Annotated in this window: 52 protein-coding genes (2 of these 52 cut by a window edge); 26 read left to right on the top strand and 26 right to left on the bottom strand. The window is 68.5% G+C overall.

The window, feature by feature from the left end:
- The 6 genes from flaF to F1193_RS04600 all read right to left on the bottom strand — a co-directional run.
- Positions 1-381, bottom strand: the 5' portion of a protein-coding gene (gene flaF / locus F1193_RS04620) for a flagellar biosynthesis regulator FlaF (protein ID WP_150096496.1). The gene continues 21 nt to the left of window position 1, outside the view; 381 of the gene's 402 nt are visible here — the first part of the coding sequence; the start codon lies at positions 379-381; its stop codon lies beyond the left edge, outside the window.
- 44 nt (positions 382-425) lie between these two features.
- The gene (locus tag F1193_RS04615) at positions 426-1,277 is read right to left on the bottom strand and encodes a flagellin N-terminal helical domain-containing protein (RefSeq protein WP_150096495.1); all 852 of its coding nucleotides are present in this window, start codon (positions 1,275-1,277) and stop codon (positions 426-428) included.
- A gap of 229 nt (positions 1,278-1,506) precedes the next feature.
- Entirely contained in the window at positions 1,507-1,920 is a 414-nt protein-coding gene (locus F1193_RS17040; protein ID WP_170263360.1) for a hypothetical protein, read from the bottom strand.
- A gap of 335 nt (positions 1,921-2,255) precedes the next feature.
- Positions 2,256-2,675 carry a hypothetical protein gene (locus tag F1193_RS04610; RefSeq protein ID WP_150096494.1) on the bottom strand — a complete coding sequence of 140 codons (420 nt, stop codon included), beginning with the start codon at positions 2,673-2,675 and terminating at the stop codon, positions 2,256-2,258.
- Positions 2,675-2,989: a rod-binding protein gene (locus F1193_RS04605; RefSeq protein WP_150096493.1), complete on the bottom strand. Its 315-nt coding sequence runs from the start codon at positions 2,987-2,989 to the stop codon at positions 2,675-2,677. Before F1193_RS04605 ends, F1193_RS04610 begins: the two co-directional genes overlap by 1 nt.
- Positions 2,989-4,056 carry a flagellar basal body P-ring protein FlgI gene (locus F1193_RS04600; protein ID WP_246164124.1) on the bottom strand — a complete coding sequence of 356 codons (1,068 nt, stop codon included), beginning with the start codon at positions 4,054-4,056 and terminating at the stop codon, positions 2,989-2,991. The genes F1193_RS04605 and F1193_RS04600 overlap by 1 nt, the downstream gene beginning before the upstream one ends.
- A 300-nt stretch (positions 4,057-4,356) precedes the next feature.
- Here F1193_RS04600 and F1193_RS04595 point away from each other — a divergent pair, with 300 nt between their 5' ends.
- Complete coding sequence (locus F1193_RS04595; protein ID WP_150096491.1) at positions 4,357-4,779, top strand: flagellar assembly protein FliX; 423 nt, start codon at positions 4,357-4,359, stop codon at positions 4,777-4,779.
- 220 nt (positions 4,780-4,999) lie between these two features.
- A complete protein-coding gene (dksA, locus tag F1193_RS04590) occupies positions 5,000-5,365 on the top strand; it encodes an RNA polymerase-binding protein DksA (protein ID WP_244600176.1) in 366 nt (121 codons plus the stop codon).
- Positions 5,366-5,617: 252 nt separating this feature from the next.
- Here dksA and F1193_RS04585 read toward each other — a convergent pair whose 3' ends face one another.
- On the bottom strand, positions 5,618-6,511 hold the full coding sequence (locus tag F1193_RS04585) for a LysR family transcriptional regulator (RefSeq protein ID WP_150096490.1): 894 nt from the start codon (positions 6,509-6,511) through the stop codon (positions 5,618-5,620).
- Positions 6,512-6,709: 198 nt separating this feature from the next.
- On the opposite strand from F1193_RS04585, the gene F1193_RS04580 reads away from it, so the two are divergent.
- Together F1193_RS04580 and F1193_RS04575 are read left to right on the top strand one after the other, a co-directional pair.
- Positions 6,710-7,705 (top strand): aldo/keto reductase, encoded by a 996-nt coding sequence (locus F1193_RS04580; RefSeq protein ID WP_150096489.1) that lies wholly within the window; start codon positions 6,710-6,712, stop codon positions 7,703-7,705.
- A 188-nt stretch (positions 7,706-7,893) separates the two neighbouring features.
- Positions 7,894-8,961, top strand: coding sequence for an NAD(P)-dependent alcohol dehydrogenase (locus F1193_RS04575; RefSeq protein WP_150096488.1), 1,068 nt, complete (start codon positions 7,894-7,896; stop codon positions 8,959-8,961).
- A gap of 193 nt (positions 8,962-9,154) precedes the next feature.
- Here F1193_RS04575 and flgH read toward each other — a convergent pair whose 3' ends face one another.
- Genes flgH through flgF form a run of 4 tightly spaced genes read right to left on the bottom strand, consistent with a single transcriptional unit; the run spans position 9,155 to position 12,647 of the window.
- The gene (gene flgH, locus F1193_RS04570) at positions 9,155-9,907 is read right to left on the bottom strand and encodes a flagellar basal body L-ring protein FlgH (RefSeq protein ID WP_150096522.1); all 753 of its coding nucleotides are present in this window, start codon (positions 9,905-9,907) and stop codon (positions 9,155-9,157) included.
- 41 nt (positions 9,908-9,948) lie between these two features.
- Positions 9,949-11,052 carry a flagellar basal body P-ring formation chaperone FlgA gene (gene flgA / locus F1193_RS04565; RefSeq protein WP_150096487.1) on the bottom strand — a complete coding sequence of 368 codons (1,104 nt, stop codon included), beginning with the start codon at positions 11,050-11,052 and terminating at the stop codon, positions 9,949-9,951.
- Between the two features lie 18 nt (positions 11,053-11,070).
- Entirely contained in the window at positions 11,071-11,859 is a 789-nt protein-coding gene (gene flgG / locus F1193_RS04560) for a flagellar basal-body rod protein FlgG (protein WP_150096486.1), read from the bottom strand.
- 32 nt (positions 11,860-11,891) lie between these two features.
- Entirely contained in the window at positions 11,892-12,647 is a 756-nt protein-coding gene (gene flgF / locus F1193_RS04555) for a flagellar basal-body rod protein FlgF (protein ID WP_150096485.1), read from the bottom strand.
- Positions 12,648-12,961: 314 nt separating this feature from the next.
- Here flgF and F1193_RS04550 point away from each other — a divergent pair, with 314 nt between their 5' ends.
- From F1193_RS04550 to F1193_RS17035, 5 genes are all read left to right on the top strand, one after another.
- Positions 12,962-13,465 carry a flagellar basal body-associated FliL family protein gene (locus F1193_RS04550; protein WP_150096484.1) on the top strand — a complete coding sequence of 168 codons (504 nt, stop codon included), beginning with the start codon at positions 12,962-12,964 and terminating at the stop codon, positions 13,463-13,465.
- Positions 13,466-13,477: 12 nt separating this feature from the next.
- A complete protein-coding gene (gene fliM / locus F1193_RS04545) occupies positions 13,478-14,704 on the top strand; it encodes a flagellar motor switch protein FliM (protein WP_150096483.1) in 1,227 nt (408 codons plus the stop codon).
- Positions 14,701-15,321 carry a DUF6468 domain-containing protein gene (locus F1193_RS04540; RefSeq protein ID WP_170263358.1) on the top strand — a complete coding sequence of 207 codons (621 nt, stop codon included), beginning with the start codon at positions 14,701-14,703 and terminating at the stop codon, positions 15,319-15,321. Before fliM ends, F1193_RS04540 begins: the two co-directional genes overlap by 4 nt.
- 139 nt (positions 15,322-15,460) lie before the next feature.
- The gene (locus tag F1193_RS04535; protein ID WP_150096482.1) at positions 15,461-16,189 is read left to right on the top strand and encodes a MotE family protein; all 729 of its coding nucleotides are present in this window, start codon (positions 15,461-15,463) and stop codon (positions 16,187-16,189) included.
- 53 nt (positions 16,190-16,242) lie between these two features.
- Positions 16,243-20,001, top strand: coding sequence for a hypothetical protein (locus F1193_RS17035; protein ID WP_170263356.1), 3,759 nt, complete (start codon positions 16,243-16,245; stop codon positions 19,999-20,001).
- A 168-nt stretch (positions 20,002-20,169) separates the two neighbouring features.
- Here the strand turns inward: F1193_RS17035 and fliP are convergent, their stop codons facing one another.
- Entirely contained in the window at positions 20,170-20,901 is a 732-nt protein-coding gene (gene fliP, locus F1193_RS04525) for a flagellar type III secretion system pore protein FliP (RefSeq protein WP_150096480.1), read from the bottom strand.
- Positions 20,898-22,103, bottom strand: coding sequence for a flagellar biosynthetic protein FliO (locus F1193_RS04520; RefSeq protein ID WP_150096479.1), 1,206 nt, complete (start codon positions 22,101-22,103; stop codon positions 20,898-20,900). The genes fliP and F1193_RS04520 overlap by 4 nt, the downstream gene beginning before the upstream one ends.
- A gap of 256 nt (positions 22,104-22,359) precedes the next feature.
- Between F1193_RS04520 and flgB the strand changes: the two genes are divergently transcribed.
- The 10 genes from flgB to alaS all read left to right on the top strand — a co-directional run bounded on the left by flgB (position 22,360) and on the right by alaS (position 34,470).
- The gene (gene flgB / locus F1193_RS04515) at positions 22,360-22,773 is read left to right on the top strand and encodes a flagellar basal body rod protein FlgB (protein WP_150096478.1); all 414 of its coding nucleotides are present in this window, start codon (positions 22,360-22,362) and stop codon (positions 22,771-22,773) included.
- A gap of 12 nt (positions 22,774-22,785) precedes the next feature.
- The gene (gene flgC, locus F1193_RS04510) at positions 22,786-23,196 is read left to right on the top strand and encodes a flagellar basal body rod protein FlgC (protein WP_150096477.1); all 411 of its coding nucleotides are present in this window, start codon (positions 22,786-22,788) and stop codon (positions 23,194-23,196) included.
- Positions 23,197-23,260: 64 nt separating this feature from the next.
- Positions 23,261-23,596: a flagellar hook-basal body complex protein FliE gene (gene fliE, locus F1193_RS04505; RefSeq protein ID WP_150096476.1), complete on the top strand. Its 336-nt coding sequence runs from the start codon at positions 23,261-23,263 to the stop codon at positions 23,594-23,596.
- A gap of 234 nt (positions 23,597-23,830) precedes the next feature.
- Positions 23,831-24,097 (top strand): flagellar biosynthesis protein FliQ, encoded by a 267-nt coding sequence (fliQ, locus tag F1193_RS04500; RefSeq protein ID WP_150096475.1) that lies wholly within the window; start codon positions 23,831-23,833, stop codon positions 24,095-24,097.
- A gap of 40 nt (positions 24,098-24,137) precedes the next feature.
- On the top strand, positions 24,138-24,905 hold the full coding sequence (gene fliR / locus F1193_RS04495) for a flagellar biosynthetic protein FliR (protein WP_150096474.1): 768 nt from the start codon (positions 24,138-24,140) through the stop codon (positions 24,903-24,905).
- Between the two features lie 12 nt (positions 24,906-24,917).
- Positions 24,918-25,991 (top strand): flagellar biosynthesis protein FlhB, encoded by a 1,074-nt coding sequence (flhB, locus tag F1193_RS04490; protein ID WP_150096473.1) that lies wholly within the window; start codon positions 24,918-24,920, stop codon positions 25,989-25,991.
- Positions 25,992-26,312: 321 nt separating this feature from the next.
- A complete protein-coding gene (gene cckA, locus F1193_RS04485; protein WP_150096521.1) occupies positions 26,313-28,808 on the top strand; it encodes a cell cycle histidine kinase CckA in 2,496 nt (831 codons plus the stop codon).
- 230 nt (positions 28,809-29,038) lie between these two features.
- Positions 29,039-29,482, top strand: a complete 444-nt coding sequence (locus tag F1193_RS04480) for a cache domain-containing protein (RefSeq protein WP_150096472.1) — start codon at positions 29,039-29,041, stop codon at positions 29,480-29,482.
- Between the two features lie 855 nt (positions 29,483-30,337).
- A complete protein-coding gene (gene recA / locus F1193_RS04475) occupies positions 30,338-31,384 on the top strand; it encodes a recombinase RecA (RefSeq protein ID WP_150096520.1) in 1,047 nt (348 codons plus the stop codon).
- A gap of 437 nt (positions 31,385-31,821) precedes the next feature.
- Complete coding sequence (alaS, locus tag F1193_RS04470; protein WP_150096471.1) at positions 31,822-34,470, top strand: alanine--tRNA ligase; 2,649 nt, start codon at positions 31,822-31,824, stop codon at positions 34,468-34,470.
- 21 nt (positions 34,471-34,491) lie between these two features.
- On the opposite strand, the gene F1193_RS04465 is transcribed toward alaS, so the two are convergent.
- Entirely contained in the window at positions 34,492-36,267 is a 1,776-nt protein-coding gene (locus tag F1193_RS04465; protein WP_150096519.1) for a cation:proton antiporter domain-containing protein, read from the bottom strand.
- A gap of 486 nt (positions 36,268-36,753) precedes the next feature.
- Positions 36,754-37,968, bottom strand: a complete 1,215-nt coding sequence (locus F1193_RS04455; protein ID WP_150096469.1) for an NADP-dependent isocitrate dehydrogenase — start codon at positions 37,966-37,968, stop codon at positions 36,754-36,756.
- Between the two features lie 170 nt (positions 37,969-38,138).
- On the opposite strand from F1193_RS04455, the gene F1193_RS04450 reads away from it, so the two are divergent.
- Both F1193_RS04450 and F1193_RS04445 read left to right on the top strand, forming a co-directional pair.
- The gene (locus F1193_RS04450; protein ID WP_150096468.1) at positions 38,139-38,567 is read left to right on the top strand and encodes a rhodanese-like domain-containing protein; all 429 of its coding nucleotides are present in this window, start codon (positions 38,139-38,141) and stop codon (positions 38,565-38,567) included.
- Between the two features lie 40 nt (positions 38,568-38,607).
- Positions 38,608-39,819 (top strand): TrmJ/YjtD family RNA methyltransferase, encoded by a 1,212-nt coding sequence (locus F1193_RS04445; RefSeq protein WP_150096467.1) that lies wholly within the window; start codon positions 38,608-38,610, stop codon positions 39,817-39,819.
- Between the two features lie 56 nt (positions 39,820-39,875).
- On the opposite strand, the gene F1193_RS04440 is transcribed toward F1193_RS04445, so the two are convergent.
- On the bottom strand, positions 39,876-40,709 hold the full coding sequence (locus F1193_RS04440) for an FkbM family methyltransferase (RefSeq protein ID WP_170263354.1): 834 nt from the start codon (positions 40,707-40,709) through the stop codon (positions 39,876-39,878).
- 252 nt (positions 40,710-40,961) lie between these two features.
- On the opposite strand from F1193_RS04440, the gene murI reads away from it, so the two are divergent.
- Both murI and rpsD read left to right on the top strand, forming a co-directional pair.
- Positions 40,962-41,858, top strand: coding sequence for a glutamate racemase (gene murI / locus F1193_RS04435; protein ID WP_150096465.1), 897 nt, complete (start codon positions 40,962-40,964; stop codon positions 41,856-41,858).
- A 183-nt stretch (positions 41,859-42,041) separates the two neighbouring features.
- The gene (gene rpsD, locus F1193_RS04430; protein WP_150096464.1) at positions 42,042-42,659 is read left to right on the top strand and encodes a 30S ribosomal protein S4; all 618 of its coding nucleotides are present in this window, start codon (positions 42,042-42,044) and stop codon (positions 42,657-42,659) included.
- Positions 42,660-43,033: 374 nt separating this feature from the next.
- Here rpsD and grxD read toward each other — a convergent pair whose 3' ends face one another.
- The 7 genes from grxD to purC form a co-directional block, all read right to left on the bottom strand.
- Positions 43,034-43,366 (bottom strand): Grx4 family monothiol glutaredoxin, encoded by a 333-nt coding sequence (grxD, locus tag F1193_RS04425; protein WP_150096463.1) that lies wholly within the window; start codon positions 43,364-43,366, stop codon positions 43,034-43,036.
- A gap of 112 nt (positions 43,367-43,478) precedes the next feature.
- Positions 43,479-43,727, bottom strand: coding sequence for a BolA family protein (locus tag F1193_RS04420; protein ID WP_150096462.1), 249 nt, complete (start codon positions 43,725-43,727; stop codon positions 43,479-43,481).
- Between the two features lie 110 nt (positions 43,728-43,837).
- On the bottom strand, positions 43,838-46,060 hold the full coding sequence (gene purL, locus F1193_RS04415; RefSeq protein ID WP_150096461.1) for a phosphoribosylformylglycinamidine synthase subunit PurL: 2,223 nt from the start codon (positions 46,058-46,060) through the stop codon (positions 43,838-43,840).
- A gap of 102 nt (positions 46,061-46,162) precedes the next feature.
- Positions 46,163-46,756 (bottom strand): Uma2 family endonuclease, encoded by a 594-nt coding sequence (locus F1193_RS04410; protein ID WP_150096460.1) that lies wholly within the window; start codon positions 46,754-46,756, stop codon positions 46,163-46,165.
- Positions 46,757-46,828: 72 nt separating this feature from the next.
- Positions 46,829-47,530: a phosphoribosylformylglycinamidine synthase subunit PurQ gene (gene purQ, locus F1193_RS04405; RefSeq protein WP_150096459.1), complete on the bottom strand. Its 702-nt coding sequence runs from the start codon at positions 47,528-47,530 to the stop codon at positions 46,829-46,831.
- Between the two features lie 84 nt (positions 47,531-47,614).
- Complete coding sequence (purS, locus tag F1193_RS04400) at positions 47,615-47,857, bottom strand: phosphoribosylformylglycinamidine synthase subunit PurS (RefSeq protein WP_150096458.1); 243 nt, start codon at positions 47,855-47,857, stop codon at positions 47,615-47,617.
- A gap of 111 nt (positions 47,858-47,968) precedes the next feature.
- The gene (gene purC, locus F1193_RS04395; protein WP_126397435.1) at positions 47,969-48,766 is read right to left on the bottom strand and encodes a phosphoribosylaminoimidazolesuccinocarboxamide synthase; all 798 of its coding nucleotides are present in this window, start codon (positions 48,764-48,766) and stop codon (positions 47,969-47,971) included.
- A gap of 408 nt (positions 48,767-49,174) precedes the next feature.
- Here purC and F1193_RS04390 point away from each other — a divergent pair, with 408 nt between their 5' ends.
- Entirely contained in the window at positions 49,175-49,498 is a 324-nt protein-coding gene (locus F1193_RS04390) for a DUF1476 domain-containing protein (RefSeq protein ID WP_150096457.1), read from the top strand.
- Positions 49,499-49,686: 188 nt separating this feature from the next.
- Here F1193_RS04390 and purB read toward each other — a convergent pair whose 3' ends face one another.
- A complete protein-coding gene (purB, locus tag F1193_RS04385) occupies positions 49,687-50,994 on the bottom strand; it encodes an adenylosuccinate lyase (protein ID WP_150096456.1) in 1,308 nt (435 codons plus the stop codon).
- A 329-nt stretch (positions 50,995-51,323) separates the two neighbouring features.
- Between purB and F1193_RS04380 the strand changes: the two genes are divergently transcribed.
- A complete protein-coding gene (locus F1193_RS04380; protein WP_150096455.1) occupies positions 51,324-51,923 on the top strand; it encodes an HdeD family acid-resistance protein in 600 nt (199 codons plus the stop codon).
- 177 nt (positions 51,924-52,100) lie between these two features.
- On the opposite strand, the gene F1193_RS04375 is transcribed toward F1193_RS04380, so the two are convergent.
- The gene (locus tag F1193_RS04375) at positions 52,101-54,710 is read right to left on the bottom strand and encodes a sensor domain-containing phosphodiesterase (RefSeq protein WP_150096454.1); all 2,610 of its coding nucleotides are present in this window, start codon (positions 54,708-54,710) and stop codon (positions 52,101-52,103) included.
- Positions 54,711-54,945: 235 nt separating this feature from the next.
- Between F1193_RS04375 and F1193_RS04370 the strand changes: the two genes are divergently transcribed.
- Entirely contained in the window at positions 54,946-55,671 is a 726-nt protein-coding gene (locus F1193_RS04370; RefSeq protein WP_150096453.1) for a DUF2259 domain-containing protein, read from the top strand.
- Between the two features lie 13 nt (positions 55,672-55,684).
- On the opposite strand, the gene F1193_RS04365 is transcribed toward F1193_RS04370, so the two are convergent.
- On the bottom strand, positions 55,685-56,372 hold the 3' portion of the coding sequence (locus tag F1193_RS04365) for a 5-oxoprolinase subunit C family protein (protein ID WP_150096452.1). Its footprint extends 335 nt past the window's final position; 688 of the gene's 1,023 nt are visible here — the last part of the coding sequence; its start codon lies beyond the right edge, outside the window; its stop codon occupies positions 55,685-55,687.

Genomic DNA, 56,372 nt, shown 5'->3' with positions numbered 1-56,372 from the left:
GATAGCACGCGCCGGTGCGGCCAGACCGGCCGCGATCTGGCGGTTGATGTTGATCAGCGAGCGCAGCGCCTCGCGCCGCGGCGACGCCTGGATCGCCAGCGTGTGCGACAGCACGAACAGGCCGATATTGGCGATGTTCTGGCGGATGGCGGCCGGCAGAGGATGATCCGGCCGCGCCGCCGAGGAGACGAACACCGTCCAGAGCTTGCGGTTGAAGCGCAACGCCGCCTCCAGCTCGCGGCCGTCGCGCATGCGTTCGTCCCAATGATCGTGGAGCGCCTGCAGACGCGATGCCGCCCGCAGCAGCAGGGCGGCCTCCAGTTCGCGCGGCGAGCCGGTCTTGCGGGCGACGGTTCCGTAGGCCTGCGCTGCCGACTGCATCGAACCAGACTCCGCACACTGAGCGCCGCGCGCTTGAAGCGGTCTCAGCCGAACAGCCGCAGCACCGCCTGATCGGCCTGGGCGGCGAGCGAGGCGGTGGTGGCGGACAATTGCTGGCGGACCTGCAGCGCGAGAAGATTGGCACCCTCCTCGCCGGGCGCGCTGAGCCCGAGGCTCTCCGCGTTGGTCTGCAGGATGTCGATCATCGAGCGGGTGAAGCTGCTGCGGTCCTGCACCGAGGCGAGGCTTGAAGCGACGCTCGAGGACAGCGCGCCCAACGCGTCGAGGCTCGATGTCAGCGCCGCCACCTGGTCGCCGACCATGTCGTCCGAGGCGAGGCCGGCCGTATCGAGCGCGGCGATGGCGTCGGTCAATGTGCCGAGCGTGGCCGTGCGGCCGTCGGCGTCGCGCAGCCGGATCTCGATCGAGGGCTTGCCCGAGGCGCTGACCGCGAGCTTCAGCTCGTCGCCCTGCAGCAGGTTGACGCCGTTGACCGCGGCGCCGTCGATGAGCGCGCCGAGCGTGTCGCGCAGCGCGTTGAACCGATCTGCGAGGCCAGTGCGCGCTTCGTCGGTCGTGGCGTCTGCCGCGCCGTCGAGCAGGAGCGTGCGCATCGTCTCGACGGTGGCGCTGATCGCGGCAAGGCCGCTGCCCGCGGCCTCCAGCGTCTCAAGGCCGGCCGCCATCGAGTCCAGCAGGGCGTTGAGGTCGTTCGCCCGGGTCTGAAGCCCGCCGGCGCTGACGAGATCGGTGGGATCGGCGGCGGCCGGCGTGGCCGCGCTGCTCTCGGCACGGCGCTCGCGCGCCGCGGCTGCCGGCTGGGCCGACGATTGCGACGATGGCAGGCTCTGGGGCGGGCTCTGGCGGATGCCGACGGCCACGATGAGGTCGGCCATGTCTCGATCCTCGACGACACCAATTTCGACGACAGTCTTGATTCTCGATGACGGTCCTGTTTCTCGACGAACGTCTTGGCGTCCGCCGTCACGGCACCCGCCGCGACAGTGATCGATTAACCCTAATCGTTGGTTAAGGCGGACGGCGCGCCAAAGGCGGCACGCATGGCGGCGGCACGCATGGCGGCGGCAAGGATGGCGGCGGCGAGGATGGCGGGGGAGGGGGCGGTCAGGCGGCGAGGTTGGAGCGCGCGGCCACGGCGCTGAGCGCTTCGCCCGATGCGATCGCCCGGGTGTAGGCGCGCAGACGCAGCAGCGCCTGGTCGGGCACCTGTTCGACCACCTTGCGGGTCCGCACGTCGATCATGCGGAAGACGACCTCGCACGACTGCGCGTCGAGCAGAACTCGGCCGTCGAGATAGTCGAAGGCGTTGGCGTACAGGGTGGCCATCTCGGCCTCGGTGCCCTGCCGCGACGGGCTGCCGGGCTGAGCCTGGGTATTGGTGCTGGGGGCTGCGGCGGTGACCGTCTGCGACGGTGCAAGCTCGGTCGGCGCGGCTTTCGGTACCGGCAGGGCGTCGTCTCGCCCGACCCCGATCTGGGTCGGGGACGAAGTCGGCTTGATCGTCAGGCCCGTGTCCATCCTGGCCTCCCGTGCCGGACGGGACGGCTGGTCCGCCCCGGGTTCCGGTGGAACCCTTCGAAGGCTCCCCGAATCACGGTGGCATGGAGGCGTTAAGCTGACGTTAGGAAGTCTGGTTAATGCCGGCTTGGGGTGATTCGGAACGGGCCGTGCGGCCGGGGACTTGCGGGATCCCGCCGCTGTCGCCCGCCGCCCCACACGCCGACGTGGCCGGTGCCTTGGCATGCGCCGGCGTGACGCGCGAGTCAGGCGCGTCATGCAGCGGGGTCGCGCCGCAGGTGCCCGCGAGGTGCCGCCCAGCGAGCGGGCTCCGGCCTGAAGGACCGGATTTCGTCTCAGCGGCCGGCCTGCGCGCGGGCGTAGGCCGCGCCATCCGCGGTGCCGGCGTGGGCCGCTCCGCCATGGGCCGCTCCGCCCTTTCGCGGCGCCAGCACCGCCAGATTGACCTGGAGCGCGGCGCGGAACTGCGCGTAGCCCTCGCGGAACTCCGCCACCAGCTCGGGGATGGCCTGTCCGATATAGGGGGCGTTGGCCTTCAGGCATTCGATGTCGCGGATGTAGCGGCGCGCAAGCATCACCTTGCCGGCCTCGATGTCGTCGAGGTGGGTGTGCTCGCCGACGCGCAGCACCTCGGTCTCCGTCTCGACCAGTTCCAGCAGCTTGTCCATGGTGTCGGCGAGACGCAGCACAAGGTCGCGTGCGGTCTCCGGGGTTTCGATGGCGACCGGGGGGATCGCCTCGGCGGGGTGGGTCATCACCGTTTCTCCTGCAGTGCGAGAATGTCGCTGTAGATCTGGTTGGCGAGGCCGATGCCGCCGGCGGCGGCGATCGATTTGGACCATTCCTCGACCATCATGCCGCGCCAGGTTTCGACGCCGCTGCCGCCGCCGAACGGTCCTTCGTTGCCGAGGCCCTCGAACATCGGTTCGAACATGGAGTTGAGGAACACCGCCTCGAAGTCCTGGGCCGCGGCCCAGATCTTCGGGTCCTTGCCGGCCGGCGCGGTGGTGACGGCGTTCGTCGCCATGCCGCCGCGCGAGATGAGCGCCGTGGAGGAAATGGACGCCATCACATCACCTCGATTTCAGCCTGGATTGCGCCGGATGCCTTGATCGCCTGCAGGATGGAGATCATGTCGCGCGGACCGATGCCGAGCGCGTTGAGCCCGTCGACAAGCTGCTGCAGCGACACGCCGGATTCGACGACCGCCAGCTTGTGGCCGTCCTCCTCCACGTCGATCTGGGTGCGCGGCGCCACCACGGTGCGGCCGTTGGAGAAGGCCTGGGGCTGGCTTACCTGCGGCCCTTCGGTGACGGTGACCGTGAGGTTGCCCTGGGCGACGGCGACGGTGGACACCCGGACGTCACGGCCCATCACGATGATGCCGGACTGCTCGTCGATCACCACGCGCGCGGTCTGGTCCGGCTCGACGCGAAGCTGCTCGACCTCGGTGAGCAGGCGCACGATGTTGCCCTGGAAGTTCTTGGGCACGGTGACGTTGACGGTCCCCCGGTCGAGCGGCTCGGCGGTGGGGCCGCCGACGAAGTCATTGATCGCCGCGGCGATGCGCCGGGCGGTGGTGAGGTCGGGGTTGCGCAGCGCCAGCCGCAGGCTGTTCATGCGCGGCAGCACGAATTCGATCTCGCGCTCGATGATGGCGCCATTGGCGATGCGGCCGACGGTGGGCACGCCGCGGGTGATCTTGGCCGCCTGACCTTCGGCCTCGAAGCCGGCGATGGCGACGGTGCCCTGCGCCACCGCATAGACATTGCCATCGGCGCCGAGCAGCGGCGTGACCAGCAGCGTGCCGCCTTTCAGGCTCTTGGAATCGCCGAGCGCGGACACCACGATGTCGATGCGGGTGCCCTGGGTGCCGAAGGGCGGCAGCTTGGCCGTCACCATCACCGCCGCCACATTGCCGGTGCGCATGGTGACGCCGCGGGTGTTGACGCCCAGGCGTTCCAGCATCGCCTGCAGCGACTGCCGGGTGAAGGGCGAGTTGTTGAGGGTGTCGCCGGTGCCGTTGAGGCCGACGACGAGGCCGTAGCCGATGAGCTGGTTCTCGCGCACGCCCTCGATGTCGACCAGATCCTTGATGCGCGACTGGGCGAGCGCGGGACCGGCGACGAGCGCCATCAGCCCGATGACGGCGAGGCGGCTCCCAAGCCGGGCAAGAAAGGACAGCATCAGGCACTCCCCACGACGCGAACAGAGACGCGAACGGACCCTCCCATGCGAGAGCCGTGCCAAGCCAAAAAAGGCCGATGATTGCTGGATCCGTGGGCAAAGGCGGGCGGTGCCGGGCGGCCGCAGCCAGGACATTTTTGCCCAGCCCGGCAAATCCTGCCCATCCGTTCACGAAGTGTTAATTATGGAAGTCCAGTGTTTCCAACGGGTCTGTTTCCAGCTCATCCGCAAGGCGGGTGGAGGAGCGGCATGCTGATCGTGGGACCGGGCAAGGCAGGCAATGTGACGGCGACCGGCCGCATGCGGCGGGCGCATGGCTCCGGCTCGGCCTTCAGCCTGGACGGTTCCGCCGACGTCTCCGAGCCGACCCGGACCGCCGCCGCCGCGCCCGCCCGCGCCCTCGACGGGCTCCTGATGGTGCAGGAGGCCGACCCGCGCGAGCGCCGCCGCCGGGCCATCGCCCGCGGCCGGACGGCGCTCGATCTGCTTGACGAGATGAAGCTGGCGCTGATGGCCGGCGGGAATCTCGGCCCGGCCCTGGCCCGGCTGGAGCAGGCCGCCGGCACCCTGCGCGAGAGTTCGGGCGAGCCGGAGCTTGAGGCGGTGATCGACGCGATCGAGTTGCGCGTCGCGGTGGAACTCGCCAAGCACAGGCGTTCCGGCGGCCGCTGACGCTGCGGCTACTCGCACGTTATGCCATTTGACGTTACGACGACATCCTTGACCGTTGATACCTCCGGTGCGGATGGCTATAAGCCTGACGCGCAACAGGATATTCTCGATGCAGAACGGTGTTACCATGGCCAATGCTTCGAGCAACGAGACGTTCGATCCGACGGTCTCGTCCATCGTGATCGATGGCAACTACCAGCCGTCCGAGCACGAGCCCTTCATGAATGAACGTCAGCGTGAGTACTTCCGCAAGAAGCTGCTCAACTGGAAGGACGACATCCTGAAGGAGAGCCGCGAGACGCTTCTCAATCTACAGGAAGAGAACCAGAACCACTCGGATCTTGCCGATCGGGCTTCCTCGGAGACCGATCGAGCCATCGAATTGCGGGCGCGGGACCGTCAGCGCAAGCTGATCGCCAAGATCGACGCCGCGCTCGACCGGCTGGAGGACGGCTCCTACGGCTATTGCGAGGAGACCGGCGAGCCGATCTCCCTCAAGCGCCTGGAAGCACGGCCGATCGCCACGCTTTCGGTGGAAGCCCAGGAGCGCCACGAGCGCCGCGAGCGGGTCTATCGCGACGACTGAACGGCCAACTGGGCGCGGATCACGGCCCGTGTCGGCCGTCCACGAACTTCGAACGCCGGCCCTGTGCCGGCGTTCGGCGTTTTGGGCGGAGGCGGCGTGCGTGCGCAGCGCTCGAATCATACGGTTCCCGGTTGATCCCTTCGGGATACCGGAAACGGTCTCGCCGAAAACCCCAGGTTGGCAGGAAAGTCTCGATAACGGGGTTTCGGCGATCGGAATACGGCTCGAAGGCTTGATCAGCCGGAAACCGTATCACCCCCGGTAGCGCAGGGCCTCGACGAGAAGGGCCAGGGCCGGCGTCGGCTGGCGGCGGCTCGGATAATAGAGGTGGTAGCCGGGAAAGGGCGGGCACCAGTCGTCGAGCACGCGCACCAGCCGGCCCGCGCGCAGCTCGGCCGCCATGTCGACCTCAAGCAGGCAGGCGATGCCGAACCCGGCGACGGCGGCGCCGACGATCAGGCCCACGGTGTTGAACGCCAGCTGGCCTTCGACCCGCACCCTGAGTTCGCGCCCATCCTTCTCGAACTCCCAGGCATAGAGGCCGCCATAGGTCGGCAGGCGCAGATTGATGCAGCTGTGGGCGGTGAGGTCCTGAGGGGTGCGCGGCGGCGGCCGCGTCGCGAAATAGCTCGGCGCCGCGGCGGCGGCCATGCGCATCTCGGGCCCGATCGGTACCGCGATCATGTCCTTGGCGACCTGCTCGCCCAGCCGCACCCCGGCGTCGAACCGTTCGGCAACGATGTCGGTCAGGCCGTAGTCGACCTCGATCTCGACCTTGATGTCGGGGTAGTGCGGCAGCAGCCTGTCGAGCGCCGGCCACAGGATGGACGTGGCGGCGTACTCGCCGGCGGTGATGCGGATGGCGCCGGCGGGCTTGTCGCGCAGCGCGCTCAGCGCGGCGAGCTCGGCGTCGATGTCCTCGAACGCCGGGCCGAGGGTCCTGAGCAGGCGCTCGCCGGCCGCGGTCGGCATCACGCTGCGGGTGGTCCGCGTCAGCAGCCGGACGCCGAGCCGTTCCTCCAGCCGCCGCACGGTGTAGCTGAGCGCGGACTGCGAGGTGCCGAGCTTGGCGGCGGCGCGGGTGAAGCTCAGCTCCTCCGCGACGGTGAGAAAGACCGCAAGGTCGCCAAGTTCGTCCCGCCGCATGGCTGATCTCCCGGCAATTCATGAATGATGGATATCAGTCCAATCTGATTTAAGCCTCTAATCACTCAAAGGGGCCAGCGCTATCTTTCGACCGTGGGGCGTCTGCAGGCGGCTGCCGTGCACATCAGACGAAGCGGCGCCCAGGCGTCCGTCACGGGCCGGCCGGATTTCGTCTCATTCATGAAAGCGATTCAGCAGATGCAAAAACGCAAGCTTGGCAGCAGCAGCCTGGAAGTCTCGGCCATCGGCCTGGGCTGCATGGGCATGAGCTTTTCCTACGGGCCGCCGGCTGACCGGCAGGAGATGATCAAGCTCCTGCGGACGGCGGTGGAGCGCGGCGTGACGTTCTTCGACACCGCCGAGGTCTATGGCCCGTTCATCAATGAGGAACTGGTCGGCGAGGCGCTGTCGCCGTTGCGCGGGCAGGTGGCGATCGCCACCAAGTTCGGCTTCAAGCTCGATCCCGCCGGCGGGCGGCGCTGGATCGGCCTCGACAGCCGGCCCGCCCACATCCGCGAGGTGGCCGAGGCGTCGCTGAAGCGGCTGCGGATCGAGGCGATCGACCTGTTCTACCAGCACCGCGTCGATCCGGCCGTGCCGATCGAGGACGTTGCCGGCGCGGTGAAGGAGCTGATCCAGGCCGGCAAGGTGCGCCATTTCGGCCTGTCGGAGGCCGGCGCCGACACCATCCGGCGCGCCCATGCCGTCCAGCCGGTCACCGCGCTGCAGAGCGAGTATTCGCTGTGGTGGCGCCAGCCGGAGGCCGAGGTGCTGCCGGTGCTGGAGGCGCTCGGCATCGGCTTCGTGCCCTACAGCCCGCTCGGCCGCGGCTTCCTGACCGGGGCGATCAGTGCTGCCACCACCTTCGATGCCGGCGACTTCCGCAATGCGCTGCCGCGCTTCTCGCCGGAAGCCCGCGCCGCCAATCAGGCGCTGGTCGATCTCCTGGCCGGCATCGCCCGGCGCAGACAGGCCACGCCCGCGCAGATCGCGCTGGCGTGGCTGCTGGCCCGCAAGCCGTGGATCGTGCCGATTCCCGGCACCACCAAGCTGCACCGCCTGGAGGAGAACATCGGCGCGGCGGCGCTGGAGCTTGCGCCCGACGATCTGCGCGAGATCGACGCGGCCGCCGCCGCGGTGCCGGTGCAGGGCGCGCGCTATCCCGAGGAACTGGAGGAGATGACCGGCCGCTGAGGTGCCAGCGGCGCGGCCGACTGGCCGCGGCGACCGCGCGCCTCATCGACGGGACGCCACCATTGATGAGGCCTGATCCGGCCGGAGGTCCGGCCCACCGACGACCACCATCCGCGGCGAGGCGTTCGGTTGCCGCGGGCCAACGAAGCCCGTTCCTCACACGCCATAAATCAGGAAGACCGCAAACCATGTTCAGCTGCGTCGGATTTGCCGCCGAAGATCCCACCAAGCCGCTTCTGCCCTACACCTTCAACCGCCGCGATCCCGGGCCTGAGGACGTCGCCATCGAGATCCTCTATTGCGGCGTCTGCCATTCCGACCTGCACACGGTGCGCTCCGAATGGCCCGGCACGCTCTATCCCTGCATTCCCGGCCACGAGATCGTCGGCCGAGTGATCGCGGTCGGCGATCAGGTGAAGCGCTTCAAGGTCGGCGACCTCGCCGCGGTCGGCTGTCTGGTCGATTCATGCCGCACCTGTCCGAGCTGCCGCGAGGGGCTCGAGCAGTATTGCGAGACCGGCTTCGTCGCCACCTATAACGGCCCGGACAAGGTGCTGGGCGGCCACACCTTCGGCGGCTATTCCAGCCACATCGTGGTGACGCAGGACTTCGTGCTGCGCGTGCCCGACAATCTCGATCCGGCCGCCGCCGCGCCACTGCTGTGCGCCGGCATCACCACCTATTCGCCGCTCAGGCACTGGGGCGCGGGGCCGGGCAAGACGGTCGGCGTGGTCGGCCTCGGCGGCCTCGGCCACATGGCGGTGAAGCTCGCCCGCTCCATGGGCGCCCACGTCACGCTGTTCACCACCTCGCCGTCGAAGATCGCCGACGGCCAGCGCCTGGGCGCCGTCGCCGGCGTGCTGTCGACCGATCCGGCGGCGATGAAGGCGCAAGCGTCGCGCTTCGACCTGATCATCGACACGGTGGCCGCGCCGCACGACATCAACCCCTATCTTGCGCTCCTGAAGCGCGATGCGACGCTGGTGCAGGTCGGCGCCCCCGACAAGCCGCTGCCGGTGAACGCCTTCAGCCTGATCTTCAGCCGCCGCAACTTCGCGGGCTCGCTGATCGGCGGCATCAAGGAGACGCAGGAGATGCTCGACTTCTGCGGCGCCCACAACATCACCGCCGATATCGAGATGATCCCGATCCAGCAGATCGAGGATGCCTATGTGCGGATGGTGAAGTCGGACGTGAAGTACCGCTTCGTCATCGACATGGGCTCGCTGAAGGGGGCGGCTGCGGGCTGGCAGTGAACGCCGCTGCGGCAGCCATAGAACGGAAGCGCGGTCCCCGCGGGGAGAGCGGGGACCGCGCGCCGATGCCGTCGCACTTGGGGAGCAGACGGCGGGGAGGGCTCGGCCGCGATGCGGCCGGTAGGTTCGGGCGAAGGGTGACGCGAAACCTGTACCTCTTCGCCCGCGGGCCGAGGCCCGCAACGGGGTGCCGTCAGAACGGCAGGATGATGTCCATGACCTGCTGGCCGTAGCGCGGCTGCTGGATGTCGGTGATCTGGCCGCGACCGCCATAGGCGATGCGGGCCTGGGCGATCTTTTCCGACGAGATGGTGTTGTCCGATTCGATGTCCTCGGGCCGGACGATGCCGCCGACGATCAGCTCGCGGATCTCGAAGTTCACCCGGATCTCCTGCTTGCCCTCGACCACCAAGTTGCCGTTCGGCAGCACCTGGGTGACCACGGCGGCGACGTTGGTCTCCAGTTCTTCCGAGCGGGTGACGGTACCCTTGCCTTCGCTGACCGAGTTGGAATCGGTCGATAGCAGGGTCGAGGGAATCGCGGCGCCGAGGATCGGCAGCTTGTTCTTGCCGAGCATCGCCTCGAGATTCGTCTCCTCGGAATTGGTGCGCTCGCGCTTGGTCTCGTTCTCGATTTCGGCCTTGTCGGTGAATTTCACCTTGACGGTGAGAATGTCGCCGACCTGCTGGGCGCGCTGGTCCTTGAAGAAGGCGCGCGAGCCGTTCCGCCACAGCGAATTGGGGCTGTAGGAGGCGGGGATCGGGTCGGGCATCGGCATCTGCACCGGCTTGTAGCCGGGCTGGGAGGTGGGGTTGTCGATCGCCGAAAGCGCCGGCTGCTGGCCGACATTCGCCAAACGGTCGAACGCGGCGCAGCCGCCCAGGGCCGCAGCCGACACGCTAACGAGCGCCAGCCGTGCGAGCGAGGAGGACAGGGGCCGGGACATGAGGGGCCAGGACATTGGATACGCCTTTCGGAAGCGACGGCTCAACTGCGGGGCTCGGCCGAGGGGGCAAGCCCGGACGCGGGACGGATGATTTCGGTGCGCACCGGGGTGGATCGGATCGAGCCGGTTACGGTCGGATCGGTCGGCAGGACGGCGCTGGTCGTGACCGCGGTGGCCGACACTCTCACCGTGCCGGGGGCGGTGACGACACCCTGGATGATGCGCTTGGACTGGAGATTGGTGACGCTGACCGTCTCGCCTTCGCCGCCCGACGAGTTCGCCTTGCCGCGGGTCGAGACCGTGACGCCCGGCGTCTCGAACACCAGCGTGACGAGGTCGTTGCGCGTCACCAGATCGGGCTTCATCAGGTCCGAGGCGCGCAGGAGCTGGCCGGCGGCCAGCGCCCGCCGCGGCGCCATGCCGAGGGCCGAGTCGGGCGCAATGAAGCCGTCCGCGCCAAGCTCGGTGCGCGGGCGACGCTCGATGACCACGTCGGTCGGCCGCAGCATCTCGCCGCGCGCCACCGCACGGGCCAGCACCACCGCCTCCACCGTCGCGACCGCGGCGCCGGTGATGCGCGTCGCCTGCCGGCGCAACGCCTCGGAGCCGGGAAGGTCGAGGGTGGCATCGAAGCGGCCGGTGCGCGGGTCGTAATAGAGGTGCTTCACCTGCAGCTCGCCGGTGACCGCTTCCTCGACCTGCAGCGTCTGCGGCTGCCGGTCGAGTTTGATCAGCAGATCCTTGGCGCGGGCGGCGCCGGTCTGGGTGGAGATGGCGTTGGCCAGGGCCGCCTTGATGTGGTCGGGGTGGATGGCGCGGCTGCGGCGGGTGACCACCACGTCCGACAGGCCGCGCGTGTCGAGCGCCGACAGGCCGAACGGCTTCAACGCCTCCAGCACGCGATCGATGCCGACCGTGCCGGTGGTGCCGAGATCGGGCGCGCGAAAGACTGGAACGCTGCCGACCGTGCCGGCATTCTCGACGAGATCGCCAATCCGCACGAGGGCGCCGGTAATCGACACCGACGAGCGCAGCATGGGCGGCTGCAGCTCGGGAAGCTGCGCGGCGCTGGCCTGCGGCTGGGCGGCAGCGCTGACGAGAACCGCCGACAGCAGCGCGGCAACTCTGATCGTGACGTTCATCATGGCGCTCACCTCTCAGGTTCAGCGCGACAGGTTGGCAGTGGCCTGCGACATCTCGTCAGCCGCGGTGATGACGCGGGCGTTCATCTCATAGGCGCGCTGGGCGGAGATGAGGTCGGTCAGTTCGGTGACCGAGTTGACGTTGGCCGCCTCGAGGTAGCGCTGCAGCGTGGTGCCGAAGCCTTCCGAGCCGGGCGTGCCCTGCTGGGGCGAGCCGGAGGCCGCGGTCTCCAGGAACAAATTGTCGCCGATCGCCTCAAGGCCGGACTTGTTGACGAAGCGCGAGAGCTGCAACTGGCCGAGCGTCGTCGACGCGGTGGCGTTGCCGATCACCGCGGTGATCTGCCCCTGCGAGTTGATGGTGATGTTGCTGGCATTGTTGGGGATGGTGATGCCGGGATCGACCGTGTAGCCGTCCACCGTCACCATCTTGCCGTTGGCGTCGAGCTCGAACGAGCCGTCGCGAGTATAGGCGGTGCGGCCGTCGGGCAGCTCGATCTGGAAGAAGCCCTCGCCGCGGATGGCGACGTCGAAGTCGCGATCGGTGGAGGTCAGCGTCCCCTGGCTCATGATGCGCGAGGTGCCGGCGGTCTTGACGCCCGAGCCGATCTGCACGCCGGTTGGCACCATGGTGCCCTGGTCGGAGGTCTGCGAGCCGACGCGGCGCAGGCTCTCATAGAGCAGATCCTGGAATTCGGCGCGCTGGCGCTTGTATCCGGTGGTCCGCATGTTGGCGATGTTGTTGGAGATGATGGAGACGTTCAGCTCCTGGGCCATCATGCCGGTGGCGGCGGTGTGCATGGCGCGCATGGTCGAACCTTTTCTCGGACGGTTGGCGGGGGTCAGGACTGGACTTCGGCGAGCGTCTTGATGGCGTCTTGCCGAAGCTCGTCTTCGCTTTTCATCAGGGCGGCGAGGCTGGCGTAGGACCGCGTCACCTCCATCATCCGGGCGATCTGGATGACCGACTGGACGTTCGACTGCTCGATGGCGCCCTGCACGACGCGCGTGGAGGCCAACTGGGCCTCGGCGGGCTGGTTGCCGCGCCAGGTCGAGACGCTGTCCTTCTCTAGCGAATTGAGATCCGAGAAGCGGGCGAGCTTGAGCTTGCCGCGTGTCTGCGTGCCGGTTCCGTTGACGGTGGTGATCGTGCCGTCGGTGGCGATGGTGATGTCGGTGTCGGTCGGCTCGAAGCGGATCGGCCCGGATTCGCCGATGACCTGGTAGCCCTCCTGCGTCACCAGCTCGCCGTCGCTGCTGATCTGGAAGCTGCCGTTGCGCTGGTAGCGCTCGCCGCTGGGGGCCTGGACGGTGAAGAACGCGTCGCCATCGATCGCGAGATCGAGCGGATTGCCGGTCATCTTGAGCGCGCCCGGCGTGTGGTCGTGCGCGGTGGCGCGGTCCTGGACGTATGAGACGGTGGCGTCCGGATTCTGGAAGCTCTCGTCGCGCGCCACCGGCATCAGGTATTCTTCAAAGAGCACGCGCTCGCTCTTGAAGCCCGTCGTCGTCAGGTTCGCCAGATTGTTGGCAATGACATCGAGCTCCCGGCGCAGGGCGACCTGGCGCGAAAGCCCGATGAGAGAGGTATTCTCCATCGGTCTGCTCCCCACGGGATCGCCCAACTCCCCAGCGAGGCGATCCCGGGGCCAACTAAGCAGCCGGCGTGCCAACCCGGAAATTCATTTCTCGGCATATGCTTATCGAGAACGGCCGTTCGAATTTGTGCGGCAATAAACGCCGTGTTTACCATGTTGACCCGGCAGGAATTGCCGAGCGCAAGCATTCATTAACCAATCCCGCCATAAAGTTAATTCGTTGGCGCAAGGGGTCGTGCGCCTGCGGCGGGCCTGCCCGCGCGCGGCCGGCCCCGCGTGCCGTCGAAGGCGACAAGACGGACAACGGGACCGACATGGCCAAGAAACCGGGCAAGGCCGACAGCGAGCGCGAAGACGGCGCGGCGGACGGCGAGGCGCCTGCCGGCGGCGGCAAGAAGAAGCTGATGCTGATCGGCGCCGGCGTGCTGGTCCTGGCGCTCGGTGCGGGCGGCTTCTTCTTCTTCAAGGGCAAGGGCGCGGAGCACGCCGAAGACGCGAAGCCGGCGGCAAAGCCGGTGGTGTTCTTCGAGGTGCCGGACATCACGGTGAACCTCGCCGGCAATCCCAACCGGCCGCTCTACATGCGGGTCAAGGCGGTGATCGAGGTGCCCGACGCGGCGACGCTCGAAGCGCTGAAGCCGATGATGCCGCGCGTCGTCGACGCCTTCCAAGTGCATCTGCGCGAGATGCGTCAGACCGACCTCGAAGGCTCCGCCGGCATCTACCGGCTGCGCGAGGAACTGACGCGGCGGGTGAATACCGCCATCGCCCCGGCGCGCGTCAACGCCGTGCTGTTCAAGGAAATCGTTGTCCAGTGAGCGGATCCAGTCATGGCCGGCATGAATGATATCGATCAGGACGCGCTTGCCGCCGAATGGGGCATGGCGCTGGAGGAACAGGCCAAGGGCGGCGGCGGCGGTCCCGGGGTTGCGGCGCAGCCGGCCGATCCGGGCAGCGAGGGCACCGACGACTCGATGGCCGCGCAGTGGTCGGCCATGGTCGATGACGGCGGCCAGTTCCTGCAGGCCGCCAAGGGCGGCGCCGAGCGCATCCTGAACCAGGACGAGATCGACAGCCTGCTCGGCTTCAGTCTCGACACGCTGAACTTCGGCGACAATTCGGGCATCCGCGCCATCATCGACTCGGCGATGGTGTCCTACGAGCGTCTGCCGATGCTCGAAATCGTCTTCGACCGCCTGGTGCGGCTGATGACGACCTCCTTGCGCAACTTCACCTCCGACAATGTCGAGGTCTCCCTCGACCGCATTACCTCGGTGCGCTTCGGCGAGTATCTCAATTCCATTCCGCTGCCGGCGATCCTGTCGGTGTTCAAGGCCGAGGAATGGGAGAACTTCGGCATCTTCACCGTCGACTCGGCTCTGATCTACGCCATGATCGATGTGCTGCTCGGCGGCCGGCGCGGCCAGACCGCGGTGCGCGTCGACGGCCGCCCCTACACCACGATCGAGATCAATCTGGTCAGGCGGATGATCGAGGTGGTGCTGGCCGATGCCGAGCAGGCGTTCCGGCCGGTGTCGCCGGTGCACTTCAACATCGACCGGCTGGAGACCAATCCGCGCTTCGCTGCCATCTCGCGGCCGACCAATGCCGCCATCCTGGTGCGGCTGCGCATCGACATGGAGGATCGCGGCGGCACCATCGAGCTTCTGGTGCCCTATGCGACGATCGAGCCGATCCGCGAGACGCTGCTGCAGATGTTCATGGGCGACAAGTTCGGCCGTGATCCGATCTGGGAAGGCCACCTCGCCACCGAGATCTGGCAGGCGGAGATCGCCATAGACTCCGTGCTCTACGAGGCCGAGCTGCCGCTGTCGCGCATCATGTCGCTGAAGGAAGGCGATACGCTGATGCTCGACATCAAGCCGGATGCCCTCGTCAAGGTTCGCTGCGGCAACGCGGTGCTGACCGAAGGCCGCATGGGCCGGGTCGGCGACCGCGTCGCGGTCCGGGTCGCCCGCCCGCTGCGCAAGTCGAAGACCACCCTCGCAATGTTCGAAATGGCAGACGCGTCCAAGAAGCGGATGGAAGCAGCATGACCGGATCCTGGCTCGGCATGGCAATCGAGTTGATCGTCGCCGGCCTGTTGGCGACGACCATTGTCTATTGCGTTCTTCTCAACAAGCGGCTGACGCGGTTGCGCAGCGACGAGCGCGCGCTGAAGCAGACCATCGGCGAATTGATCAATGTCACCGAGAGCGCCGAGCGGGCGATCGCCGGGCTCAAGGCGACGGTGCGCGAGTGCGACGCCAACCTCGGTGACCGCATCCGGCTGGCCGAGCGCTTCACCGCCGAGATGGACAGGCAGCTTCGCGCCGGCCGCGACGTGGTCGACCGCATCGTCCAGATCACCGACGCGGCGCGCCCCACCGTGATGGCGCCGCGGCCGGTGCCGGCGGTCGCACCGCCGGTGAGCATCGAGCCTGTCGTCGCGACCGCGACGAGGCGGGTCGAGGCTGCCAGGATCGAGGCTGCGAGGATCGAGGCCAACAAGATCGAGCCTGCCAGGATCGATCCTGCGAAGCTCGAAGGCTTCGCCGGTGCCGGCCTCGCCGCCTTCCGGGCTGCGGCCGAACGCCGGCCGATGAACACCACGGCCACCCTGCAGACGGCGCAGGCGCTGGCCGAGCGCAGCCGCCAGCGGGCGGTCGGCTAAGCTTCATGCGAACTCCGGCCCACTGGGCCGGAGAGGCGTATTCCGCTCGCCGCGGATCCCGTTCCGACCGGCGGATGTTCGGCGAGGCCGCTTCCGGATCCCGACGGGATCGATCGGAAACCGTATCAGGAGGCAGGGTTTGCGTGAGTTCCGTCTCATCCCGATCGTGCTGGTCGCGGCCAGCAGCCTGCTGGTGCTGAAGACGCTGTGGCTGGTGACGGGCGGCAGCCCGGACCGCGGGCCGGAGACCGTCGTCGCTGCGCCCGCGCCGGCCGCCCAGCAGATGGAGCCGGACGTGTCGGCCACCGGCTCGGCGGCGAAGTCCGAGAAGCCGAAGGAGCCGCCCAAGCCCGACGCGAAGGAGCCGCCCGGCCCGATGCCGGGACCGGTGACGCAGGTGCCGACCGAGCCGGACCAGGGCACGCTGCCGGCCGGCGAGAAGGCCCTGCTGCAGCGCCTGCAGGAGCGGCGCCAGGAGCTGGAGGCGCGCGAACGCGAGCTCGACATGCGCGAGGGGATGCTCAAGGCCGCCGAGACGCGCCTGGAGGGCCGCCTGCAGGAGCTCAAGGCGACCGAGGCCCGCATCGCCACGGCGACCGCCGAGAAGGACGAGGCCGAGAAGGAGCGGTTCAAGGGGCTCGTGGTGATGTACGAGGCGATGCGCGCCAAGGATGCCGCGCGCATCTTCGACCGGCTCGACGTGAAACTGGCGGTCGAAGTCGTGAACCTGATGAATCCGCGCAAGTTCTCGGAGGTGATGGCGCAAATGTCGCCGGAATCCGCCGAGCGCCTGACCGTGGAACTGGCCAATCGCAAGACTGTGACCCCGACATCCGATCTGCCGAAAATCGAAGGCCGGAAATTGTAGGCTGCGTCAAGCGGACGTTAAACCACCCCGCCTAGTGTGCGCGGATCGGGAAGATGACGAGCGAGGCTGGGATGCTGGGCTTCGGCTGCAAAGCGCAGCGCCGCCGCCGCGTAGGGCAGGCTGCCGCGTGGGGGAGGCTGCACCTCCTGGCCGTGCTCGGCGCCATGGTGCTTGCCGCGGCGGGCCTTGGTGCCGTGTCCGGCCCGGTAAAGGCGCAGGAGCGCGTCAAGGCCGAGGTCGCCGGCCAGGTGGCCAACGGCTTCGCGCGGCTGGTCTTCACCTTTCAGGACATGGTGTCGCCGCAGGTGCGCGTCACCAACGGTATCGTCGTCATTTCCACCGCCCGGCCGATCAAGCTGTCGGCGGCGCGGGTCGACCGGCTGCCGGCCGAGCTGGGCGCCAGCTATCTGTCGGCGGCGCGGGTCGATCCCGACGGGCGCGGCATCCGCATCGGGCTTGGCCGCAAGCTCACCGTCAACAGCATGGAGGCGGGCGAGAAGCTGTTCATCGACCTGTTGCCGGACGGCTGGCGGGGCCTGCCGCCGGGCCTGCCGCAGGAGGTGGTGGACGAGCTCGCCAAGCGGGCGCTGGAGGCCGAGAACCGGATCCGCCAGCTCGGCGACCGCGCCAAGCATCAGCATCATGTGGTCCGGCTGCATCTGGCCGAGGCGCCGACCTTCTCGCGCTTCGCCTTCGACGTGCCGCCCGGCGTCGAAATCCTGACCCATCGCGACGACACCGGCTTCACCGTGCTGTTCCGCGGCGGCGACGTGGAGGTCGATTCCGGCGACACCAAAGGCCGGCTGCCGCCCAAGGTCACCGGCCTCGACATCGACTCCAGCGACAACGGCACCGCCGTGCGGCTGGCGATGGAGCCGGAGGTGGACGTGCGCGCCTTCCAGGAGGACCGCACGTTCTCGGTGGACGTGACGCCGCCCAAGGCGGCGCGGGCTGCCGCCGCGGCGGCAGCGCGCAAGGCGCAGGGCGATCGCCCCGGCCCGCCCGTGCCGCACCCGCCCGAGCGCCATCGCGGCGCGGGCGACGCCATACCCACTCCGGCACCGCCGGCCACCATGGCCCCCGTTGCCGAGCCTCCCAAGGCCGAGTCCGGCGACAGCAAGCACGCGGCGGCAGCGCCGCCCGCCATGGTACCCGCCACAGTGCCCGCCGCGCCGTCGCCTCCGGCGTCGTCTGCCGCACCCGAGCCGGTGCTGGTGGACGTGGTGCCGCCTTTGCTGCCGGCACCCGCGCCGGCTCCTGCGCCGACACCGGCACCGGCCGTATCCGCATCCGCGCCGGCGCCCGCGCCGACACCGGCGCCTGAATCCGCACCCGCCGCGGCGCCGTCGTTCCCGCCCGGCACCGCCGCGGCGCCTGCGGACGAGCGCGCCGGCACGGTGATGGCCGACATGGTCCGCCAGGGCGGGGTTCTCAAGCTCAGCTTCCCGTTCGCCGAGCCGACGGCCGCCGCGGTGTTCCGGCGCGGCGAGGTGCTGTGGCTGATCTTCGATACCGAGAAGCCGATCGACGTCGCCGCGCTGACCAAGGACAAGTCGGGCACGTTCCGCGATGTCCAGTCCAGCCAGACCGAAACCGGCATCGCTGTGCGCATGCGGCTCGCGCGGCCCTGGCTGGTGGGGGCGGAAGCGCAGGGCTTCGCCTGGACCATCTCGCTTGGCGACACCATCCTGGAGCCGACCCAGCCGATCGCCCCGACCCGTGGGCTGATCGATGGCCGCTCGGTGCTGTCGCTGCCGCTGGAGGGCGCCCACCGCGTCCACCGGCTCGCCGATCCGGACGCGGGCGACCTGATCCTGGCCGCCACCGCGCCCGGGCCGACGCGCGGCATCTCCCGCAACCAGGACTATGTCGAGTTCTCGCTGATCGCCACCACCCACGGCGTCGCCGTGCTGCCGGTGGCCGACGATCTCGCCGTCGATGCAAATGGCGACCACGTGTCGGTGTCGCGGCCGATCGGCCTTGTGCTGTCGGCGCCCGGCGTGTCGGGCGGCGGGCATTCGATGGTCGGCGCGCGACCGGTGGCGCTCGATCCGCAATTGTGGGGAGCCGAGCGCACCCAGCCGTTCCGGCAGCGCCAGGCCGAGCTGATCGAGGCGGCGGCCGACGCGGGCGAGCCCGGCCGGCAGGGGGCACGGCTCAATCTGGCGCGGTTCTATCTGGCGCATGGCTTCGCGGCCGAGGCGCGCGGCGTGCTCGACACGATCATCGCCGACGGCGTGCCCTCCGACGATGCCGTGCCCTACCTCATGCGGTCGATGGCCTGGATGGAGCTCGGCCGCAATGCCGAGGCGATGAAGGATCTGGCGCATCCGCTGCTGGCCACCTCGCTCGATGCGGCGGCGATCCGGGGCATCGTCCACGCCAATGAGGACCGCTGGCGCGAGGCGCGCGAGAATTTCGCCGCGGCCGCCGGCGTGGCCGGCACGCTGCCAATCGACATGCAGCGCAAGATGGTGCTGGCGGCGACGCGCACCGCGCTGGAGATGCGCGATTCCAAGGAAGCGGCGCGGGTCTTCTCGGAGTTCGAGACGATCGGCGTGCCGGACGAGCTTGCGGCCGAGGTGGCGGTACTGGCCGGGCGCATCGCCGAAAGCGAAGGCAAGATGGGCGACGCGCTCGTCGCCTATGAACGGGCCGGCCGCATGAACGAGAGCCCGGCCGCCGCCGAGGCGCGCTTCCGCGCCCTGGCGGCCCGTATCGGGGCCGGCAAGATCACGCGCGATCAGGCGATCGGCGACCTCGAAGGCTTCACCGTGCTGTGGCGCGGCGACCGCACCGAGGCCGAGGCGCTGGGCCTGCTCGGCCGGCTCTATGTCGATGCCAACCGCTACCGCGATGCGTTCCGCACGTTGGAGGCGGCGACCATCTCGCACCCGACATCCGACGTCACCCGCACGCTGCAGCAGACCATGACCGGCGCCTTCGCCGACCTGTTCCTGGAGCAGCGCGGCGAGGAGCTGTCGGCGCTGGAGGCGCTCGGCATCTTCTACGACTATTCGGCGCTGGTGCCGGTCGGCCGCCGCGGCGACGAGATGATCCGGCGCCTCGCCGACCGGCTGATCTCGGTCGATCTGCTGGAGCAGGCGAGCGAACTCCTGCAGCATCAGGTCGACAAGCGCCTGCAGGGCGCGGCGCGGGCGCAGGTCGCCGCCAAGCTCGCCATGGTGCAGCTCAAGAACCGCAAGCCGGACAAGGCGCTGCGGACGCTGCGCGCCACCAGCCTGGCCGAGCTGCCGAGCGAGATCCGCGAGCAGCGCCTGCTGCTGGAGGCCCGCGCCACCTCCGAGACCGGGCGCCACGATCTCGCCCTCGAATTGCTGGAGGGGCTGCGCGGCAAGGAAGTGGACCGGCTGCGCGCCGACATCCTGTGGGCGGCCAAGCGCTACGGCGAATCGGCCGAGGCGATCGAGCGCGCCTATGGCGACCGCTGGCAGAGCTTCGCACCGCTCGCCGACCATGAGCGCCACGACATCCTCAAGGCGGCGGTCGGCTACGCGCTCGGCGACGACAAGCTCGGCCTCCATCGCTTCCGCGGCCGCTATGCTGCCAAGATGGCCGACAGCCCGGACCGCGCCGCGTTCGAGGCGGTGTCGACCTCGTTCGGCCTCGACAGCACCGATTTCAAGGACATCGCCCGCGCGGTCTCCTCGGTCGATTCGCTCGACCGCTTCCTGCGCGACTACCGGACCCGCTATGGCGACGACAAGACGTCGGACGGGGCCGAGCCCGCCGCCCCGGAGGCACCCGCGCCGCCGCGCCAGAGCCGTGCCCCGGCGCCCGCCCCCGGCTGAGGCGTCCCCGGCTGAGGCGAGGACGATCCCGATCCGGCGGCCGGGTCTTGCGCGGTTGTCGGCCGGCTCGTTCGAAGCCTGGAACGGTCTCGCCGAAGACCCGGATCCACTGCCGGGGTCGTTGGCGAACCTGTGACGAAGGCGCGGCCTGATCAGCCGGCGTTCGCGTCACACGCCGTAGCTCTTGACCAGCGAGCCGGCCACCAGGTTCCAGCCGTCGACCAGCACGAAGAAGATCAGCTTGAACGGCAGCGACACCACGACCGGCGGCAGCATCATCATGCCCATCGACATCAGGATCGAGGCGACCACGAGGTCGATGACCAGGAACGGCACGAACAGCAGGAAGCCGATCTCGAAGGCCCGCCTGAGCTCGGAGATCATGAAGGCCGGCATCAGGACGCGCAGCGACACCTGCGCCGGCTCGCTCGGCCGCTCGCCGCCGGCCAGATCCATGAACAGCGCCAGATCCTTCTCGCGGACATTGCCGAGCATGAACGTCTTGAATGGCGCGGTCGTGCGTTCGAACGCCTGCTCCAGGGTGATCTCGTTCTGCGTCAGTGGCCGCAGGCCGGTCTGCCAGGCGCGCTCGAAGGTCGGCGCCATGACGAAGGCGGTGAGGAACAGCGCCAGGCTGACCATCACCGCATTGGGCGGCGCCGTGCCGGTGCCGAGCGCCGAGCGCAGCAGCGACAGCACCACCACGATGCGGGTGAAGGACGTCGCCATCACCAGGATCGAGGGCGCCAGCGACAGCACGCTGAGCAGCGCGATGAGCTGTACCACCCGCTCGGTCAGGCCCGCGCCCTGTCCGAGCGTGATCGAAAAGTCCTGCGCCGCCGCCGGCTGAAGCGTGAGGATCACGACTCCGGCGGCGAGCGCCAGCCGCCGCACGGTCACGGGCGGTTTCCGCCGCGGCCGAGCAGGCTCGCCATCTCGTCCTCCAGATTGTCGAACACCGTGCGGCCGGCCTTGTCGTCCGGCTCGGCCGGGGCTGCCGCCGGCTCGGCGGGGGGAGCGGCGGGCGCCGGGACATCCGGTGCCGGCGGCGTCGCTGGGCCCGGTGCCGCCGCGCTGGGCGTGGCGGGAGCCGGCGCGCCGGGGGCGGCCACGGTGGGGACCGGAACGGTTGGGGTCGGTAGGGTGGAGGCAGGCGTGCTGGCAGGCGCGGCGGCCGGGGCCGGAATGGCCGGCGCGGCGACGATCGGCGGGGTGATGGTCGGCGTCGCGATGGTGGGTGGCGCAACGGCCGGTGCGGGAGCCGAGGGTGGCGTTGGGGTCGGGGTCGGCGGTGCGGCGGGCATGATCACCCGCGGCTCAAGCCGCGGCTCGGGGCGCGGTGTCGGGTTGGTCGGGGCGGCGGCCGGCCCCGGACGCGGCGTCGCCGGCTCAGGGCGCGGCGGCTGCAGCAGGCGTTCGAGCTCTGTGAATTCGGGCGGCGGCGGGGTGGCCGGCGACAGCGGCCGCAGGCCCGGCGCCGGGCCGCTGGGGGCGGCCGGTTCGGTGCGCGGCGCCGCCGTCAGCGAGCGCAGGATGGATTCGGCGCGGGTCGCCGGCTCCGGCGGGCGGGCGGGCGTGGGACGCGGCGGTGCCTCCGGGCGCGCCGGCGGCTCCGGACGCTCGCGGCGCGCGGGCATCTCGGTCCGCAGCGGCAGGTCCGGCCGGGCGGGGGCGGCATAGGGCCCGGCGGGCGGCTCGGCGCCGGGCGCCTGCGGCGCGGGGATTGGCGCACCCGGCATCTGGGGGCCGGCGCCCTGGCGCGCCTCGGCATAGGCGTCGCGGGCCGGCGCCCCTTCGCGCTGCGGCGGCGCGCTGCGGATGATGCCGGTCTCGATCACGACGTCGGTCGGCCCGCCGATCATGATGAGATGCTCGACATTGTCGCGGCGGATCAGCACCAGCCGGCGCCGTGCGTCGACCGTGGCGTGGTCGAGCACGCCCAGGCGCGGCATGCGCCCGCGGCCGCCGCTGCCGCCGGACGTGGTGCCGCCGCCGAGCTTGCGCACCAGGAACAGCGTGCCGCCGAGCAGACCCAGGACGAACAGGAGCGCGGCCAGATATTTCAGGAAGGTGCCCAGTTCGACACCCAGAATATCGGACATGGTTTCCTCCCCGAGGAGCTTCGCGCGCAACGTCCACCCGCACGCGAACACGTTAATGCCGAGCGGCAAACGCTGCCCGGCGCAGGCTTAAGAACTGGTAAAGAAACGTGACGTTCCCAAGGCAGGGCGCTCTGCAAACACACGATTCTGTCCCGGCCGGCAATCGGCTGGGCCACGTATGTTAACTCCAAATTAACCATTCGGCCGGCAAATTGTGCCCGGATAGGCGCCAAGTTGCGCCAATGAGGATCACGCGATGATTCTGGCCGATGTCCCCCTGGTCGGCATGTTGAAGACCCGCATGGGCTGGCTGCAGGCGCGCCAGCGCGTGCTGGCGCAGAACGTTGCCAATGCCGACACGCCGGGCTTTCGCGCCCGCGACATCGAAGCGGTCGACTTCAAGAAGGTCCTGACCCAGCAGCCGCCGCAGCGGACGGCGATGGCGGTCACCAATCGCGAACACATTGCCGGGGCCGCCAGCGTCGAGACCGACCGGTTCGGACAGTCGCGCGCGACGGGGAAATTCGAGATCCGTCCGAGCGGAAACGCGGTGGCGCTCGAAGAAGAGATGATGAAGGTCGCTCAGACTCAGCTGGACTACCAGACTGCGACCTCCCTGTATTCCCGCAGTCTCGGCTTGATCAAGACGGCGCTCGGAAAGACAAGATAGGGGTAAGGCGTCATGGACTTCATGAAATCGATCAGCATTGCAGCATCCGGACTGCGGACGCAGGCCGGCCGCATGCGGATCATCGCCGAGAACCTTGCCAACGCCAATTCGACCGCGGGCGCATCCGGCGGCCAGCCCTATCGGCGCAAGGTGCCGACGTTCGAGTCGAAGTTCGACCGCGAGATCGAGGCCCAGGTCGTCTCGCTCGGCCGGGTGCAGCGCGACAAGAGCGCGTTCGTCAGCCGCCACGAGCCCGGCCACCCGGCCGCCGACAAGAGCGGCTACGTCCAGTATCCCAACGTGAACTCGCTGATCGAAACGGCCGATCTGAAGGAGGCGCAGCGGAGCTACGAGGCGAACCTCAATGTCGTTTCCGCAACGCGGCGGATGATCTCGCGAACACTCGACCTGCTGCGTGTCTGAAGCAGGCTGCACTGCGTTTCCGATCGATCAGTTGCGTATCAGCTAAACTCTTGGAGCCCTCGCCATGTCGACTGCCAGCCTCGTTGCCAACGCCTACGCCGCCGCCGCCCGCGCGGCGAACACCGGCGATCATACCCGCATGCCGCTGCGCGACCACGGCGCCGGGCTTGACGATTCCGCGTCCACCGGCTTCGGCGCCATGCTGGAGAACACGCTCGCCAACACCATGGCCGCCGGCCGCGCCAGCGAGCACAAGGCGCAGGCGCTGGTGGCCGGCAAGGCCGATCTCGTCGACGTGGTCACCGCGGTCGCCGAGACCGAGGTCGCCATCGAATCGCTGGTGTCGATCCGCGACAAGGTGATCCAGGCCTACCAGGAAATCATGCAGATGCCGATCTGATCGGCGCCCGCACGCTAGAGCATCCGCCGATCTGATTGAACCGGGCGGACGCTCTAAGTTATTGCGCTGTCGCATTCTCTTCCGCAAAATCGCTTTCCACTTTTGCGGAGAATGCTCCAGAGCGTTATCCGATCTGACCGTATCAGGTCGGACACTCTCAGTTTCTGGTTCGTCGCATTTTCTTTCGCAAAACCGGTATCCACTTTTGCGAAAAATGCTCTAGAGGGCAGCGCCATGACCGGACCGGAAGTGCTCGACGTGGCGCGCGACGGCATCCTCACGCTGCTGTGGGTGTGCGCGCCGATGATGCTGGCGGGACTCGCCGTCGGCGTCGTCATCTCGCTGTTGCAGGCGCTGACCCAGATCCAGGAGATGACGCTGGTCTTCGTGCCGAAGATCATCGCCATGTTCGCGGTGATGCTGGTGGCGCTGCCGTTCATGGGCGACATGCTGTCCGCCCACATGGCGCGGGTGGCGGCCCACATCATCGCCGGACATTGAGGGCGCGGCACGCGGGTAACGGCGGACGGAAGGCGGCGCAATGACGGTCAGCCTCACGTTCCTGCCGGTGGTGGCGACCGCCTTCGTGCTGATGTTCGCCAGGATGGGCACGCTGATGATGCTGCTGCCGGGGTTCGGCGAGCGCAACATCCCGGTGCGGATGCGCCTCGCCGCGGCGGTGCTGATGACCTTCATGCTGTTTCCGCTGCACCGCGGCGCCTACCAGGTCGAGCTGTCCAGCTTCGGCCCGCTGGTGTTCATGCTGTTCGGCGAGCTTGCCATCGGCTTCGTGCTGGGGCTTGCGGCCCGCGTCGCCATGGCGTCGCTGCAGGTGGCCGGCACGGTCATCGCCAACCAGCTCGGCCTGGGGTTCGTCACTGCGGTCGATCCGACCCAGGCGCAGCAGGGGGCGCTGCTCGGCACGTTCCTGGCGCTGCTCGGCGTCACGCTGGTGTTCGCGAGCGACCTGCACTACGTCGCCATCGCCGCCATCGCCAACAGCTACAAGGTTTTTGCGCCCGGCCTGCCGCCGGTCACCGGCGATGCGCTGCAATTGTCGGTGCGGATGGTCGCCGACGCCTTCCGCATCGGCGTGCAGCTGTCCGCGCCGTTCCTGCTGTTCGGGCTGGTGTTCAATGTCGGGCTGGGGCTGCTGGCGCGGCTGATGCCGCAGCTCCAGGTGTATTTCCTGGCCATGCCGCTGTCGATCTTCGCCGGATTCGCGATCCTGCTGGCGCTGGTCGGGGCGATGATGGGCGTCTATGTCGACTTTCTCGGCGGCGTGCTCGGCATGCTGGCCGGGCGCTGAGGGGAGGCCGCCATGGCCGAGAGCGGCGACGACACCGAGCGCACGGAAGAGCCAACCCCAAAGCGAATAGAGGAGGCGATCGAGCGCGGCGACGTCGCCAAGAGCCAGGAGGTCAATACTTGGTTCGTGCTCAGCGCCGGCGCGCTGATGCTCCTGGTATTCGGCCCGAGCACCGCCGAAAGCCTGACGACCAGCTTTCGCGGCATCCTCTCGAACGCCTATGCCATCCCCGCCGATGGCGGCGGGCTGACGCGCTTCGTCATCCAGGTGGCCGGCGAGACCATGCGGGCGGTCGGCCTGCCGCTGATGCTGATGGCGCTGGCCGGCGTCGCCTCCAACATGGTCCAGCACCGCCCGCTGTGGACCACCGAGCCGATCACGCCCAAGCTCTCCAAGATCTCGCCCATCAACGGGCTGAAGCGGCTGTTCGGCAAGGAGGCGCTGGTCCAGTTCCTCAAGGGGCTGGTCAAGATCGGGATCGTCGGCGGCGTGCTCTATGCCATCCTGTGGCCGCAGCGCGACCGGCTGGCGCTGGTGGTGGCCTCCGACGTCGCGACGCTGCCCGAGCTGGCCCTGGCGCTGTCGCTGAAGCTGTTCGTCGGCGTCATCGCGGTGATGACGGTCGTCGCCGTGCTCGACTATCTCTATCAGTGGACGAGCTGGCGGCAGCGGCTGCGCATGAGCCTGCGCGAGATCCGCGAGGAGTTCAAGCAGAGCGAAGGCGATCCCCACGTCAAGGCGCGAATCAAGTCGATCCGCCAGAGCCGCATGAAGAAGCGGATGATCGCCCAAGTGCCCAAGGCCTCGGTGGTGATCACCAACCCGACCCACTATGCGGTGGCGCTGCAGTACGAGAAGGGCATGACGGCGCCGGTGTGCGTGGCCAAGGGCGTGGATGCGCTGGCGCTGCGCATCCGCGAGGAGGCCGAGAAGCACGACATCCCGGTGGTCGAGAACCCGCCGCTGGCGCGCGCCCTGCATGCCAGCGTCGGGCTCGACGAGGAGATCACCCCCGAGCACTACAAGGCGGTGGCGGAAGTGATCGGCTACGTGCTCGGCCTGCGCCGGCGCTGGCGGCCGTCCTGAGAGACCGTTTGGAAACTCGGGCGGCAGCCGGGCGAAGGCGGCGCGCGACCGGATTCCACTCGGGCCGATTGTGCGCTAGAGCACGGCGGACGGCGGCCGACTTGCGGGCGACCAACCGGCGCAGAGGGGCCGGACGTGGGCGCAGGGCAGGAGCCTGCGCCGTTTCCGGCCTGCCCCGGCGGGTCGGCAAGTTGAGCGTAATCGTTTATCGTATTTTTTGTCGGATTCCTTGCGCAAAACCGGCTCCCGGGCGTGCGGAGACTGCGCGAGTGCCGTCGAAAGGGGCGGGTCGTGACCATCGGTGACGAAAGAAGCGGCGAGATGCTGGAAGCCGTCGACAGGAGCGACGCCGCCGGCTCCATCGGTCTCGTCGTGGTGATCGCGCTGGCCATGGTCGCGGCGGTGGTGTCGTTCCTGTTCATCGGCCGCGACGATGCCGAGCCGTGGGTGATCGGGCTGCTGGCGCTGCTGGCGGTGATGGGCGTGTTCGCGCTGTTCGCGGTGGCCGCCGGCATCCTGCAGTTCGCCGGCCGTTCGGGCCGATTCGACCTGACCAAGGCGCTGATCGACGGCTCGGCCGAGGGCATGGTGGTGGTCGACCCCTCCGGCCGCGTGCTCTACGCCAATGCCGCCTATCTGGAACTCGCCGGGGCGACCTCGTCCGACGACGTGGTGCCGGTCGAGCGGCTCTACACCTCCGAGCCGGAGGTGGCGGAGGTGATCTATCGCCTCGCCCAGGCGGCGCGGAGCGGCCGCGCGGCGTCCGAGGAGGTGCGCACGGTCGGACGCAAGGGCGAAGCCGGGCGCTGGCTGCGGCTGAAGGTGCGCCCGGCCGGCACGCAGGGCCGGCTGGCCAAGCTGATCGCCTGGACGGTCGCCGACGTGACGCGCGAGCGGCTGCGCCAGGAGGACGCCTACGTCCAGCTCCAGCAGGTGATCGACTATCTCGACCATGGCCCGGCCGGCTTCTTCTCGGCCGAGCCCGACGGTACCCTGGTCTACATCAATGCCACGCTGGCCGAGTGGCTGGGTTACGACTTTGCGGAGGTGGCCACCGGCGGGCTGAAGGTCTCCGACATCCTGCCCGGTCCCGGCGTGGCGCTGCTGGCGCCCCAGCCCGGCAGCGCCGGCGAGGTCAAGACCGAGGTGATCGACATCGACCTCAAGCGCCGCAGCGGCGAGCCGCTGCCGGTGCGGCTCCACCACAAGGTGGCGGTGGCGCCGGACGGCACGGCGGGCGCCTCGCGCACATTGGTGCTCGACCGCTCGCGCGGGCGGGCCGGCGCCGACCTGGCGCGCGCCGCCGAGGTCCGGTTCGCGCGCTTCTTCAATTCGACGCCGATGGCGATCGCCACGGTCGACCGGGTGGGCCGCATCGCCCGCGTCAATGCGCTGTTCGCCCGGCTGTTCGGCGGCCCGGTCGAGGTACGCCCCGGCGGCGAGACGCGCTCGGTGCTGACCGGCCTCGCCGAGGCCGACCGGCCGGCGCTGGAGGCGGCGATCAAGGCTGCCGCCGACGGCAAGGGCGACATCGCCCCGGTGGATGCCAGCATGCTGGGCGGCCGCGCGGTGCGCTTCTATGTGGTGCCGGTGGAGGAGGACGAGCGCGACCAGGAGGCGGCGATCGTCTACGCCATCGAGACCACCCAGCAGCGGGCGCTGGAGACCCAGGTGGCGCAGTCGCAGAAGATGACGGCGATCGGCCAGCTCGCCGGCGGCGTGGCGCACGACTTCAACAATGTGCTGACCGCCATCATCGGCCACGCCGACTTCCTGCTGGAGAGCCACCGGCCGACCGATCCGTCCTTCCAGGACATCATGCAGATCAAGCACAACGCCAACCGGGCGGCCGGCCTGGTGCGGCAGCTTCTCGCCTTCTCGCGCCGCCAGACCCTGCGCCCGCAGGTGATCCAGCTCGGCGACGCGATGAGCGAGGTCACCATGCTGCTGCGGCGGCTGCTGGGCGAGACGGTGAGCCTCGACATCCGGCACGGGCGCGACCTGTGGCCGGTCTATATCGACGTCAACCAGTTCGAGCAGGTGGTGGTCAATCTGTCGGTCAATGCGCGCGACGCCATGCCGACCGGCGGCAAGCTCACCGTGCGTACCGCGAATGTGCCGGCGGCCGAGACCAAGACCTTCGGCGATCCGCAGCTTCCCTCGGCCGACTTCGTGCTGGTCGAGGTGACCGACACCGGCACCGGCATGCCGCCGGAAATCCTCGACAAGATCTTCGACCCCTTCTTCACCACCAAGGAGGTGGGCAAGGGCACCGGGCTCGGCCTGTCGACGGTCTATGGCATCGTCAAGCAGACCGGCGGCCACGTCTCCTGCGATTCCAAGGTGGGGGTCGGCACCACCTTCCGCATCTTCCTGCCGCGCCACATTGCCACCGAGGCGCCGGCGGTGGTGGAGGAGCCGGCCCAGGCGAAGGCCGCCGACCTCACCGGGCGCGGTACCATCCTTCTGGTCGAGGACGAGGATTCGGTGCGGGCGTTCGGCTCGCGCGCGCTCACCTCGCGCGGCTACACCGTGCTGCAGGCGGCCTCCGGCATCGAGGCGCTTGACCTGTTCGCCGACCACGCCGGCTCGATCGATCTCGTGGTCTCCGACGTGGTGATGCCGGAGATGGACGGCCCGACCCTCTTGCGCGAGCTGCGCAGCCGCCGGCCCGACCTCAAGGTGATCTTCGTCTCCGGCTATGCCGAGGACGCGTTCCGCAAGAACCTGCCCGAGGGCGAGCAGTTCGCCTTCCTGCCCAAGCCCTTCACGCTGAAGCAGCTCGTCGAGGCGGTGAAGGAGACGATGGCGGCGTAGAGGACGGCCGTTCCGGCCCCGAAACCCTGTGGGCCCCGACCTCTGCCCGCCTTTTGGCCGCCGCCCGGAAACCGGATGACGAAAGGACATAGGTCTCGCCGGCGGCGCCGGGTGCCGGCGGCGGCACGCGACCAAAGACGCAGATGCCTTCCCAATGGTTTCGTCTAGGATCGCTTTGCCCCCGCAGTCGAAGACCTGCGATCAAGAACGAACCAATAGGGAGTCACGCGATGAAATCAGGACGTCTCGCTCTTGCAACTGTGTTTGCGCTCGCGCTCGCCGTGCCGGCCTATGCCGCCGATTTCGGCACCGCTGCCGAGGCCAAGGCCATGCTGGAGAAGGCGGTCGCCGCGCTGAAGGCCGACAAGGCCAAGGCGCTCTCCGAGTTCGCCAAAGGCGAGGCCGGGTTCAAGGACCGCGACCTCTATCCGTTCTGCGGCGGCCCGGACGGCAACTTCACCGCACACCCGACGCTCACTGGCAAGAGCCTGAAGGATCTCAAGGACAAGACCGGCAAGGCGCTCGGCCAGCAGATTTATGCCGTCGCCGCCGAGGGCAAGATCGGCGAGGTCGAATATATGTGGCCGCGGCCGGGCACCACCGATCCGGTGCAGAAGGTGTCGTTCGTCACCAAGGTCGGCGACCAGACCTGCGCGGTCGGCTATTACAAGTGATCGCGTTTTTGCGGGATCATGTCATGATCCCGCAAAGACCTTCGCCGTAAATCCGCATTGAAAATCTCGTTTGCGGCGATCGCCATGCGGATCCTCGGCTTGATCGGCCGGGGTCCGCCTCCTGTTCGCGATGCTCAGACGCTGCGGAACGGAAGACCGACGTCGCGTCGTCTTGGTCTGGTCTTGTCCCTGCTTGGCTTTGTCCCGGCTGCGCCTCGTCCTGGCCGCGCCTTGTCCCGGCTGCGCCTTGTCCTGGTCATGCGCGCCGGGTTTCGAGCGGACGCTTGCCAGCCGCTCTGCCGGAGGCCGCCGCCCGGCGGGACAGCCCGGCCAGAGAGCACTCTCCGCAAAATGAATATCGGTTTACGTAAGAGACCGCGTCGGATCGAAGGCTTCGAGCGGCCGCCGGTTCAAGCGGCTCGGCAGACGTGCTGGAGCAGTCTCCACAAAAGTGGGCACCGGTTTTGCGCAAGAGACTGCGACACATCAAAGACCTGGAGCAATCGCCGGCTCAAGCGGATCGGCAGACGGGCTAAGAGTCCATTGATGGAACGTCCGCGCAACTGACCGGACTTTTGTTCCGTTCTCCTCTTGTTCTTTCGAACAAATCGTGTACATTTCCGCTGTCGGCGGGTTGCGGCAGCGGAGCGGGGGTAGGGGCTCATCCAGAGCGGCCGCCGGCCTGAACCAAACGGTTCGGCGCCTCTCAAGGTTTTGGTTTGTCGCTATTTCTTCCGCAAAGCCGGTATCCGCTCTTGCGGAAAATGCTCTGGCGGTTTGGACGGCGCGCGGGCGCATGCCATAAGGGGACGTACGGTGACTCAGGTCTCGCTCAAACTGGTCGAAGGCTCGTCGATGGACAAAACCAAGGCGCTGGACGCCGCGCTCACCCAGATCGAGCGGGCCTTCGGCAAGGGCTCGATCATGCGGCTGGGGAAGGGCACCGCCGCGCTGGAGGTCGATACCGTCTCCACCGGTTCGCTCGGGCTCGACATCGCGCTCGGCATCGGCGGCCTGCCGCGGGGCCGCGTCGTCGAGATTTTCGGCCCCGAATCGTCGGGCAAGACCACGCTGGCGCTGCACACCATCGCCGAAGCCCAGAAGAAGGGCGGGGTGTGCGCCTTCATCGATGCCGAGCACGCGCTCGACCCGATCTATGCCAGGAAGCTTGGGGTCAATCTCGACGACCTCCTGATCTCGCAGCCCGATGCCGGCGAGCAGGCGCTGGAGATTGCCGACACGCTGGTGCGCTCGGGCGCCATCGACGTGCTGGTGGTCGATTCGGTGGCGGCCCTGGTGCCGCGTGCCGAGCTGGAAGGCGAGATGGGCGACAGCCAGCCGGGCATGCAGGCGCGGCTGATGAGTCAGGCGCTGCGCAAGCTCACCGCCTCGATCTCGCGCTCCAACTGCATGGTGATCTTCATCAACCAGATCCGCATGAAGATCGGCGTGATGTATGGCTCGCCCGAGACCACCACCGGCGGCAACGCGCTGAAGTTCTACGCCTCCATCCGCCTCGACATCCGCCGCATCGGCGCCATCAAGGAGCGCGACGAGGTGGTAGGCAACCAGACGCGGGTGAAGGTGGTCAAGAACAAGCTCGCCCCGCCGTTCAAGCAGGTCGAGTTCGACATCATGTATGGCGAGGGCATTTCCAAGGCCGGCGAGCTGATCGACCTCGGCGTCAAGGCCGGCGTGGTCGAGAAGTCGGGCTCCTGGTTCTCTTATGACAGCCAGCGCATCGGCCAGGGCCGCGAGAACGTCAAGGGCTTCCTCAAGACGCATCCGGATATTGCCGGGCGCATCGAGGCCGCCATCCGCCAGAATGCCGGCTTGATCGCCGAGCAGATCCTCGGATCCCCCGAGAGCGGCGAGGACAGCGAGGACGCCGCCGAAGGGTGAAATCGCGGGCTCGGACGGTTGGCTCGAACGGGCCGCCGGACATCCAGGCCGCCGGGGATGAAGGCGCCGCGCCGCCGGGCGTTGGGGGCTGGCATGGCCCGGGCATTTTCTGTTTCGTGCCTTGTCGGGCGTGCGCGACGGGCATTGCGGATGCCGTCCTATGTGTGAGCGGCGAGCGCGGGCTTTCCGCGACTGCCGGCATGGCGAAGCCGTCCGCGGCGCTGCGCAATCGGCTGGCTATGTCTTTGTGACGATTTGTCTTTCGCTTTGGCGCGCGTCGTCCTGCTCGACAGGGGATCGTGCCTTCGCGGTGGTGGCGATGAGGCCGTGGCGAAGGTCAGGCTCGGGCGTTTCTGGACAGGGGCGGGGGGCGCCGCTAGATGTGCAGGGAAGCCAACGGCCGCCTGGGGCGTGCCGCGCCGGAGATGAGTTGCCAGATGAGCGGCGTCAACGAGATCAGGTCCACCTTTCTTGAGTTCTTCGGCAAGGCCGGGCACGCCATCGTGCCGTCCTCGCCGCTGGTGCCGCGCAACGATCCGACCTTGATGTTCACCAATGCCGGGATGGTGCAGTTCAAGAACGTCTTCACCGGCGTCGAGAAGCGGCCCTACCAGCGCGCAGTGACTGCGCAGAAGTGCGTGCGGGCGGGCGGCAAGCACAACGACCTCGACAATGTCGGCTATACTGCGCGACATCACACCTTCTTCGAAATGCTCGGGAACTTCTCCTTTGGAGACTACTTCAAGGACCGGGCGATCGAGCTGGCGTGGAACCTGATCACCAAGGTCTACGAGGTTCCCGAGAAGCGCCTGCTGGTCACCGTCTATTCCGAGGACGACGAGGCGTTCGGCCTGTGGAAGAAGATCGCCGGCCTCCCCGACAGCCGCATCATCCGCATCCCGACCTCCGACAATTTCTGGGCGATGGGCGATACCGGTCCGTGCGGCCCATGCTCGGAGATCTTCTACGACCATGGCGACCACATTCCGGGCGGCCCGCCCGGCTCGGCCGATCAGGATGGCGACCGATTCATCGAGATCTGGAACCTGGTCTTCATGCAGTACGAGCAGCTTCCGGGCGAGCGCATCGCGCTGCCCAAGCCCTCGATCGACACCGGCATGGGGCTGGAGCGCATCTCGGCGGTGCTGCAGGGCACCCATGACAATTACGACATCGACCTGTTCCGTGCCTTGATCCGGGCTAGCGCGGAGGCGACCGGCGTCGAGCCGGACGGCGCCCACAAGGCGAGCCACCGCGTCATCGCAGACCATCTGCGCGCCTCGGCCTTCCTGGTCGCCGACGGCGTGCTGCCCTCCAATGAGGGCCGCGGCTACGTGCTGCGCCGCATCATGCGCCGCGCCATGCGCCACGCACAACTGCTTGGCGCCAAGGATCCGCTGATGTGGCGGCTCGTGCCGGTGCTGGTGCGCGAGATGGGGCAGGCCTATCCGGAGCTGCTGCGCGCCGAGGCGCTGATCACCGAGACGCTGAAGCTGGAGGAGACCCGCTTCCGCAAGACGCTGGTGCGCGGCCTTGCGATCCTCGACGAGGAAACTTCGCGGCTCGGGCCGGGCGAGACGCTGAAGGGCGAGGTCGCCTTCACCCTCTACGACACCTATGGGTTTCCGCTCGATCTGACCCAGGATGCGCTGAAGTCGCGCGGCATCGGCGTCGATACCGAGAGCTTCCAGGCGGCGATGGAGCGCCAGCGCGAGACTGCGCGTGCCGCGTGGGCCGGCTCAGGCGAGGCGGCGACCGAGGCGGTGTGGTTCGCGGTGCGCGAGCGGGTCGGCGCCACCGAGTTTCTGGGCTACGAGACCGAGACGGCGGAGGGCGTGGTCAGGGCGCTGGTCAAGGACGGCCGCGAGGTGGCGGCGCTGGAGGCGGGCGAGAGCGGTCTCGTGGTGCTGAACCAGACGCCGTTCTACGGCGAATCCGGCGGCCAGGTCGGCGACACCGGCACAATGAGCGCCGCCGAGGCGCGCGCCCGCGTCACCGACACGCACAAGAAGCTTGGCGACCTGTTCGTGCATGCCGTCACCGTCGAGCATGGCCGGCTGAAGGCGAACCTGCCGGTGGAACTCGCGGTCGATCACGACCGCCGCGGCGCCATCCGCGCCAACCATTCGGCCACCCATCTGCTGCACGAGGCGCTGCGCCAAGTGCTGGGCGACCACGTCGCCCAGAAGGGCTCGCTGGTGTCGCCCGACCGGCTGCGCTTCGACATCTCCCACCCCAAGCCGATCTCGGCGGAGGAGCTGGAGAAGGTCGAGGACATCGCCAACGACATCATCCTGCAGAACGCGCCGGTGGTGACGCGGCTGATGGCGGTGGACGAGGCGATCACCTCGGGCGCACGGGCGCTGTTCGGCGAGAAGTACGGCGACGAGGTGCGGGTGGTGTCGATGGGGATCGCGCCCGGCAGCAATGCCGCGCCCTATTCGGTGGAGCTGTGCGGCGGCACCCATGTGGCGCGCACCGGCGACATCGGCCTCGTCACGCTGCTCGGCGACAGTGCGGTGGCGGCCGGGGTGCGGCGCATTGAGGCGATGACCGGGCGCACGGCGCGCAAGCACACCAACGGGCTGGCCGGCACCGCCAAGGCGGCGGCGGCCGAGCTGCGGGCGCCGCTCGACGAGCTGGTGCCGCGCATTTCCGGCCTGATGGACGAGCGCCGCCGGCTTGAGCGCGACCTTGCCGAGGCCAAGAAGCGGCTTGCCATGGGCGGGGGCGGGGGTGCGGACGGCATCCAGACCGTCGGCTCGACCAGGCTGCTGGCGAAGACCGTGCACGGCATCGAGCTGCGCGACCTCAAGAGCCTCGCCGACGAGGGCAAGAAGCAGATCGGCTCGGGCGTCGTGGCCATTGTCGGCGTGGCCGAGGATGGCAAGGCCGGCCTCGTGGTCGGCGTCACCGCCGACCTGACCGGCCAGTTCAACGCGGTCGACCTGGTGCGCAAGGGCGCCGAGGCGCTGGGCGGCAAGGGCGGCGGCGGTCGGCCCGATATGGCGCAGGCCGGCGGGCCCGACGGCGCCAAGTCGGACGTCGCGCTCAAGGCGATCGGCGAGGCGCTGGCCGCGGGCTGAGGATGCCGGTGCGGCGCGCCGTCACTCCGCCGGCCGGCCGGCGCGCAGCGGCGCCTTGAGCAGCTCGCGCTTGGCGCGGATGGTCTCGTGCACCTCGTCGCGCGAGCCGCCGAGCGTCTGCAGCGCGGCGCTGGCGAGGTCGAGGCTGGCTTCCAGCGCCTCGGGCACCACGTCGGTGGCGCCGAGCCGGAACAGCCGTGCCGCATGGGCGGCGTCGCGCGCCCGCGCCACCACCGGCACGTCGGTGCGCTCCGCCCGCACGGCGGCGACCACGTGCTCGGCGGCGATCGGGTCGTCCATGGTCACCACCACCGCCGGCGCGTCGGCGAGTCCGCATTTGCGCAGGAATTCGCGCCGCGTCGCATCGCCATAGACGACCGGCTCGCCGGCCTTGCGGCCGCTGGCGACGATGTCGGCGTTGCGGTCGGTGGCGATGAAGGCGCGGCCTTCGCCTTCGATAAGCTCGCAGACCAGCCGGCCGACGCGGCCATAGCCGACCACGATGGTGCGGCCAACCTCGGCCGGCGCCGGCTCGCCATGGCCGTCGGCCATAGCCGCGGCGCGGCGGGCCTGCCGGCCAGCCTGCCGGCCGAGCCGGGCGAGGAAGGGTGTCAGCATCATGGTGCCGGAGGCAACCAGCAGCATGAACTGCTCGATATCGGCTGGCAGCAGGCCGCCGCTGCCGGCAAGGCCCAGCACCAGGAAGGCGAACTCGCCGCCGCCGGCCAGCAGCAGGCTTGCCTCCACCGCCACCGGCCAGGAGAGCCGGAACAGACGCGCCAGCCCGCCGACGACCGCCACCTTGAGAAACACCATGCCAAGAATGGAGAGGCCGAGCAGCAGCGGTTCGCGCGCAACGCCGAGCGGATCGATCCGCATGCCGACCGAGATGAAGAACAGGCCGAGCAGCATGCCCTTGAACGGCTCGATATCGACCTCGACCTCGCGGCGAAACTCGGTCTCCGACAGCAGCAGGCCGGCGAGGAAGGCGCCCAGCGCCATCGACAGGCCGGCGAAATGGGTGAGGAGCGAGGTGCCGACCACAACGAACAGAATCGCGGCCATGAACAGCTCGCGATTGTGGGTGCGCGCCACCAGCCGGAAGAACGGCCGCAGGATGGCCCGGCCGAAGCCGACGATGATGGTGACCGCGGCTGCGCCCTGCAGCAGCGCCAGCATCAGCCCGAGCAGCACCGACTGGCCGGCGAGCGCGGCCACCGCGCCATCCGGCGCCGCCTTGCTGAACACGACGACCAGGAACAGGATCGGCACCACCGCCAGATCCTGGGCCAGCAGAACCGCGAAGATGACACGGCCGGCGACCGAGGCGAGCCGGCGCTGCTCGGCCAGGAGCTGCAGCACGATGGCGGTGGACGACAGAGCCAGGCAGGCGCCGATGACCAGCGAGGCGTCGAACGGGTTGCCGAACGTCCAGGCGGTGGCGCCGATGGCCGCCGTCGTCAGCGCCACCTGCAGCATGCCGAAGCCGAACACCATGCGCCGCATGGTCCACAGCCGGTCGAACGACAGTTCGAGCCCGATGGTGAACAGCAGGAACACCACGCCGAGCTCGGCGAGCTGGTCGACGGTGTCGTGCGAGGTGATGGCGATGTAGCCCAGCCAGGGCACGCTCTCGGCGAGCCGCCCCAGGCTGTGGGGCCCCAGCACCAGGCCGGCGACGAGAAAGCCCAGTACCGGGGAGACCCGCATGCGGGCCATCAGCGGAATCACCACGCCCGCGGTGCCGAGAAACACCAGCGCTTCACGATAAAAACCGGTATCCAGCGGGGAGGGCATTGCCACGCAAACTTCGCTTGTCAGGCAAACTTCGATTGTCAGATTTTCGTCAGGCCCGTCGTCCTGCACGTCGCGGCGGTTGCCCGACAGGAATTGAGCCTTGCTGTTTCATCCCATAGCGGGATGAAACATTCCGCAACAGGTGTTTTCGACAGCGGGTGTTTTCGAGTCTCGCGGCCCGCGGTCTTGCCGTCCGTGGTCTTGCAGCCCGTGGTCTTGCAGCCCGTGGTCTTGCCGTCCGTGGTCTTGCGGCCCGGCGTGCCGCCGAAATGGAAAGGACGCGCGACCGCGCGTCCTTTCGGTCTCTGTCGTCATCCCGGCCGAGCGAAAGCGAGAGCCGGGATCGTCATCCGGAAAAGGCACCCCGTCCTGAACACGCTCCCGGGTCGCGGGCCTTTGGCCCTTGCCCGGGACGACGGTCTTTCCCGCCGTCACCCCGGCTCGCGCTGCGCTTGGCCAGAGCGACGTTGAGCCGATGCGGCTGGCTCAGGCCGCCATCGCCTTCTTGAGGTTCTCGTCGATCTTGTCGAGGAAGCCGGTGGTCGACAGCCATTTCTGGTCGGGGCCGATCAACAGCGCCAGATCCTTGGTCATGAAGCCGGCCTCGACAGTATCCACGCAGACCTTTTCCAGCGTCTCGGCGAAGTGACGCAGGTCGCCATTGCCGTCGAGCTTGGCGCGGTGGATCAGGCCGCGGGTCCAGGCGAAGATCGAGGCGATCGAGTTGGTCGAGGTCTCCTTGCCCTTCTGGTGCTCGCGATAGTGGCGGGTCACCGTGCCGTGGGCGGCCTCGGCCTCGACGATCTGGCCGTCCGGCGTCATCAGCACCGATGTCATCAGGCCGAGCGAGCCGAATCCTTGCGCCACGGTGTCGGACTGCACGTCGCCGTCATAGTTCTTGCAGGCCCAGACATAGCCGCCCGACCACTTCATCGCCGCGGCGACCATGTCGTCGATCAGCCGGTGCTCATAGGTGATCTTGGCCTTCTCGAAGGCATCCTTGAATTCGGAATCGTAGATTTCCTGGAACAGATCCTTGAAGCGCCCGTCATAGGCCTTCAGGATGGTGTTCTTGGTCGACAGATAGAGCGGATAGCCGCGGTTCAGCGCGTAGTTCATCGAGGCGCGGGCGAAGTCCTTGATCGATTCGTCAAGGTTGTACATCGCCAGGGTGACGCCCGAGCCCGGCGCCTTGAACACTTCCTTCTCGATCACTTGGCCGTCCTCGCCGACGAACTTCAGCGTCAGCGTGCCCTTGCCAGGGAACTTGAAATCGGTGGCGCGGTACTGATCGCCATAGGCGTGACGGCCGATGATGATCGGCTGCGTCCAGCCCGGCACGAGGCGCGGCACGTTGTTGCAGATGATCGGCTCGCGGAAGATGACGCCGCCCAGAATATTGCGGATGGTCCCGTTGGGCGACTTCCACATCTCCTGGAGGTTAAACTCGGTGACGCGGGCTTCGTCGGGCGTGATGGTGGCGCATTTGACGCCGACGCCGTGGCGCTTGATGGCGTTGGCGGCGTCCACGGTCACCTGGTCATTGGTGGCGTCGCGGTGCTGAACCGACAGATCGTAGTATTCGAGGTTCACGTCGAGATAGGGGTGGATCAGCTTGTCGCGGATATAGTGCCAGATGATACGGGTCATCTCGTCGCCGTCGAGCTCGACGACGGTGCCGGTCACCTTGATTTTCGCCATGTTCACGTTGCCCTTAACGCCCAAACCGTCGGGGTGGAGTGCCGGCGGTCAGACTGCGCGTGTCATTGCCCCGATACGCGGCCGGCACCGGGCGCTCTATCATAGGGTCGCACGCTGCGGAAGGCCGGTGGACCGTTCCCTGGGGCCGGCCGAGTGAGGAGAATTTGAGCATGTTTCAGAAGCATTGGTGGCCGATCGCCGCCTGCGCCGTCGTGCTGGCTGCGCCGGCCGGGCCGGGGGCCGGGCCGGCGGCGGCGCAGTTCGCGGTGGCGCGGCCGGCCGACGCCACCGTGATCGATCGCGCCACGCTGGAGCGGGATCTGGCCGACAACTCGATCGAACTGATCGACATCCGCGAGCCTGACGAGTTTGCCGCCGGCCATATCGCCGGCGCCCGCAACATGCCGATGTCGCGTCTCGATCCGCGCACGCTGGCCCAGCCGTCGGACAAGCCGATCGTGCTGGTGTGCCGCTCCGGCCGGCGGACGGCCCGCATGCTGGCGGCCGCCCAGGCAGCCGGCGCCACCAATATCAACCACTATGGCGGCGGCATGCTGGACTGGCAGGCGGCCGGCAAGCCGGTGGTCAAAGGTCCCTGACCACTCGACGCGGCCGATTGGCCGGTGCATGAGGGGCATCATGTCCGGCACCGACCAATCCCGCCCCTGGCTCGCCATTCCCGCCCCCGCCATCGTGCTGGTCGAGCCCCAGATGGGGGAGAACATCGGCACGACGGCGCGGGCGATGGCCAATTTCGGCCTGTCCGACCTGCGTCTCGTGAACCCGCGCGACGGCTGGCCCAATCCGCGCGCCAAGGCGGCGGCCTCGGGGGCCGACCCGATCCTGGAGAGCGCGCGGCTCTACCCCGATCTGCGCGCCGCCATCGCCGATCTCGGCTTCGTGGTGGCGGCGACCGCGCGCTGCCACACCCAGGCCAAGCCCGTGCTGGGGCCGGAGGCGGCGGCCAAGGCGATCACCGAGAAGATCGCCGGCGGCTCGAAGGCCGGCGTGGTGTTCGGCCGCGAGCGCAACGGCCTGGAGAGCGACGAGGTCGGGCTCGCCGACGCCATCGTCACCTATCCGGTCAATCCGGCCTTCGCCTCGCTCAACCTCGCCCAGGCCGTGCTGCTGATGGCCTATGAGGTCTCCAAGCTCGCCACCGGAAGCGCGCTGCCGTTCGACATGCCCGACCTGTCGGAACCGGCGCCGCGCCAGCAGCTTCACGCCTTCTTCGACCGGCTGGAATACGAGCTGGAGCGCGTCGAGTTCTACCGCCCGCCGGAGAAGCGGCCGGTGATGAGCGTGAACCTGCGCAACATCTTCCTGCGCATGGCGCCGACCCGGCAGGACGTGCAGACGCTCGCCGGGGTGATCGATGCGCTGGTGTCCGGCCGCAAGGGGCCGGCGGCGGGCGGCGTGCTCAATGCCGGGGAGACGGTGTCGCTCCGGAGCCTCGTTGCCGCCGAGGCGACGGTCGGCGTCACCGCGCCGGTGCGGGGCCTCGCGCGCCTCGTGCGCCGCAACCCGACCGAGGCCGAGCGGGTGGTGTGGGCGAGCCTCGTCACCGACCGCCGGCTCGCCGGTCGCGGCTACAAGCGGCGGGTGCCGATCGGCCCGCACATCGTCGACTTCGTGTCGTTCCCGGAAAAGACCGTGCTGGAGCTTGATGACGGCTCGGAGGAGCCGGCCGGCGCCGCCCGCCGCCGGGCGTGGCTCACTGAGCGCGGCTATCGCGTCGTGGTGCTGCCGGTGACGGGGGCCTCAGCGGAAGGGAGGGGCTCCGAGGGATTGGGCGAGCGGCTGGTCGCGGCGCTGGGCGAGCGTGCGGTCCGCAACGGACTCCAGCCGTAGCCGCCGCCGCCCCCCCGTTCGGATGTCATGGGGTCAAATCATCGACAGCAATCCGTCTACAGCAGGGTGTTGGAGACGCAGAAGACGTTTTCCGAGTTGAAATTGACGTCCCGTCTCCGCTTGGCCACCTCGCGCAGGAAGTTGTTCGACGTCGCCTGCCCGGGTAGCAGCCAGTCGTGCAGTTCGATGACCAGCAGCGGCACATCGTCCATCCAGTCGGTGTCCTGCGCGAACAGATCGCGCTCGAAACCCTCAATGTCGACCTTGATAATGAATGGCGTGTATTTCGCGGAATCGTAGGTTTCGAGCACAGTGCGCATGCTGACGATGGGAATGTCTCCGTCCTCGGCGTGCTCCACCCGCAAGCCCCAGTTCCCGGTGCCCGGGTCCGACATTCTCGCTTTGGAATCGACGCTACCGATGGCGGCATGCAAGAAGGACACGCGGTCGCACGGATTGTTGCGCCGGGCCATCGCGATGTTCGATGCGTCCGGCTCGATGCAGACAATTGCCGCGTCCCGAAACATCTCGCAGAAATACCGCGTTGCCATGCCGATATTGCCACCGCAGTCGATAATCAGCGGGATCTTACCGGCTTTCCGTATCCTGTCGTAATAATCGCCCATTTCCTTCATCCGGCACGACTTCTCGATGGCGTAGTCGTGGTCGGCGAAGATCTGCTTGGCGACGCGATGGTCGATAAGGTCGCGGATGTGGACGGAAATTGTCGCCCCTGTCCGCCGGTCAAGGATGACTTGCCGGTCCAAGACCGGTGGCGTGAGCAGCAGGAAGCGGCCGTTCGGTGTGGAATCGAGGGCGTTGACAACCAGCCGATAGAGCCAGGACAGCGTCCATCTCGCCCGTTGCTGGTGGGTCATCTTGGTGAACATGACCTGTGTCCGATTCTCTCTGGCTGCCGCCCGGTGCAGGGCTTCGACTGGGTGGGCTGCGCCCGCCCGCCGGTACGCAAGATTCGTGCAGGGCGTTGCGGCGGAGCGAAAAACTCCCGGCATGTCGCGGGGTCTGGGCAGTCCTACTGCACGACGAAGATGAAGAAGCCGCGACAGCCATGCGAAGATCGTTGACGGTCCGTTGACCATGGCTGTGCGATGGTCGAGACGAGGAGTGTAGAGGCCGCTTCCATGCCGATCGAGCCCTTGCCGGGGACGGTGCGCAGTCTCGGGCGTGCGCCGTCGCCCCTTGCCCCCACCATCGTGCCGCTGCCGCCGGTCGCCATCGCGCTGCGCGATCCGCTGATCCTGGTGTTCGATTCGGGTCTCGGCGGCCTCACGGTGCTGGCCGAGGTCGCCACCGCGCGCCCGGACGCCCGCATCGTCTATGTCGCCGACGATGCCGGCTTTCCCTACGGGCCGATGGCGGAATCGGCGCTGATCGCGCGGGTGGCGGAGGTGCTGGGCCAGGCGATCCGCCTCCACAAGCCGGATGTGGTGGTGGTGGCCTGCAACACCGCCTCGACATTGGTGCTGCCGCATCTGCGCGCGGCCCACCCGGCGGTGCGGTTCGTCGGCACGGTGCCGGCCATCAAGCCGGCCTGCGAGGGTTCCAGGACCGGGCGGGTCAGCGTGCTGGCGACGCCGGGCACGGTGCGGCGCGACTACACCCACGAGTTGATCCGCCGGTTCGCCGGGGCCTGCCGGGTGACGCTGGTGGGCTCGGCGCTGCTCGCCGGCTTCGCCGAGGCGTTCCTGCGCGGCCATCCGATCGACGACGAGGCGATCGCCGCCGAGATCGCGCCCTGCTTCGTCGAGGGGCCGGAGGGGGCGCGCACCGATACGGTGGTGCTGGCCTGCACCCATTATCCGCTGCTGGTCGAGGCGTTCCGCGATCTTGCGCCCTGGCCGGTGCGCTGGGTCGATCCGGCGCCGGCGATCGCCCGGCGGGTGGTGCAGCTCATCGGCCCGTCGACGGCGGGCGCGGTGGCGGCGCCGGGGCGGGTGGTGTTCACCGGCGGGCGGATGCGCGAACCGGGCTTGGCCGGGGCGCTGCGCCGGTTCCGGCTGGAAGAGGCCGGCGTTTGACGACAGGGGTTTGACAGCGCGGCGGCTGCCCCCTAGAACGCGCGCTCCGGGTTCGCTTGGCGCATCCGGTTATTCCGCGACCCGTGGACGGGGTAGCTGACACCCCGGTCCTGTCGGCCGGCGAACTTCGGTTCCCGGCAGAGGAGGGCGCGGTCCTGCAATTGATCCAAGGACCTGCGACAGATGAGCAAGCGTCACGACGCCAAGTATAAAATCGACCGCCGGATGGGCGAGAACATCTGGGGCCGCCCCAAGAGCCCGGTCAACCGGCGCGAATACGGCCCCGGCCAGCACGGCCAGCGCCGCAAGGGCAAGGTCTCGGACTTCGGCACCCAGCTCAAGGCCAAGCAGAAGCTGAAGGGCTATTACGGCTCGATCTCCGAGAAGCAGTTCCGCGGCATCTATCAGGAAGCCGCCCGCATGAAGGGCGACACCGGCGCCAATCTGATCGGCCTTCTGGAACGCCGCCTCGACGCTGTGGTCTACCGCGCCAAGTTCGTGCCGACGGTGTGGGCCGCCCGCCAGTTCGTCAATCACGGCCACGTCAAGGTCAATGGCCGCCGCGTGACCATCCCGAGCTTCCGGGTGAAGGTCGGCGACCATATCGAGGTCAAGGACGCCTCCAAGCAGCTCGCCATCGTGCTGGAGGCGACCCAGCTCGCCGAGCGCGACGTGCCGGACTATGTCGAGGTCGACCACCACAAGATGACGGCCAAGTTCTCCCGCGTGCCGGAACTCAACGAGGTTCCCTACGCCGTGGTGATGGAGCCCAATCTGGTGGTGGAATTCTATTCGCGCTGATCGTAAGATCGCGCCGAAAGTTCGTGGGCCGGTCCCGAATCAGGGACCGTTGGGGACCAGGAAGGCCGCTCCATCGAGCGGCCTTCCGCGTGTCTGGGGACGGGCGGTGCGACGTGGTGCTGTCGTCGCGGTGCTGTCATCCCGGACGGCGCGCAGCGCAGCGCCGGGATCGTTCTCAGGAAACACACATTTCGGAAAACGGTCCCGGGTCTCATGGCTTCGCCATTCGCCCGGGACGACGGGCAACTTTTGTCGTCATCCCGGCCGAGCGAAGCGAGCGCCGGGATCGTCTGCAGAACAAAGCACCCTTTCCTGCACACGGTCCCGGGTCGCGGGCCTTCGGCCCTTGCCCGGGACGACGAAGGCCCCTTGCCTCAGGCCGGCTCGCGCATGGCGACGCCCTTGTCCTTCAGCAGCGCCTGCAGCTCGCCGGCCTGGAACATCTCGCGGACGATGTCGCAGCCGCCGACGAACTCGCCCTTGATGTAGAGCTGCGGGATGGTCGGCCAGTTGGAATAGTCCTTGATGCCCTGGCGGATCTCGTCGGACTCCAGCACGTTGATGCCCTTGTAGGGCACGCCGAGGAAATCGAGAACCTGGACCACCTGCCCGGAGAAGCCGCACATCGGCATGTCGGGCGAGCCCTTCATGAACAGGACAACGTCATTGCCCTTCACCTCGGCGTCGATGGTGTCGTGGATGCTCATGGCGGCAAACCCTTTCTGCGCCTCGCGCGCGGTCTCTCGAAACGGAAAGTTGGGAGGCCCCGGACCAAAGGCAAGGGCCGGGCGCTTGGGGTCGGGCGCTTGGGCCCGGCGATCAATGCACCGGCGCGGTATCGGGCGTCGCGGTGTGCAGCGCCAGCGCGTGCAGCTCGCCGCCCAGGCTGTCCCTGAGCGCGGCATAGACGAGCTGGTGCTGCTGAATGCGGGATTTGCCGCGGAACGCCTCCGAAATCACCAGCGCCGAATAATGGTCGCCGTCGCCGGCCAGATCCTTGATCATCACCACCGCGTCGGGCAGCGACGCCTTGATCAGCCGCTCGATTTCGTCAGCCTTCATCGCCATGCGGCGGGTCTCCTTCACAAATCCAAGGCTCACTCGCCGAAAATCCTCTTCGAGGGCAGGATTTTCGGCGACCGGAATTGCGGAACTCCGGCCGGCGGCCGGATTCCGCATCACGCCGGCCCCGCCATATAGGTCGGCAGCCACGATTCATGAGCCGTCTTCAGATCGCCGATCAATATTGGGCGCTCGCCCGGCAGGGTCAATCGATCGCCGCCCGTGGTGCCGAGTCGCAGCGCCGGCACGCCGGCCGCCGCCGCCCGGCTGGTGAACGCCGCAGCGTCGGCAGCCGCAACCGTGACGAGGTAACGGGCCTGGTCCTCGCCGAACAGCACGGCGTGGGCCGGGCCGTCCGGCAGGGTGTCGATGGCGGCGCCGATGCCCGACGCCATCGCCATCTCGGCCAGCGCGATGGCGAGGCCGCCGTCGGAGAGGTCGTGCACCGCGGTGACGCCGCCCTCGGTGATCAGCGATCGCACGAAATCGCCGTTGCGGCGCTCGGCGGCAAGATCGACCGGCGGCGGCGCGCCGGCCTCGCGGCCGACGATGTCGCGCAAATAGGCCGACTGGCCGAGCCAGCCCGTGGTCTCGCCGACCAGGAAGATCGCCTCGCCTTCGGCGCGGAAGGCGACCCCTGCCGCCTTCGAATAGTCGTCGATCACGCCGACGCCGCCGATGGTGGGGGTGGGCAGGATGCCGCGGCCGTTGGTCTCGTTGTAGAGGCTGACATTGCCCGACACGATCGGGAAATCGAGCGCGCGGCAGGCCTCGGCGATGCCCTTCAGGCAGAACACGAACTGGCCCATGATCTCGGGCCGCTCGGGATTGCCGAAATTGAGGTTGTCGGTCACCGCCAGCGGCTTGGCCCCGGTTGCGGTGAGGTTGCGCCACGCTTCCGCCACCGCCTGCTTGCCGCCCTCGAACGGGTCGGCCTCGCAATAGCGCGGGGTGACGTCGGTGGTCATCGCCAGGGCCTTGGTCTGGTCGGGCGCGATGCGCACCACGCCGGCATCGCCGCCGGGGCGCTGCACGGTGTTGCCGAGGATCATGTAGTCGTACTGCTCCCACACCCAGCGCTTGGAGCACAGGTCGGGCGTCGCCAGCAGCTTGACGAGCGCGTCGGCGTTGGACATCGGCGCCGGAATGGCTGAGGCCTCCAGCACCGGCCACGGCGCCGGCTTGATCCACGGCCGGTCATAGAGCGGGGCCTCGTCGCCCAGCTCCTTGATCGGCAGATCGGCCATCACCTTGCCATGGCGCTTGACGACGAAGCGCAGCGTGTCGGTGGTGTGGCCGACCACCGCGAAATCGAGCCCCCATTTGCGGAAGATCGCCTCGGCCTCGGCCTCCTTCTCGGGCTTCAAGACCATAAGCATGCGCTCCTGGCTTTCGGAGAGCATCATCTCATAGGCGGTCATGCCGGTCTCGCGGCAGGGCACCTTGTCGAGGTCGAGCTCGACGCCGAGATTGCCCTTGGCGCCCATCTCGACCGCCGAGCAGGTGAGGCCGGCGGCGCCCATGTCCTGGATGGCGACGACGCAATCCTTGGCCATGATCTCAAGGCACGCTTCCAGCAGCAGCTTCTCGGCGAACGGGTCGCCGACCTGCACGGTGGGGCGCTTCTCCTCCGAGCCCTCGCCGAATTCGGCCGAGGCCATGGTGGCGCCGCCCATGCCGTCGCGCCCGGTCTTGGAGCCGAGATAGACGATCGGCAGGCCGACGCCGGCCGCGGCGGCGTAGAAGATGCCGTCGGTCTTGGCGAGGCCGACCGCCATGGCGTTGATCAGGCAGTTGCCATCATAGCGGGTGTGGAAGCCGACGCCGCCGGCAATGGTCGGCACGCCGAACGAATTGCCGTAGCCGCCGATGCCGGCAACTGAGCCGGCCAGCACCGGCCGTGTCTTGGGGTGGTCGGGATGGCCGTAGCGCAGGAAGTTCAGGCAGGCGATCGGCCGCGCGCCCATGGTGAAGACGTCGCGCAGAATGCCGCCAACCCCGGTGGTCGCGCCCTGGTAGGGCTCGATATAGGAGGGGTGGTTGTGGCTCTCCATCTTGAACACCACCGCATCGCCGTCGCCGATGTCGATGACGCCGGCGTTCTCGCCCGGACCCTGGATCACCCAGGGCGCCTCGGTCGGCAGCTTGCGCAGGTGGATGCGCGAGGACTTGTATGAGCAGTGCTCGTTCCACATCGCCGAGAAGATGCCGAGCTCGGTGAAGGTCGGCTCGCGCCCGATCAGGTCGAGGATGCGCTGGTATTCGTCGGGCTTGAGCCCGTGCTCGGCGATGAGCGCGGGCGTGATGGCGGGCTCGGGCGGGGTGGTGGCGTGTGTCATGCGATTGAACGTGCGCGATCGGGACCGACCTGGGTCCGTGCGGGAGGTCGAGGGGGCTTCTAACCCGGATTTGCGGATTGCGCACCCCGGCGATGAGGCGGGCTATTCCGCCAGATCGAGCGCCGTGAGCGTCAGGGGCAGGGCGGGGGCCAACAGCGGCGTCAGGGTCTCATAGGCGGCGTGGGCGACGACGTCGCGATAGCCAAGCGGCGCCGGGTCGCGGTGGACATGGGTGACGAGGTGGACGGCGTCGATCACCCACAGCTCGCGCACGCCGAAGGCTGAGTAGATGCGCGGCTTGCGGGCAAGGTCGTAGCCGAGGCTGGAATCGGCGATCTCGACCGCCAGCAGGGCGGTATCGCCGTTCAGCGCTTTCAGGCCGCGGGCGCGGTCGAACACGACGATGTCAGGTTCGAGATAAGTGTCGGGCGCCAAGCGGAAGGTGGTTTCCGGAATCAAATCCAGTGCTTCGGGCAGCCGCTGAAACCAGTGTCGCAGCAGCGCCTTCTTGATAACTTCGTGCCGAAGGCCCTTGGGCGACATCATCACCAGCTCTCCGCCGATCAGCTCCAGCCGCTCGTCCTCCAGCAAGAGGCCGACCTCGACCATGCGCTCGACCTCGGCCACGCTGAAGGCGCGGCGCGGCAGGTCGGTGGCGGCGGCGGTAATGGGGGCGCGGGTGAGGGGGGCATTCATGCCGCAAGACTAGCCGAAACCGCCCCGGCGGTCACGCTGCCGGGTTGCAGCCCTGGCGACGAGGGTGGGCGGTCAGGCCGCCTTCACGAGCGCGTCGACCAAGCCCGCGAACAGGCCGCGGCCGTCGGTGGGGCCGAGGCGGGCGTCGACGTGGTTCTCAGGGTGGGGCATCATGCCGAGCACGTTGAGCTTTGGCGAGAAGATGCCGGCGATCGAATTGGTCGAGCCATTGTGATTGAAGGCGGGGCCGACCTCGCCCGCAGCGGAGCAGTAGCGGAAGGCGACGAGGCCGTTGCCCTCGATCTTCTCCAGCGTCTTCCTGTCGGCGATGTAGTTGCCTTCGCCGTGGGCGCAGGGAATGGCGATCACCTGTCCGGGCGCATAGGCGCGGGTGAAGGGTGTGTCGGTGCGCTCGACCTTGAGATGCGCCACCTTGCAGGCGAAGCGGCGGTCCTTGTTGCGCATCAGCACGCCCGGCAAGAGGCCCGCCTCGCACAGGATCTGGAAGCCGTTGCAGATGCCGAGCACCAGCCCGCCGCGGGCGGCGTGGGCACGCACCGCCTCCATGATGGCGGCGCGGGCGGCGATGGCGCCGCAGCGCAGGTAATCGCCATAGGAGAAGCCGCCGGGCAGCACCACGAGGTCGGTGCCGGGGGGAAGCTGGGTGTCGGCGTGCCACACCAGCGCCGGCTTCCGGCCGGACACCAACTCCAACGCGAAGGCGACGTCGCGCTCGCGGTTCGAGCCGGGGAAGACGATGACGGCGGCGTTCATGAGCAGTCTCCAACCTGGCGGAGATCGAGGCAGCCTGCCGGGCCGATAAAGCCGCCCTTGCGACGGCCGCGGCCCGCAGGCGGATCAGAGGATCTCGACGCGGTAGTTCTCGATCACCGTGTTGGCGAGCAGCTTGTCGGCGGCGGCGGCCAGAAGCTTCTCGGTGCCGGCCCGGTCCGCCGTCGGCGCGATCTCGATGTCGAACACCTTGCCTTGGCGGACGCTGGCGATGCCCTCGATGCCGAGCGACTTCAGCGCTCCCTCGATCGCCTTGCCCTGCGGATCGAGAATTCCGGTCTTGAGCGTGACATACACGCGGGCCTTCATCGGCGGCCTCCTTTCGCACCGCGGCCGGTGCGGTCCTGAAACGTTCGCGGGGGGACAAACAACCGCGGGGGCACTCGGCCCCCGCGGCATAGCCGTCATGGCGGCGTAACGTCAGCCCTTGACGAGAATCGGGCCGGAGCCCTGGGGCCGTTCATTCTCGCCGAGAATGCCGAGCCGGCGGGCCACTTCGGTGTAGGCCTCGATCAGCCCGCCCATGTCCTTGCGGAAACGGTCCTTGTCCATCTTGTCGCCGCTCTTCATGTCCCACAGGCGGCAGCAGTCGGGCGAGATCTCGTCGGCGACGACGATCCGCATCATGTCGTTTTCCCACAGCCGGCCGCATTCCATCTTGAAGTCGACCAGACGGATGCCGACGCCGAGGAACAGGCCGGACAGGAAGTCGTTGACCCGGATGGCGAGGGCGATGATGTCGTCGATCTCCTGGGGGGTCGCCCAGCCGAACGCCGTCACATGCTCTTCCGACACCAGCGGGTCGTTCAGTTGGTCGTTCTTGTAGTAGAACTCGATAATCGAACGCGGAAGCTGGGTGCCTTCCTCAATGCCGAGGCGGGTCGACAGCGAGCCAGCCGCAACGTTGCGGACCACGACTTCAAGCGGGATGATCTCGACTTCGCGAATAAGCTGCTCGCGCATATTCATCCGGCGGATGAAGTGCGTCGGCACGCCGATGTCGTTCAGCTTCTGGAAAATGAACTCGGAGATGCGGTTGTTCAACACCCCCTTTCCGTCGATCACCTGATGTTTCTTGGCGTTGAAGGCCGTGGCATCATCCTTAAAGTGTTGAATCAAGGTGCCGGGCTCGGGGCCCTCATAGAGAACCTTGGCCTTGCCTTCGTAAATGCGCCGACGACGGCTCATAGGGGTGTACCTGGGCTTAAGAAAATCCATTGCCTGCCGGGTCTCCGGTGGATCTGGTCCGGCCGCGCGTGAGCATCACGCGTCGCGAGTCGTGTCGCGGAGCAGGTCCGCGACCGGCGGGACACTAGCCGATTGAGGCAGCGGATACAACGCGGGCCATCCGGGGGGCGTTTGCACCGGCCGGACGGGGTGGCGGCAGTTGATTTGCCAGGGGGGGCTCTATATTCACAGGCGGACGTGCGTGGCCGATCGCGCGCCAGAGTTTGCATGATGCCGAACATCGCAGCATTTCCCGGGCAGAGTTTCGCCGTTTCGGCCGCTGGCCTGGGGTGTGCAATCCTTCGAGACACGAAACGGATGCGGGGTTTTTCAGCGTGCCGCAAGGCGACAGCTTAAGACAATCCTGCCAAGGGACGAGCAAGGGACGAGAGCGCCACCATGACCACTTTCGATAAGCGCGGGGATGCGTTCGAAAAGCAATTCGTGCAAAACGAGGAACTGCGTTTCAAGGCGACGGCGCGCCGGAATCGTCTGCTCGGGCTGTGGGCGGCCGAAAAGCTCGGCAAGACCGGCGAGGACGCCGACGTCTACGCCCGCGAGGTCGTGATGAGCGACTTCGAGGAGGCCGGTGACGAGGACGTGTTCCGCAAGATCCGCAAGGATTTCGACGACGCCGGCGTGCAGCAGTCGGATCACCAGATCCGCCGCACCATGGAAGAGCTGCTGGCGCAGGCCCTCCTCGAGCTGAAGGCCGGGAGCTGAGTGCTTTCCCCGGGGACGTTCTGCGCGTGATCGACGCCATCCCGTAGGGCGCAATAGCTGACGATGTCGTCATCCCGGCCGAGGCGTGAGCCGGGATCGTTCTCAGAACAAGACGCCCTTCCTGAAAACGATCCCGGGTGGCGCGGCGTGCGCCGCTTGCCCGGGACGACAGGAGTCTGCCACGGCTTTCACGCCCGCCCGAACACCCGCCGGAAGATGGTGTCGACGTGCTTCAGGTGGAAGCCGAGGTCGAACAGTTCGGCGATCTCCGCCTCCGAGAGATGGCTGCGCACCTCGGCGTCGGCCAACAGCAGCGTCTGGAAGTCACCCTCGCCGCGCCACACCGGCATGGCGTTGCGCTGCACCAGCCGGTAGGCGTCCTCGCGGCTCGCGCCCTTCTGGGTCAGCTGGAGCAGGACGCGCTGGGAGTGGACGAGGCCGCCGAGCCTGTCCAGATTCTTCTGCATATTGCCGGGATAGACGACGAGCTTGTCGATGACACCGGCGAGGCGCGCCAGCGCGAAGTCGAGCGTCACCGTGGCGTCCGGCCCGATCATCCGCTCGACCGAGGAGTGCGAGATGTCGCGCTCGTGCCACAGCGCCACGTTCTCCAGGGCCGGCGTCACATAGGCGCGCACCATGCGGGCAAGGCCGGTGAGGTTCTCGGTCAAGACCGGGTTGCGCTTGTGCGGCATGGCGGAGGAGCCCTTTTGCCCTTCCGAGAAGAACTCCTCGGCCTCCAGCACCTCGCTGCGCTGCAGATGGCGGACCTCGATGGCGAGATTCTCGACCTGCGAGGCCACCACGCCCAGCGTGGCGAAGAACATCGCGTGGCGGTCGCGCGGGATCACCTGGGTCGAGACCGGCTCGATGGCGAGGCCCATCTTGTCGGCGACGTGGGCCTCCACCGCCGGGTCGATCTGGGCGAAGGTGCCGACGGCGCCGGAGATGGCGCAGGTGGCAACCTCCGCGCGCGCCGCCACCAGCCGCGTCCGGGCGCGCTGGAACGCGGCGGCGTGGCCGGCGAGCTTGACGCCGAAGGTGGTGGGCTCGGCGTGGATGCCGTGCGAGCGGCCGATGGTGGGGGTGAGCTTGTGCTCGAAGGCGCGCCTCTCCAGTGCCGCCAGCACCGCGTCGACGTCGGCGATCAGGATGTCGGCGGCGCGGGTGAGCTGCACGTTGAGGCAGGTGTCGAGCACGTCCGACGAGGTCATGCCCTGGTGGACGAAGCGCGCCTCGGGGCCGACGATCTCGGCGAGGTGGGTGAGGAAGGCGATGACGTCGTGCTTGGTCGTGCGCTCGATCTCGTCGATCCGCGCAACGTCGAACACCGCGTCACGCCCCTTCTCCCAGACTTTCGCAGCCGCCTCGGCCGGGATGACGCCGAGCTTGGCCTGGGCGTCGGCGGCGTGGGCCTCGATCTCGAACCAGATGCGGAAACGGGCCTGGGGCTCCCAGATGGAGACCATCTGCGGACGGGAATAGCGCGGGATCATGGTCGCTCAAAAGGTTGGAGGGTTGGCCGCGCTGTAGCAGATCGGCCGATCGGAGGCCAGCCGGCCCGCGGCCCGACGCGAGCGGCGCCGGCGGGAGCGCCCGCCGATCCGGCGAGGACGGCAAGCGGCCTCTCAAGACCCCGGAGGGCTGCATTTTCGCGAACGCAGCCCGGCGCGTCTTTCGCAGAACCGGTATCCACTTTTAAGGAAAATGCTCTAGAGACTTGCGCCTGCATGCCCCCGCGCCCACCTCAGCCCAAGCTTGGGTTCAAGTGATTCAGGCGGCCCTTCACTTGGCTCGACAACAGCCCGATTCAGGAGAGCACAGAATGTCCGACTTCAACTCCACGGCCGGAACCGCGGCGTATGAGCCGGTGGACGCCAGCGGCATGCTGGCCAAGAACTGGTGGGCCATCCTCATCCGCGGCTTGGCCGCGCTGGCCTTCAGCCTGTGCGCCTTCGTGCTGCCCGGCCCGACGCTGGTCTCGCTCGTGGTGTTCGTCGCCGCCTATGCCGCCGTCGACGGCGTGTTCAGCATCGTCTCGGCGGTGCGGGCGGCACGGATGGGCGAGCAGTGGGCGTCGCTGGTGTTCGACGGGCTGGTCAGCCTCACCGCGGCCGGCATCCTGGTGGTGTGGCCGAGCATCTCGGTCGAGGCGCTGATCGTGCTGCTCGCGATGTGGGCGATCATCTCCGGCTTTCTCGAAATCGGCGCGGCGTTCCGCCTCAAGGCCGAGCACGGCCGGGTGTGGCTCGGCCTTGCCGGCGTTGCCTCGGTGCTGTTCGGCGTGGCCCTGTTCGCGGCGCCGTTCATCGGCGCGCTGGTGGTGACGTGGTGGCTCGGCGTCTACGCCGCGGTGTTCGGCATCACCATGGTTTCGCTGGCGATCACGCTGAAGCGCCGCCTGTCGCACCAGCCCGCGGCGTGATGCGCGATGCGAGCGCCGGCCCCTGGGGCCGGCGTTCCATCAGCCGGATTTCGGATCAGACGGTTTCCGGTCGATCCCTTCGGGATACCGGAAACGTCTCGCCGAAAACCCCTTCTTCGATAGCGGGATTTTCGGCGATCGGTATGCGGTTTCCGGCTTGGTCAGCCGGAAGCCGTATCAGGCCACATTCGGGCCGCGGCGCTGGCGGGCGGCCAGCCAGGCCGTCGTCGGCTCCGCCAGCGCCGGCCTGGCGATCAGGAACCCCTGCCCGTGGTCGCAGCCCATCCGCCGCAGGCGGGCGAGCTGGCCCTCGGTCTCGATACCCTCCGCCACCACCTTGAGATCGAGGCTGTGGGCGAGGCGCACGATGGTGCGGGCGATCACCGCGTCCTCCGGATCGGTCTCCATGTCGCGGACGAAGGACTGGTCGATCTTGAGCACGTCCACCGGGAAGCGCTTGAGGTGGGCGAGCGAGGAATAGCCGGTGCCGAAATCGTCGAGCGCGATGCGCACGCCGAGGTGATGCAGCGCTTCCAGGTTTGCCTCGATCTTGCTGTCCTGCGAGATCACCACGTTCTCGGTGATCTCGATTTCGAGGTGACGCGGCAGCAGCCGGTTCTCCGCCAGCGCGGCAACCACCCGGGCGGGCACCGACGAGTCGCGCAATTCGGTGGCCGACAGATTGATCGCCACATAGCCGGGGTCGAATCCCTGGTCGAGCCAGGCCCGCATCTGGCGGGCGGCGACCTTGATGGTGAAGGCGCACAATTCGCCGTCGAGCCCGGCGGAGGTGGCGACGTCGAGGAACGCGCCGGGGCCGAGCACGCCGCGCTCGGGGTGCTGCCAGCGCACCAGCGCCTCGAACCCGGCCAGCCGGCGCCGGCCGGACAGGTCGATGATCGGCTGGTAGGCGAGGCGGAACTGCTGGTCCTCGATCGCCTTGCGCAGCTCGGCGATCAGCTCCATGCGGGCCACGGTCTCGGCCATCATCGCCGGGTTGAAGAACGACACGGTGCGCCGGCCGCTCGACTTCGAGCGGTAGAGCGCGACATCGGCGTTCTTCAGGAGCTGCGCCGGCTCCATCCCGTCCCGGGGGAACATGGTGACGCCGATCGAGGCGCTGGTGTGGATCAGGTGGCCGGCGTGGCGCACCGGCTGGCGGCAGGATTCGAGCAGGCGCGAGGCCTTGACCGCCGCGTCGTCGGCGCAGCCGATGTCGCTCAGCACCACCGCGAACTCGTCGCCGCCGAGGCGCGCCACCAGATCGTGCCGCCGCACGCCGTGCTGGAGCCGGCGGGCGATCTCCTGCAGCAGCGCATCGCCGGCGTCATGGCCGATGGCGTCGTTGACATCCTTGAAATGGTCGAGGTCGATGAACAGCAGCGCGCCGATCGCGTCGTGCGCATCGCAGCTCGTGAGCCGCCGCCCCAGCTCCTCGTTGAAGGCGCGGCGGTTGAGCAGGCCGGTGAGCGTGTCGCGGAACGCCAGGTCGCGGATCTGCGCCTCGGCCGCCTTGCGCTCGCTGATGTCCTGCACCAGCGCCATCCACAGGCGCTGGGCACGGTCGACCGAGACCGCGCTGATCGACACCGGCACGCGGCCGCCGGCCTTGGTGAGGCACTCGGTCTCGTAGAGCCGGCTGCGCCCGGTCGCGCGCATCTCGGCCAGCACCTCGGCGTCCCGGCTGGTCTGGTCGGCCGGCCGCAACGAGGACCAGCGGATGCCGGCGGCGACGTCGGCGCGGGAATAGCCGATGATCCGCAGGAACTCGTCATTGGCCTCGACCATGCGGTCGCCCTCGCAGGTGACCACGCCGATGACGCCGGAGGTGTAGAGCAGCGACAGCCGCGCGTTCATGTCGCGCAGCGCCGATTCGACCTCGATGCGCGCGGTGACGTCCTGCCCGGTGCCGCGATAGCCGCGGAAGGTGCCGTCGGCGTCGAACACCGGCTTGCCGCTGACCGACATGTAGACGAGGCAGCCGTCGGCGGCACGGATGGCGAAGCGGAAGCCGCGGAACGGCCGGCGTGCCTCCAGATCCGCGAGGTGGGCGCGCCATTTCGGATCGCTCGGATCGCCGCCGGAGCGCTCCATGCGGGTGCGGCCGAGGGCCGGCGACAAGCCCCAGCGCTCCGCGCCGCTGCTGGTCTCGAACACGAAGCGGTGCTGCTCGTCGGTCTCCCACAGCCAGTCGGTCGCGGTGTCGAGAAAGTCCTGCAGGCGCTGCTCGCTCAGCGCGCGGGCAGCCTCGGCCTCGGCGCGGCGGGTGAGTTCGCAGCCGAGCCGCTTGACCGTTCGCCGCAGCTCGAGTTCGTCGGCCACAAGCTCGGCCAGCTCGCGCAGGCTGGCCATCTGCTCGTTGGTGAGCGGGCCGCGGTCCGACCGTGTGTCCAGCGCGCACAGCACGCCGATGTTGAAGCCGTCGCGGGTGCGGATCGGCACGCCGGCATAGAAGCGCACGCCCGGCTCGCCGCAGACCAGCGGATTGGTGGAAAACCGCTGGTCGTCCTGCGCATCCTCGACCACCAGCGGCCGGTCTTCGAGGATGGTTTGGGCACAGAAGGAGATGTCGCGCGGAAACTCCTGCTGGGAGATGCCGATGCGCGCCTTCAGCCAGTGGCGGTCGGCGTCGGTGAAGCCGATCGCCGCCGCCGTGGTGCCGACCAGCCGCGTCACCAGCCGCACGAGGCGATCGAACGACTCCTCGGGCGGGGTGTCCAGAACGTCGTAGCGGCGCAGCGCGTCGAGACGCTGGGTTTCATCGGCAGGAAGGCGGAAGGAGTGCATGGTTCACCGCGAGCGTGGAGAACCACCATCGAATCTACCGATTGACGAGAGGTTATGGTGACGCCGATTTCCGCCCGCAACCGCGGCGTGCGCGGGGGGAGGTTCCGGTTACTGCTAAAATTTGATAAATCGCTGATGACGGAAACGCTTGTGACGTCGGCTGTGGCCCGGCATCCGCCTGTGCCGGGCGGGGTGGGAGCGACCACGATGCCGCCGTTCGGATTGGCCGGGTCTCATGGTACGCCGCGTTGTTTCAATCCTGTTCGCCGTGCTGCTGGTGGGGCTTTGGCCCTGGCGGGTGGGTGCGACGCCGGGCGACGAGGCGGAACTGCTGGTGCTGGGCTTCTCCGCCGACGGCCGCTACTTCGCCTACGCCCAGTCCGGACGCGAGCCGGATACGTGGTTTCCCTATGCGTCGGTCCATGCCATCGACGTCACCAGCGACAAGTGGCTGCCCGACAGCCCGATCTCCATCGTGCTGCGCGACCGCGAGAAGACCCCGCGCGATGCCCGCCGCGAGATCGGCGAGAGCGCCGAGAAGCGCTGGGGCAAGCTCGGGCTCGACACGCCGGGCGTGACGCTGCTCGAACGCACGCCGGGCGAGCCGATCGACCGCGGCGACGAGGTGGTGGTGACCATCCCGGCGATCGGGCCGGCGAAGGTGCGGCTGACGCCCAAGCTGCTGCCGGCCGAGGGCTGCGAGGGCTTTGCCGGCGAGTCGGTGGGGCTGGTGGTCGATCTGCTCAAGCTCGACGGCAGCCGCATCCGCCGCCTGCAGGAGGACAGCCGCATCCCGTCAAGCCGCGGCTGCCCGATCGGCTATGCCATCGCCGAGGTGGTGGTGCTCGACCGCAAGACCAAGCCGCCGGTGGTGGCGGTGGTGTTCGCGGTGTTCAAGGTCGGCCTCACCGGCATCGACCGGCGCTACCTCGTCGCCACCACCGATCTGGCGGTGAAGTGAGCCGGAAACCTCGTCACTCGAACGGCCCGGCGTGGATCAGGTTCTCCGAGTACAGCGCGGCCTCGTCGATCATGCCCACCGTGGCCTGGGCGATGCGCGCGAGCGCGGCTTTGAGCGCGCGATGGTGGGCGCGGGCGCGCTGCTCGGCTGTGGCCACGTCGAGCGCGGAAAAGCGCACGCGATCGCCGGGGCCGAGCCGCCCGGCGCCGCCGATATCGGCGGAGATCACGGTGGCGATCTTGGGGTAGCCGCCGGTGGTCTGGCGGTCGGCGAGCAGCACGATCGGCTGGCCGGAGCCCGGCACCTGGATGGCGCCCGGCGCGATGCCGTCGGAGACGATGTCGAAGCCGCCGGCGTGGGTAAGCCGTTCGCCCTCCAGGCGGATGCCCATGCGGTCGGCCTCGTGGGTGACGGTGTAGGTGGCCGCGAGGAACGTTTCGATCGCCTCTTGGGTGAACAGGTCGGCCTGCGGGCCGAGCACCACGTGCAGCGTGTCCGGCCGTTTCGGCAGGGTGCCGGTGGGCAAAGCGCGCTCCGGCGCGTCCGGCGCGCTGGCGTTGGCGAGCGGCACCCGGTCGCCGGACCGCAGCGCCCGGCCTTCCAGCCCGCCGAACGGCCCGCGCAGGAAGGTCGAGCGGCTGCCGAGCACGGCGGGCACATCGATGCCGCCGCGCACCGCCAGATAGGCGGTCGAGCTTGCG

This window comes from Blastochloris sulfoviridis, from assembly GCF_008630065.1.
Taxonomy (GTDB): domain Bacteria; phylum Pseudomonadota; class Alphaproteobacteria; order Rhizobiales; family Xanthobacteraceae; genus Blastochloris; species Blastochloris sulfoviridis.
The sequence above is the reverse complement of the archived record's forward strand: the minus strand, read 5'-3'. Positions and strand labels throughout refer to the sequence as shown.

Coding starts and splice junctions, on each gene's coding strand:
- F1193_RS04615 (WP_150096495.1), bottom strand. CDS start 1,277: ATGGCCGACCTCATCGTGGCCGTCGGCATCCGCCAGAGCCCGCCCCAG.
- F1193_RS17040 (WP_170263360.1), bottom strand. CDS start 1,920: ATGGACACGGGCCTGACGATCAAGCCGACTTCGTCCCCGACCCAGATC.
- F1193_RS04610 (WP_150096494.1), bottom strand. CDS start 2,675: ATGACCCACCCCGCCGAGGCGATCCCCCCGGTCGCCATCGAAACCCCG.
- F1193_RS04605 (WP_150096493.1), bottom strand. CDS start 2,989: ATGGCGTCCATTTCCTCCACGGCGCTCATCTCGCGCGGCGGCATGGCG.
- F1193_RS04600 (WP_246164124.1), bottom strand. CDS start 4,056: ATGGCGCTCGTCGCCGGTCCCGCGCTCGCCCAGTCGCGCATCAAGGAT.
- F1193_RS04595 (WP_150096491.1), top strand. CDS start 4,357: ATGCTGATCGTGGGACCGGGCAAGGCAGGCAATGTGACGGCGACCGGC.
- dksA (WP_244600176.1), top strand. CDS start 5,000: ATGAATGAACGTCAGCGTGAGTACTTCCGCAAGAAGCTGCTCAACTGG.
- F1193_RS04585 (WP_150096490.1), bottom strand. CDS start 6,511: ATGCGGCGGGACGAACTTGGCGACCTTGCGGTCTTTCTCACCGTCGCG.
- F1193_RS04580 (WP_150096489.1), top strand. CDS start 6,710: ATGCAAAAACGCAAGCTTGGCAGCAGCAGCCTGGAAGTCTCGGCCATC.
- F1193_RS04575 (WP_150096488.1), top strand. CDS start 7,894: ATGTTCAGCTGCGTCGGATTTGCCGCCGAAGATCCCACCAAGCCGCTT.
- flgH (WP_150096522.1), bottom strand. CDS start 9,907: ATGTCCCGGCCCCTGTCCTCCTCGCTCGCACGGCTGGCGCTCGTTAGC.
- flgA (WP_150096487.1), bottom strand. CDS start 11,052: ATGATGAACGTCACGATCAGAGTTGCCGCGCTGCTGTCGGCGGTTCTC.
- flgG (WP_150096486.1), bottom strand. CDS start 11,859: ATGCGCGCCATGCACACCGCCGCCACCGGCATGATGGCCCAGGAGCTG.
- flgF (WP_150096485.1), bottom strand. CDS start 12,647: ATGGAGAATACCTCTCTCATCGGGCTTTCGCGCCAGGTCGCCCTGCGC.
- F1193_RS04550 (WP_150096484.1), top strand. CDS start 12,962: ATGGCCAAGAAACCGGGCAAGGCCGACAGCGAGCGCGAAGACGGCGCG.
- fliM (WP_150096483.1), top strand. CDS start 13,478: ATGGCCGGCATGAATGATATCGATCAGGACGCGCTTGCCGCCGAATGG.
- F1193_RS04540 (WP_170263358.1), top strand. CDS start 14,701: ATGACCGGATCCTGGCTCGGCATGGCAATCGAGTTGATCGTCGCCGGC.
- F1193_RS17035 (WP_170263356.1), top strand. CDS start 16,243: ATGACGAGCGAGGCTGGGATGCTGGGCTTCGGCTGCAAAGCGCAGCGC.
- F1193_RS04520 (WP_150096479.1), bottom strand. CDS start 22,103: ATGTCCGATATTCTGGGTGTCGAACTGGGCACCTTCCTGAAATATCTG.
- flgB (WP_150096478.1), top strand. CDS start 22,360: ATGATTCTGGCCGATGTCCCCCTGGTCGGCATGTTGAAGACCCGCATG.
- flgC (WP_150096477.1), top strand. CDS start 22,786: ATGGACTTCATGAAATCGATCAGCATTGCAGCATCCGGACTGCGGACG.
- fliE (WP_150096476.1), top strand. CDS start 23,261: ATGTCGACTGCCAGCCTCGTTGCCAACGCCTACGCCGCCGCCGCCCGC.
- fliQ (WP_150096475.1), top strand. CDS start 23,831: ATGACCGGACCGGAAGTGCTCGACGTGGCGCGCGACGGCATCCTCACG.
- fliR (WP_150096474.1), top strand. CDS start 24,138: ATGACGGTCAGCCTCACGTTCCTGCCGGTGGTGGCGACCGCCTTCGTG.
- flhB (WP_150096473.1), top strand. CDS start 24,918: ATGGCCGAGAGCGGCGACGACACCGAGCGCACGGAAGAGCCAACCCCA.
- cckA (WP_150096521.1), top strand. CDS start 26,313: ATGCTGGAAGCCGTCGACAGGAGCGACGCCGCCGGCTCCATCGGTCTC.
- F1193_RS04480 (WP_150096472.1), top strand. CDS start 29,039: ATGAAATCAGGACGTCTCGCTCTTGCAACTGTGTTTGCGCTCGCGCTC.
- recA (WP_150096520.1), top strand. CDS start 30,338: ATGGACAAAACCAAGGCGCTGGACGCCGCGCTCACCCAGATCGAGCGG.
- alaS (WP_150096471.1), top strand. CDS start 31,822: ATGAGCGGCGTCAACGAGATCAGGTCCACCTTTCTTGAGTTCTTCGGC.
- F1193_RS04465 (WP_150096519.1), bottom strand. CDS start 36,267: ATGCCCTCCCCGCTGGATACCGGTTTTTATCGTGAAGCGCTGGTGTTT.
- F1193_RS04455 (WP_150096469.1), bottom strand. CDS start 37,968: ATGGCGAAAATCAAGGTGACCGGCACCGTCGTCGAGCTCGACGGCGAC.
- F1193_RS04450 (WP_150096468.1), top strand. CDS start 38,139: ATGTTTCAGAAGCATTGGTGGCCGATCGCCGCCTGCGCCGTCGTGCTG.
- F1193_RS04445 (WP_150096467.1), top strand. CDS start 38,608: ATGTCCGGCACCGACCAATCCCGCCCCTGGCTCGCCATTCCCGCCCCC.
- F1193_RS04440 (WP_170263354.1), bottom strand. CDS start 40,709: ATGTTCACCAAGATGACCCACCAGCAACGGGCGAGATGGACGCTGTCC.
- murI (WP_150096465.1), top strand. CDS start 40,962: ATGCCGATCGAGCCCTTGCCGGGGACGGTGCGCAGTCTCGGGCGTGCG.
- rpsD (WP_150096464.1), top strand. CDS start 42,042: ATGAGCAAGCGTCACGACGCCAAGTATAAAATCGACCGCCGGATGGGC.
- grxD (WP_150096463.1), bottom strand. CDS start 43,366: ATGAGCATCCACGACACCATCGACGCCGAGGTGAAGGGCAATGACGTT.
- F1193_RS04420 (WP_150096462.1), bottom strand. CDS start 43,727: ATGGCGATGAAGGCTGACGAAATCGAGCGGCTGATCAAGGCGTCGCTG.
- purL (WP_150096461.1), bottom strand. CDS start 46,060: ATGACACACGCCACCACCCCGCCCGAGCCCGCCATCACGCCCGCGCTC.
- F1193_RS04410 (WP_150096460.1), bottom strand. CDS start 46,756: ATGAATGCCCCCCTCACCCGCGCCCCCATTACCGCCGCCGCCACCGAC.
- purQ (WP_150096459.1), bottom strand. CDS start 47,530: ATGAACGCCGCCGTCATCGTCTTCCCCGGCTCGAACCGCGAGCGCGAC.
- purS (WP_150096458.1), bottom strand. CDS start 47,857: ATGAAGGCCCGCGTGTATGTCACGCTCAAGACCGGAATTCTCGATCCG.
- purC (WP_126397435.1), bottom strand. CDS start 48,766: ATGGATTTTCTTAAGCCCAGGTACACCCCTATGAGCCGTCGTCGGCGC.
- F1193_RS04390 (WP_150096457.1), top strand. CDS start 49,175: ATGACCACTTTCGATAAGCGCGGGGATGCGTTCGAAAAGCAATTCGTG.
- purB (WP_150096456.1), bottom strand. CDS start 50,994: ATGATCCCGCGCTATTCCCGTCCGCAGATGGTCTCCATCTGGGAGCCC.
- F1193_RS04380 (WP_150096455.1), top strand. CDS start 51,324: ATGTCCGACTTCAACTCCACGGCCGGAACCGCGGCGTATGAGCCGGTG.
- F1193_RS04375 (WP_150096454.1), bottom strand. CDS start 54,710: ATGCACTCCTTCCGCCTTCCTGCCGATGAAACCCAGCGTCTCGACGCG.
- F1193_RS04370 (WP_150096453.1), top strand. CDS start 54,946: ATGGTACGCCGCGTTGTTTCAATCCTGTTCGCCGTGCTGCTGGTGGGG.